43 protein-coding genes, 2 tRNA genes and 2 pseudogenes are annotated in these 56356 nt (G+C 56.0%); 19 read left to right on the forward strand and 28 right to left on the reverse strand.

The features are described 5' to 3' along the window. Positions 1–342: 342 nt before the first annotated feature. The 4 genes and pseudogenes from VPK24_RS08540 to VPK24_RS08555 all read right to left on the reverse strand — a co-directional run. Entirely contained in the window at positions 343–765 is a 423-nt protein-coding gene (locus VPK24_RS08540) for a hypothetical protein (protein ID WP_393012149.1), read from the reverse strand. Between the two features lie 893 nt (positions 766–1658). Further along, positions 1659–3029 carry a DUF4912 domain-containing protein gene (locus VPK24_RS08545; protein ID WP_393012151.1) on the reverse strand — a complete coding sequence of 457 codons (1371 nt, stop codon included), beginning with the start codon at positions 3027–3029 and terminating at the stop codon, positions 1659–1661. 262 nt (positions 3030–3291) lie between these two features. Further along, positions 3292–4302, reverse strand: a complete 1011-nt coding sequence (locus VPK24_RS08550) for a sensor histidine kinase (protein ID WP_393012227.1) — start codon at positions 4300–4302, stop codon at positions 3292–3294. Beyond that, positions 4297–5583: pseudogene (locus tag VPK24_RS08555) on the reverse strand (cache domain-containing protein); the annotation flags it as partial. The gene VPK24_RS08550 and the pseudogene VPK24_RS08555, both read right to left, overlap by 6 nt. Positions 5584–5912: 329 nt before the next feature. Here VPK24_RS08555 and VPK24_RS08560 point away from each other — a divergent pair. Beyond that, entirely contained in the window at positions 5913–6164 is a 252-nt protein-coding gene (locus tag VPK24_RS08560; protein ID WP_393012153.1) for a hypothetical protein, read from the forward strand. Between the two features lie 194 nt (positions 6165–6358). Here the strand turns inward: VPK24_RS08560 and VPK24_RS08565 are convergent, their stop codons facing one another. The 5 genes from VPK24_RS08565 to VPK24_RS08585 all read right to left on the reverse strand — a co-directional run bounded on the left by VPK24_RS08565 (position 6359) and on the right by VPK24_RS08585 (position 13453). Further along, positions 6359–7369, reverse strand: coding sequence for an NAD-dependent epimerase/dehydratase family protein (locus VPK24_RS08565; RefSeq protein ID WP_393012155.1), 1011 nt, complete (start codon positions 7367–7369; stop codon positions 6359–6361). Between the two features lie 281 nt (positions 7370–7650). After that, positions 7651–9423: a cation:proton antiporter gene (locus tag VPK24_RS08570; RefSeq protein ID WP_393012157.1), complete on the reverse strand. Its 1773-nt coding sequence runs from the start codon at positions 9421–9423 to the stop codon at positions 7651–7653. 268 nt (positions 9424–9691) lie between these two features. After that, entirely contained in the window at positions 9692–10306 is a 615-nt protein-coding gene (locus VPK24_RS08575) for a cytochrome c oxidase subunit 3 (RefSeq protein ID WP_393012159.1), read from the reverse strand. A 374-nt stretch (positions 10307–10680) separates the two neighbouring features. Further along, complete coding sequence (gene ctaD / locus VPK24_RS08580) at positions 10681–12357, reverse strand: cytochrome c oxidase subunit I (RefSeq protein WP_393012161.1); 1677 nt, start codon at positions 12355–12357, stop codon at positions 10681–10683. A gap of 94 nt (positions 12358–12451) precedes the next feature. Continuing rightward, positions 12452–13453 carry a cytochrome c oxidase subunit II gene (locus tag VPK24_RS08585; protein WP_393012163.1) on the reverse strand — a complete coding sequence of 334 codons (1002 nt, stop codon included), beginning with the start codon at positions 13451–13453 and terminating at the stop codon, positions 12452–12454. A gap of 729 nt (positions 13454–14182) precedes the next feature. Between VPK24_RS08585 and VPK24_RS08590 the strand changes: the two genes are divergently transcribed. After that, complete coding sequence (locus VPK24_RS08590) at positions 14183–15148, forward strand: COX15/CtaA family protein (protein WP_393012165.1); 966 nt, start codon at positions 14183–14185, stop codon at positions 15146–15148. A gap of 109 nt (positions 15149–15257) precedes the next feature. After that, positions 15258–16256 carry a heme o synthase gene (locus VPK24_RS08595; protein WP_393012167.1) on the forward strand — a complete coding sequence of 333 codons (999 nt, stop codon included), beginning with the start codon at positions 15258–15260 and terminating at the stop codon, positions 16254–16256. A 103-nt stretch (positions 16257–16359) separates the two neighbouring features. Here the strand turns inward: VPK24_RS08595 and VPK24_RS08600 are convergent, their stop codons facing one another. From VPK24_RS08600 to VPK24_RS08610, 3 genes are all read right to left on the reverse strand, one after another. Continuing rightward, the gene (locus tag VPK24_RS08600) at positions 16360–17862 is read right to left on the reverse strand and encodes an MBOAT family O-acyltransferase (protein ID WP_393012169.1); all 1503 of its coding nucleotides are present in this window, start codon (positions 17860–17862) and stop codon (positions 16360–16362) included. Between the two features lie 83 nt (positions 17863–17945). After that, positions 17946–19388 carry a DUF3370 domain-containing protein gene (locus VPK24_RS08605; RefSeq protein WP_393012171.1) on the reverse strand — a complete coding sequence of 481 codons (1443 nt, stop codon included), beginning with the start codon at positions 19386–19388 and terminating at the stop codon, positions 17946–17948. A gap of 552 nt (positions 19389–19940) precedes the next feature. Then, positions 19941–20141, reverse strand: a complete 201-nt coding sequence (locus VPK24_RS08610) for a hypothetical protein (protein WP_393012173.1) — start codon at positions 20139–20141, stop codon at positions 19941–19943. Between the two features lie 21 nt (positions 20142–20162). Between VPK24_RS08610 and VPK24_RS08615 the strand changes: the two genes are divergently transcribed. Next, a complete protein-coding gene (locus VPK24_RS08615) occupies positions 20163–21728 on the forward strand; it encodes a mechanosensitive ion channel (RefSeq protein ID WP_393012175.1) in 1566 nt (521 codons plus the stop codon). 218 nt (positions 21729–21946) lie between these two features. On the opposite strand, the gene VPK24_RS08620 is transcribed toward VPK24_RS08615, so the two are convergent. The 3 genes from VPK24_RS08620 to uvrA all read right to left on the reverse strand — a co-directional run bounded on the left by VPK24_RS08620 (position 21947) and on the right by uvrA (position 26864). Continuing rightward, a complete protein-coding gene (locus tag VPK24_RS08620; protein WP_393012177.1) occupies positions 21947–22741 on the reverse strand; it encodes a DUF1997 domain-containing protein in 795 nt (264 codons plus the stop codon). A gap of 53 nt (positions 22742–22794) precedes the next feature. Continuing rightward, the gene (locus tag VPK24_RS08625) at positions 22795–23730 is read right to left on the reverse strand and encodes an N-acetylmuramoyl-L-alanine amidase (RefSeq protein ID WP_393012179.1); all 936 of its coding nucleotides are present in this window, start codon (positions 23728–23730) and stop codon (positions 22795–22797) included. Between the two features lie 128 nt (positions 23731–23858). Beyond that, positions 23859–26864, reverse strand: coding sequence for an excinuclease ABC subunit UvrA (gene uvrA / locus VPK24_RS08630; RefSeq protein WP_393012181.1), 3006 nt, complete (start codon positions 26862–26864; stop codon positions 23859–23861). 170 nt (positions 26865–27034) lie between these two features. Here uvrA and VPK24_RS08635 point away from each other — a divergent pair, with 170 nt between their 5' ends. The 3 genes from VPK24_RS08635 to VPK24_RS08645 all read left to right on the forward strand — a co-directional run bounded on the left by VPK24_RS08635 (position 27035) and on the right by VPK24_RS08645 (position 29244). Next, entirely contained in the window at positions 27035–27685 is a 651-nt protein-coding gene (locus VPK24_RS08635) for a Uma2 family endonuclease (RefSeq protein WP_393012183.1), read from the forward strand. A 226-nt stretch (positions 27686–27911) separates the two neighbouring features. Beyond that, entirely contained in the window at positions 27912–28364 is a 453-nt protein-coding gene (locus tag VPK24_RS08640; RefSeq protein ID WP_393012185.1) for a hypothetical protein, read from the forward strand. Between the two features lie 55 nt (positions 28365–28419). Then, the gene (locus VPK24_RS08645) at positions 28420–29244 is read left to right on the forward strand and encodes a peroxiredoxin-like family protein (protein ID WP_393012187.1); all 825 of its coding nucleotides are present in this window, start codon (positions 28420–28422) and stop codon (positions 29242–29244) included. A gap of 7 nt (positions 29245–29251) precedes the next feature. On the opposite strand, the gene VPK24_RS08650 is transcribed toward VPK24_RS08645, so the two are convergent. Next, complete coding sequence (locus VPK24_RS08650; protein WP_393012189.1) at positions 29252–30361, reverse strand: tetratricopeptide repeat protein; 1110 nt, start codon at positions 30359–30361, stop codon at positions 29252–29254. Positions 30362–30636: 275 nt separating this feature from the next. After that, positions 30637–32085, reverse strand: a complete 1449-nt coding sequence (gltX, locus tag VPK24_RS08655; RefSeq protein ID WP_393012191.1) for a glutamate--tRNA ligase — start codon at positions 32083–32085, stop codon at positions 30637–30639. A gap of 162 nt (positions 32086–32247) precedes the next feature. Between gltX and VPK24_RS08660 the strand changes: the two genes are divergently transcribed. Next, positions 32248–32889 carry a Uma2 family endonuclease gene (locus VPK24_RS08660; RefSeq protein WP_393012193.1) on the forward strand — a complete coding sequence of 214 codons (642 nt, stop codon included), beginning with the start codon at positions 32248–32250 and terminating at the stop codon, positions 32887–32889. A 50-nt stretch (positions 32890–32939) separates the two neighbouring features. On the opposite strand, the gene VPK24_RS08665 is transcribed toward VPK24_RS08660, so the two are convergent. The 4 genes from VPK24_RS08665 to VPK24_RS08680 all read right to left on the reverse strand — a co-directional run bounded on the left by VPK24_RS08665 (position 32940) and on the right by VPK24_RS08680 (position 36831). Continuing rightward, on the reverse strand, positions 32940–33698 hold the full coding sequence (locus VPK24_RS08665) for an energy-coupling factor ABC transporter ATP-binding protein (protein ID WP_393012195.1): 759 nt from the start codon (positions 33696–33698) through the stop codon (positions 32940–32942). Positions 33699–33827: 129 nt separating this feature from the next. Then, complete coding sequence (locus VPK24_RS08670) at positions 33828–34472, reverse strand: energy-coupling factor transporter transmembrane component T family protein (protein ID WP_393012229.1); 645 nt, start codon at positions 34470–34472, stop codon at positions 33828–33830. Between the two features lie 68 nt (positions 34473–34540). Then, positions 34541–35473: an energy-coupling factor ABC transporter permease gene (locus VPK24_RS08675; protein ID WP_393012197.1), complete on the reverse strand. Its 933-nt coding sequence runs from the start codon at positions 35471–35473 to the stop codon at positions 34541–34543. A 449-nt stretch (positions 35474–35922) separates the two neighbouring features. Continuing rightward, on the reverse strand, positions 35923–36831 hold the full coding sequence (locus VPK24_RS08680; RefSeq protein WP_393012199.1) for a fructosamine kinase family protein: 909 nt from the start codon (positions 36829–36831) through the stop codon (positions 35923–35925). Between the two features lie 146 nt (positions 36832–36977). Here VPK24_RS08680 and VPK24_RS08685 point away from each other — a divergent pair, with 146 nt between their 5' ends. After that, complete coding sequence (locus VPK24_RS08685) at positions 36978–38180, forward strand: DNA double-strand break repair nuclease NurA (protein WP_393012201.1); 1203 nt, start codon at positions 36978–36980, stop codon at positions 38178–38180. 119 nt (positions 38181–38299) lie between these two features. On the opposite strand, the gene VPK24_RS08690 is transcribed toward VPK24_RS08685, so the two are convergent. Continuing rightward, the gene (locus VPK24_RS08690) at positions 38300–38512 is read right to left on the reverse strand and encodes a hypothetical protein (RefSeq protein ID WP_393012203.1); all 213 of its coding nucleotides are present in this window, start codon (positions 38510–38512) and stop codon (positions 38300–38302) included. Between the two features lie 52 nt (positions 38513–38564). Here VPK24_RS08690 and VPK24_RS08695 point away from each other — a divergent pair, with 52 nt between their 5' ends. After that, on the forward strand, positions 38565–39584 hold the full coding sequence (locus VPK24_RS08695; RefSeq protein ID WP_393012205.1) for a DUF1565 domain-containing protein: 1020 nt from the start codon (positions 38565–38567) through the stop codon (positions 39582–39584). 223 nt (positions 39585–39807) lie between these two features. Here the strand turns inward: VPK24_RS08695 and VPK24_RS08700 are convergent, their stop codons facing one another. Then, complete coding sequence (locus VPK24_RS08700) at positions 39808–40917, reverse strand: RuBisCO accumulation factor 1 (RefSeq protein WP_393012207.1); 1110 nt, start codon at positions 40915–40917, stop codon at positions 39808–39810. Positions 40918–41252: 335 nt separating this feature from the next. Here VPK24_RS08700 and nuoH point away from each other — a divergent pair, with 335 nt between their 5' ends. The 4 genes from nuoH to nuoK all read left to right on the forward strand — a co-directional run bounded on the left by nuoH (position 41253) and on the right by nuoK (position 44353). Further along, the gene (gene nuoH, locus VPK24_RS08705) at positions 41253–42371 is read left to right on the forward strand and encodes an NADH-quinone oxidoreductase subunit NuoH (RefSeq protein WP_393012231.1); all 1119 of its coding nucleotides are present in this window, start codon (positions 41253–41255) and stop codon (positions 42369–42371) included. A gap of 225 nt (positions 42372–42596) precedes the next feature. Next, complete coding sequence (gene ndhI / locus VPK24_RS08710) at positions 42597–43196, forward strand: NAD(P)H-quinone oxidoreductase subunit I (RefSeq protein WP_393012209.1); 600 nt, start codon at positions 42597–42599, stop codon at positions 43194–43196. 106 nt (positions 43197–43302) lie between these two features. Continuing rightward, positions 43303–43902 carry an NADH-quinone oxidoreductase subunit J gene (locus tag VPK24_RS08715; protein ID WP_393012211.1) on the forward strand — a complete coding sequence of 200 codons (600 nt, stop codon included), beginning with the start codon at positions 43303–43305 and terminating at the stop codon, positions 43900–43902. Between the two features lie 145 nt (positions 43903–44047). Beyond that, on the forward strand, positions 44048–44353 hold the full coding sequence (gene nuoK / locus VPK24_RS08720; protein WP_393012213.1) for an NADH-quinone oxidoreductase subunit NuoK: 306 nt from the start codon (positions 44048–44050) through the stop codon (positions 44351–44353). Between the two features lie 148 nt (positions 44354–44501). Here the strand turns inward: nuoK and VPK24_RS08725 are convergent, their stop codons facing one another. Further along, on the reverse strand, positions 44502–45596 hold the full coding sequence (locus VPK24_RS08725) for an RluA family pseudouridine synthase (RefSeq protein WP_393012215.1): 1095 nt from the start codon (positions 45594–45596) through the stop codon (positions 44502–44504). 236 nt (positions 45597–45832) lie between these two features. Between VPK24_RS08725 and VPK24_RS08730 the strand changes: the two genes are divergently transcribed. The 3 genes from VPK24_RS08730 to VPK24_RS08740 all read left to right on the forward strand — a co-directional run bounded on the left by VPK24_RS08730 (position 45833) and on the right by VPK24_RS08740 (position 48891). Continuing rightward, on the forward strand, positions 45833–46522 hold the full coding sequence (locus tag VPK24_RS08730; protein ID WP_393012217.1) for a phosphate-starvation-inducible PsiE family protein: 690 nt from the start codon (positions 45833–45835) through the stop codon (positions 46520–46522). Positions 46523–46698: 176 nt separating this feature from the next. Then, entirely contained in the window at positions 46699–48219 is a 1521-nt protein-coding gene (gene ffh, locus VPK24_RS08735; RefSeq protein ID WP_393012233.1) for a signal recognition particle protein, read from the forward strand. A gap of 195 nt (positions 48220–48414) precedes the next feature. Beyond that, positions 48415–48891: a tellurite resistance TerB family protein gene (locus VPK24_RS08740; RefSeq protein ID WP_393012219.1), complete on the forward strand. Its 477-nt coding sequence runs from the start codon at positions 48415–48417 to the stop codon at positions 48889–48891. A gap of 477 nt (positions 48892–49368) precedes the next feature. Here VPK24_RS08740 and VPK24_RS08745 read toward each other — a convergent pair whose 3' ends face one another. Next, a complete protein-coding gene (locus VPK24_RS08745) occupies positions 49369–52689 on the reverse strand; it encodes a DEAD/DEAH box helicase (protein ID WP_393012221.1) in 3321 nt (1106 codons plus the stop codon). Between the two features lie 368 nt (positions 52690–53057). On the opposite strand from VPK24_RS08745, the gene VPK24_RS08750 reads away from it, so the two are divergent. After that, positions 53058–53129: transfer RNA gene (locus tag VPK24_RS08750), tRNA-Thr, on the forward strand. 192 nt (positions 53130–53321) lie between these two features. On the opposite strand, the gene VPK24_RS08755 is transcribed toward VPK24_RS08750, so the two are convergent. Next, the gene (locus VPK24_RS08755) at positions 53322–53687 is read right to left on the reverse strand and encodes a VOC family protein (RefSeq protein WP_393012223.1); all 366 of its coding nucleotides are present in this window, start codon (positions 53685–53687) and stop codon (positions 53322–53324) included. Between the two features lie 1066 nt (positions 53688–54753). Between VPK24_RS08755 and VPK24_RS08760 the strand changes: the two genes are divergently transcribed. Then, the gene (locus VPK24_RS08760) at positions 54754–55926 is read left to right on the forward strand and encodes a response regulator (RefSeq protein ID WP_393012225.1); all 1173 of its coding nucleotides are present in this window, start codon (positions 54754–54756) and stop codon (positions 55924–55926) included. 122 nt (positions 55927–56048) lie between these two features. On the opposite strand, the gene VPK24_RS08765 is transcribed toward VPK24_RS08760, so the two are convergent. Then, positions 56049–56135 (reverse strand) — tRNA-Ser (locus VPK24_RS08765). A 112-nt stretch (positions 56136–56247) separates the two neighbouring features. Then, positions 56248–56356, reverse strand: a pseudogene (locus VPK24_RS08770) (IS5/IS1182 family transposase); the annotation flags it as partial.

The following is a 56356-nucleotide window of genomic DNA, read 5'->3' on the forward strand; positions in this document are numbered from 1 at the left end:
TGCGGGTAGGATTGGCAATGACCGGGAGACGACTCATGAGCTGGGTGATGCTTCGGGTAGGTCTAGCCTAAAACCGGATTTAGAGCTGCCAAGTCGGCTTTAGCTTCTCTTTATAAATTAGCTCTTAAGCCCAATGTATTAAGCCCAATGTATTAAGCCCAATGTATTAAGCCCAATGTGTTAAGCCTGTCATGCTAGTAGCTCTTGCCACAAACATATCAAGCAATGATGCTCTATCCCTAGGATCTGGCAACCATAGGATTAAGTTTGGGAAAATGGCTAGGAGATGTTGCTAGGGGAAATCACCAGAGAAAATAACTAGGAGAAACTTGCCCCTAAATCCTAGCCTTCTCGGCGCAGGTTGCGATATTGATAAAACACAAACGCATCAAATAAAACGCAAACAAAGCTACAGGCCAACCCAATGACCAACGTGCCTTGAATGGGGGAGCCATTACCAAAAACAGTTAAAAATAAAATGATGTGCTGCAATGTCGTGGCCGCAATCATATTCAAAACTGGCACGTAAACCCAAACCCCGATCGCTAGCAGCAAAATTCCCAAACCCGCCACGGGAATCAGAAAACCCAAGCTCGCGGCCAAAATTAAGGACTGCAATAGATCAATCAGCATTGTGTTTACGGAACTCAGGCGATCGCGCACCATTTGGCTATCAATGACCAATCCGGGACAACGCCCCGATCGCCCCCTGATCGCCCCCAAAACCTGTGCAATTTGTTGATACATTTCCACCCATCCTTGCATCGCCCCAATCCTCCCAACTAAAACTTTCCCTGAGGCGATCGCTCCATAGTCTCAGCATTCACCCTGAAGCCGCATCACTGGTCTTGGCAAACTTTTCAATCCAACACCAACTTCACTCAGCGATTGAAGTCGGGGTTATTTGGCTGTTTATGCTCTGACGATTGAGTAATGGCCGTCAGGCCGATCGCGTTTGTTGAGGTTGATCCAGTTGAGGTTGACCCATCGGAGAGCAGGCCAATGGTCTCCTAGTGTTGGGACAAAATTTTTAGTCCAGTTTAAAAATGCACCCGATCGGGCAGTGAGTGATGAGGGTGATTGCCCAACCCGCTAGCGATACCCCTTCGCTCTGCCCATCAATATACTTCCAGAATACGAATTGATTTTAGGGCTTTCCGTTGAAACACCGGTTTTGTCAAAAATCTTCAATATCAGACCTAATTAGACTCAAAAGGATGACAAATTATCAAATAACGATGTGAAAATACGATAAAAAATCATTACGCTTTTCCTGCTTTTGCATCACAGTTAACAATTGCCTTGTTTCCGTTTGCCTTGATTTGTTTCTAATCATGTTTCTAATCGTGTTTTGAGTCATGACTTTTGAGTCGCGACCATTGATCAGTGACGATTAATGAATGACTTTGTATGAATCACGTAGGGATTTTCTGTAGATTCTTTATGGATTTTCAAATTTTTGTGAACAACTAATTTGGCAAACATCAGAAATCGCCCAGACCTGTAACGAGGTCATGGGCGATCCGAGGAACTAGAACGAGTTAATGGACGCGAGCAAGAACTCCAGCACCAAGTAACAACTGTTTAGAAACTGGTTGAATCAAAGAATGCAAACCAGCTCAAAACGGACATGAGATTGGCACAAGATTAGCTTGCCCTTAAGACAGCCACTCTAATTTGGCTTCTTCCTTGCTGTTGGTGTTGCGGGCGGGCGTTTGGCGCTCGAACTTCATGTGAATCGATCGCGTCTGTTCGCCATCGGCCGCCACCGCCATGATCGGGTAATCGATCATGCCGTCTTGGAAGGACATCTGGAAGCGGAATGTCCCATCGGGATTCAGTTTGATCGGTTGTCCGCCGATCGTCACCGTGGCATCGGGTTCCGTGGCTCCGTAAACAATCAGTTCCGCATCGGCCACCAGCCAGAATTGACGCGGGCGGATGGGCGGCATCGAAGCCCCAAACCCAATCCCAGACATCATCATGCCCACACCGGACATGCCCATCCCCGAGGCCGACAGCGCCCCCGGCAGACCCGGCGCACCCACTGCACCAGCCCACATGCCCACGCCCGAGGGGAAGACGTAGGAGCTGATGGCTTGCTCGCCCAGGTGCTGGATTGAGCCTGCGGGAACGGAACCGGGCACATGCTGCATGGAACCAAAGAGGGAACCGGCCACACGCATGGCTTCGACTCCGGCGGCCATTCCAAACACCTGTTGGTAAATGGCGTTTTCGGCGGCTTGGGCGGCTTTTTGGGCGGGAGGAATCAGGGTGGCCACGGTGGTGCCGCGCAGATCCTGTTCCCAATCAACGGTTACAAATACGTCTTCGATCCAGTCGGAGGGATACACGGGCGGAATCCGAACCGGGGCCGATCGCGCCAACACGAGCCACCGGCCGTCGCCGCAGCGGTAACCAATTTCGATCGCGTAGTCCCGATCGCTGATCGGAATGGGCAAGTACCATTCCCGAGCCAATTCATCGCAGGGGAACTCTTGAACCGTGTGGGCCCGTTGGACGCTCAAGTCCAAATCGGTCACGTCATAAACCCGTAACGCAAGCTGAAGACCCCCTTGGGCCCGCAACTCAGCCTTGTGCTCGTTGGGAATGTCCCAGTAGGTGTAGGCCCATTGGGGATCGCGAGGCAACAGAAGAATGCGACTTTCGCCATAGCCACCGGGCAAATCGGGCAGTCCTTCATCAACACCGGAGAGAGTTTCCGGATCCAAAATCAGCTCTTCGGAGAGATCGGCGAGGTTGTTCGGTTGTCCGAGGTCGAATTTTGCAGCTTCCACAGCTTCTTGGGCCTCAATGGTACGAACGGGAATAACTTGGGCGATGGCTGGCGGTGCGGTGGGGGATGTAGGGCTGGATGCAGGCAGGCCAGCCGATTTGGTTTGGATGGAGGCCAAAAGCTGATCTTTCCGCATTCGGCTATAGCGCGAGATACCTAACTCGCTGGCAACACGGCGCAGTTGGCGCAGTGTCATTTCCTCTAGGGGTGGACGTTCTTTGGGCGCGCTCATCAACTCGAAAGCTCCTCAGCGTATAGGGCAGGCCATCAAAGGGCGATCGCACGTCAATAGCAGCAATGGTGCCTTGGGCACGGTTTGGGATGGGCGATCCCAATCTCAGCTCTTGATGGCCGTTATCCTACTGAACTCGATCCCCACCCGTCGAGAGCGATCGCAGCGAATGTTATTGACTCATGACATTTTGATCCGGATGAGCAAAGCCGACTTCAGCAAATGTCAGGTTTTCTTGACTTGTCTGAATAAAGACGGGTCTCTACGCGATCGGGTCAGCGGCTGGCTGCCCCACCGGTAACCGCAGCCGGAATGTGGTTCCCTTCCCCAGCGCCGATTCACAGTTGATTTGGCCTCCGTGGCGATCGACCACGATTTGATAGGCGATCGCTAACCCTAGGCCAGTTCCCTTGCCCACCGGCTTGGTGGTGAAGAAGGGGTCAAATAACCGATGGCGAATGGCTTCGGAAACGCCGATGCCATTGTCTTGAATGACCAATTCCGCTTGGGGGCCCTGGTCGGTTTTCAGGGTCACCGTTTGCAGGGTGATGGTGGGTGTCCACCGGGCAGTTTCTCCTGAACTTTGTTGAGCTATCTGCTGCTGCCAGGCCTGATCGAGGGCCTCGATCGCGTTGCTGAGGAGATTGATGAATACCTGGTTGAGCTGCCCGGGATAGCACCAAACAGGTTGCAGATCGCCATATTGCTTAACGATGCGAATTTCTGGGCGATCGCTATACCGCTTTAGGCGATGGGACAACATCAGCAATGTGCTGTCGAGGCCATCGTGCAAACTCACGGGTTTGAGATCCACCTGATCTAAACGTGAGAAATTACGCAGGCCCTGCACGATTTCCTGAATCCGCCGAGTGCCTTCTTCCATGGATTGGATCAGGTTCGGCAAGTCATCCAGCACAAAGGTTAATTCCTCGGTGTCGATGGTGGCATTGGCTGCCGGGTCGATCGCCCCTGATCCTGCCCCAGATTGCGTGAGTCCCAACAGGGTTAAACAATCCGTGAGTTCTTCAATGTATTGCCGCAACACCCCCAAGTTGCCATGGATAAACGCAACGGGATTATTGATTTCGTGGGCAATGCCCGCCACCATTTGCCCCAAGCTGGACATTTTTTCAGTTTGAATTAATTGGGCTTGGGCACTTTTGAGATCCTCAAGGGCCTGGGCTAAATCGGCCGTCCTTGTGGCCACTCGACTTTCTAGGGTTTGATTGGCGGATTCCAGAGCAATCAGAGAATTACGAAGGTGGTCTGCCATGCGGTTAAAGGCCTGGGCCAGCTCATCCAATTCGCGAATATCAAAGGTTTCTGTTCGATGATCAAGCTGACCGGCCGCCAACTGGCCAGCCGCTCTGGCCAGAGACCGCACGGGCCGCCCCAAACGACGCGCCATCACCAGGCCCAGAAACACAGCCAGGACGATCACCAAACCGCAGAGCAGGGTTGTGACACGGCGATTTGCCTCAATTTGCCCCATGAAGGCCGATCGAGGCACGGTGGCCACAATCACCCAATCGAGGCCATCGGAATCCCGCCAAGGGGAAGTCCAGAGGAGATAGGCTTGGTGATCGACCTGGAAGGTTTCTGACAGGGGACTAACCACGGCCCCCAAGCCGCCTTTTTGATTCAAATGATCGAAAGCGGCGACCAATCGCAGATCGTTACTGGTGCGGGCAGTGATGCGCTCTAGGGTTGATCCCTGTTCGGACGTTTTGAGCACGAATAGGGGTTGCTCGTTGCTGCTGGCAACCAAGTTGCCGTTCCGCTCCAAAATGGTGATGGTTAATTCTGGGTGAACGTTCAACTCTTTGAGCATGGCGCTGATGCGGGCCAACAACAGGTCAACCCCGATCGCCCCGATCGGTTGGCCATTGCGATCGCGAAAGGGAACGGCGTAGTTAATTGACACAAACTCTGGGGTGCTATCCCAAGCGTAAATGGCGCTCCAACTGGGACGATTGCGCCGAATGGCCGCCTGATACCAGGGTTCCTTGCGGTGGTCATAGGAATACACCCCCAGCCGTTGCTGGCGACGACCCAGCCGATCGGCCCGATATTCCTCATAGCGCCAACCCAAGGCGGCCGATCGCTCTCCCACAATCAGCCCATCACGCCCCACACCGGAGCCTGCAAACTCCCCTGTGGCTAAGCCGAAGTTGATGTAGCTGGCATCGAAGGCCTGGCGCAATTGCCAGCTATATTGCCCCACTTGTTGCAAATCCTGGGGGGATACCAACCCCGAGTTGAGGGCCATCAGAAACAGACGGGTGGCACGCTTGGGCTGCTCAAAGTATTGGGCTAGGCCACCGCGAATTCGTTCCCGGAGTTGCAGGTGCAGACGATCGGACAGTTCTTGGACCGATCGCTCCCCCGCCCACAAGGACAGGGCCCCGGCCACCACCACCGCCGCACAGGAAAGGCTAACAAACGGAAACGTTAACACCCAAGCTAGCGATCGCCGCTTGGCCCGGGCAGAAACATCGGGAGGGCGAGGATGAGACTCCATGGAATTGGGGGTTGTGGGGACTTTCGCAATCATTGGCTCAGAGTTGGGTCTAGACGGCGATGCTTCCCCGGCGACAGCGGTTGGATCAAGGGGCAATTTTGCAATTGCTTGAAACGCCTAACACCAAGCAATCAACAAGCGATCGGAGGCGTGGCGCTAGACCCCGCTGCCCCGTGGGCCGTGCGGGGAGTTGAACTCACGCGCCCGATCAATGGAGATCAGACAGATGGGTGAATTCTCTTCGCTATGATTGCCAGAATTACTGATCTATTCAGCGATCGCCCTCCCCTCTGGTCGTGATTCCTTGGTTTTGCGGGGGCGATCGGCTCAAGGTCTTTGGGTGACTGCTTTCTAGCCCCCGCGTGACTGATCCAGATCCCCAAGGCGATCCAGATCACAGTGAGCGAATCGCGGTGGGCAAATTACGGTGGGCAAATCACGATAGGCAAATTACGGGGGGCAAATTACGGGGGGCAAATTACGGGGGGCAAATTACGGGGGGCAAATTACGGGGGGCAAATTACGGGGGGCAAATTACGGGGGGCGATCGGGTCAAGGGTCAAGAACCGATCGCCAACCAAGGGCCATCAACAGGCAGCGCCATCAACAGGTAGACACCAAAACCTAGCCCGGCCAACGTTGGGGCGGTAAAACTGCATTGCGAAATTTGATTGCGAAATTTGATTGCGAAATTTCACCGCAAATTTCACCGCAAAATTTGATCGCGAAATTTCATGATTTGGCAGCAAAATCGGCCGAGTACCTGGCTCCTTGGCTGCCGATTGTACTCAGCCGCCCATCCACACCGCTACAACCAGCGAGCTTGGTTCACGCGCCACTGTGCCAAAAGCTGCTGCTCCCGCTCCGGTGCAAGACCTGCTTTTAAATCCGCTTGGCGCGATCGATCCCAAGACCACAGATCGCGCACCGTGCCCGCCAGGGGGCGACATTTCAGACCAGCCGCCGTCGCCCGGCGAGTATCCATGCTGGTGAAGCCGCGCATGGGAGCTTCCTTGCTGGGGATCCAAAGGGGCAGCTCTGTCCAGGGCGCAACCCCCGCCTCTAGCAAAAAGTCCTCATGCACCCAATCGATCAGCGCATCGCTGCGGGTGACCCGGGCGCATTCATCCAACACTTTGTCTAGGGTGAGGGATTTTTCGGCAGTGCCAACGTTGTAAACCCCCGATCGCTGGGTTTCGCAGGTTTTGATTAGCCAAGCAGCCAAATCACGGGCATCGATCAATTGCACCCACTGTTCCGGTGGCGATGGGGCTAACACGTCACCCCCTTGGGCCAGGCGGCGCACCCAGTAAGTGAAGCGATCGGTGGGATCATAGGGCCCCACGATCAAGCTGGGGCGAGCAATTAGCAACCGATCGCCAAAGGTCTCGGTCAACAGTCGCTCGCAACCGGCTTTCAGGGATCCGTAGTCATCACCGGTTTCGATCGAGGCTTGGTCATCCAAGAGGGGCGATCGCAGGGGATCGTTTTCCGTGATCCCCGGCAACCCAAAATCTTCGTAAACGGAGATGCTGGATAGGTAAACGTAGTGACCCACAGCATTCTGGAGTCGGGCGGCCGTGTAGCGAGCGGCTCGGGGCACGATTGCGCTGGTGTCGATCGCGCTGTCCCAGGTGCGATCGCTCAGGGCGGCCAGGTCATCCGTTAGCCGATCGCCCACCAGCCGCTCCACTGCTGGGAAGGGTTCCGGGTTGCGCCGCCCCCGCGTCAGGATGGTGACCTCATGGCCGCGAGCCACGGCCGCATCTACCAGATGCCGCCCCAGAAAGGTTGTTCCGCCCAAGATCAAAATTCGCATAGCCGTTGATTGTACTAGACCAACGGCCTGCGTCGCCCGTGGAGGGTCATCAACAGCTCTCGGGTCGATCGAGCCGGTTGCTCCCGGGCGATCGCTGGGCCTTAGGGCCTGTCGTCATTTCCTGAGATCAGACAACAACGGTTGATTTTCCATGCCCCAATCGTCGTAACAAGGGGCTTGAGCATCTTGTCCCCCACGATCTGACAACGGTGGAATCAGGGTTTCAGGCGATTTGACGACACGCCCTAGTCCTCAACGGTGTTTTAGATCTCAACAGTCTTCTAGGCCGCCATTTCCTGGGGTTCCGGTTCGACCTGCGGCTCAATGGCTAAGGTTTGGGGGGGCGGATTGATGCCGTAGCAGTCTTGGCGAATTGTCCCCGTCAGTTGGCGCACATCATCGCTGTCTTCACCCAAGGTGAGCAGCAGATGAGAAGTCAGTTCCAAAGCCGCTTCAAACTCCGGTTGCACCACTTCCTTGGCTCCCAAATTGGTCAACCGCTCAATTTCCGCACCATCGCGGGCCCGGGCGATCGCATCCAAATCCGGGGCAATCTTCAGGGCATGTTGTAACACCAAGCGGGTACTGGCAGGATCGGGTAACGCAATTGCCAGGGCCTTGGCGCGATCGATCCTGGCTTTTTCTAACACCAACTCCGAATCCGCATCCCCAAATAGGTAAGGAATTTTGGCTTCTCGGAGCTTGTTAATGACGGCTTCGCTGTTGTCAATCACCAAAACTGGATAGCCTTGATCGCGCAAAACTTTGACAATGGTTTGACCAATTCGTCCATAGCCTGCCACCACCACTTGCCCCGCCAGCTCGTCCGGCATGGAGGTTAATTTTGGCTCCCCTAGGCTCGAAAAATATTTGTTAACCCAAGACCAACGCCCCGCCACTTTCACAATCCAAGGCGCAGTGGCCAGAGACAACGGAGTCAGCATCAGAGCGATCGCGGTGGTTCCTAGTAATAGCAAATACAGCTTTTTATCAATTAAGCCCATGGCCAAGCCTTGGGCAGCCAAAATGAAGGAAAATTCTCCAATTTGGTTAATGCCAAATCCGGCAAAAACTGCTGTTTTAAAGGAATAGCCAAATCGCAAAACCACTGGAGTGACGATCGCCGCTTTGCCGATCATTACTAACACCACCAGTCCCAAAATGGGAAAAATTTCTTCGATCAAAAGGTGGGGATCAATTAACATCCCGATCGAGGCAAAAAAGAGGCTAGCGAAGGTGTCCCGCAACGGCAAAATTTTCGAGAGGGCTTGATCGGCCTGGTCGAGTTCGGCAATCGTCACACCCGCCACAAAGGCTCCCATTTCGATCGACAGCCCCAGTTCCGCCGTCACGAAAGCCACACCCAAACACCAGGCGATCGTGGTCAGCAAGAAAATTTCATTACTTTCCGTGGCTGCCACTGCACTCATCAAGCGCGGCACAACCCACTTACCCGCCAGGATGGCCGCCCCCAAAAAAGCCGAGGCCTTCAGCAAGGCGATCGCCAACGCCTGCCCCAAGTCTTCCGGTTGGGTCAAGGCGGGCAGCACCGCCAACATGAGTCCCAAGGCGATGTCCTGGGCAATCAGAATCGCCAGCATCACTTGACCATGGGGGGTGTTGGTTTCGCCCCGATCGCTCAAGGTTTTTAGCACCACCGCCGTTGACGACAGGGCCAACACCACCCCCAAAAACACCCCCTCTGGCAAATCCTTCGCCCAGCCGGTGAGCGTGGTGGCCGCCGCCACGATCGCGGTGGTTAAGCCCAGTTGCAGCAGGCTGCCCTCGATCGCAATTTTGCGAACGCGCCCCAATTCTGAGAGAGAAAATTCCATCCCCAACGCAAACAGCAGAAACGCCACCCCAATTTCCGCGAGGGCTTCAGTTTGGGCTGCATCGCTGAGTAATTGCAAGCCGAAGGGACCAATAATGAGACCCGTCACCAAATAGCCCAAAATAACCGGCTGTCGGAGCTTATTGGCGATATATCCGCCAATAGCGGAGGTTCCAAGGACGGTTGCAAAGTCAAGAACAATGCCGTGTTCAATAGCCATCCTGAGCGCGATCCCGGGCTAATTGCGTAAGGTACTGCTCTTACATTAACGGAATTTACGAAAAATGTAAGATTCCTTAACGAAACGGTGAAGTGCTTCAGTGATCGCCCATTCAGCACAGAGAGCGATCAGGAATTTCCTCCCGATCGCCCTCATTTGGGTCGCTAGTTTGGGATGGGTTTGGGGGCAAAGGTTAACTAATGTTTTAACCAATGTTCACCCGATCGCCCCTACGTTCTTGCGGTCAGTACAGCTACAGCAAACACAGCTACAGCAAATACAACAGCGCAAACAACACAATCCACACCACATCCACAAAGTGCCAGTAGAGTTCGGCTGCTTCGATCCCAAACTTACTTTGGTTGCTGTAATGACCTTCACGACGCGATCGCCACAGCACCGCCAAAATCAAGAACAGCCCAAAGCAAACGTGCAGTCCATGAAAACCCGTTAGCACATAAAAAGTGCTCGCAAATAGATTGGTGGTCAGGCTAAATTCCAAGTGGAAATATTCATAGAGCTGCCCCACTAAAAAGATGGCCCCCATGGCGGCTGTGATCCCAAACCATAGGCGCATTCCCTTCACATCATTGGCCCGAATGGCATCATCACCCTTGTGGATCACGAAGCTACTGGAAATCAGAATTAGGGTGTTAATTCCTGGCAACAATAGCTCCAGCTTCGGTGTGCCTTCTGGGGGCCAACTGGGCGCAACCGATCGAAAGGTTAGATAGGCCGCAAATAGGCCCAAAAAGATCATCGCCTCCGCCACCAAAAACAGAGCAATGCCAAACAGCCGCAAATCGGGATGATGTTCCTCGCTGCCATGACTAGTGCTTTCGAGGGCGATCGGCTGTTGAGAATCGACTGCGGAACCTTGCATAGAAACCCAAAAGAAAGAAGGACAATGGAACGGCTATTTTGAAATCCAGTTTGTGCAGATTTCTAGGGTTGAAACTTCCAAAATCGGTAGTGCCGGAGAGTAATCATGCTTGGCCAAGGATCCCTAAAGGATCCCTAACTGAACAGGTTCTGCATGTAATTGCATGATCACGACAACTGCCTCATCACCCTGGTAGCACGGCAAGCTGATTTTGATTGGTTAATTCATCGGTTAATTCATCGGTTAATTCAATGACCTGTTGCTGTGACTTGATCGTTAAGCAGCAAGGGGCTTAAGCCCCTTGTCATCACGACTGACTCCGCAGCGCATTGACCCCATGAATTACGGCTGCCGCGCTATGAGGATCCGAATTCCTAGCGTGTTGAACCACTCAAAATATCAGAAGCCTTCAGTTGCGAAATTGGCTTGCGGCTTTCACCCCGTTTTGTCACCCCGTAATCATAGGGGCCCGTTTTCAAAACCGGCTGACCCACAAAATTGTGCTCAGGCGGCGGCGAAGAAACCGTCCACTCCAATGTCAAAGCATTCCAAGGATTAGCCGAAGCCTTTTCGCCAGCCACCCAGGAATAAATCGCATTCACCAGGAACGGAATGGTAGACACAGCCAAAATATAGGAACCGATGCTGCAAATTGCATTCACCGTTGAAAATTGCGGATCATATTCCGCCACCCGCCGGGGCATTCCCATCAAGCCCAAGTAATGCATGGGCAAAAAGCAAAGATTGAAACCCACCAGGGTCAAAACAAAATGTACTTTTCCCCAGGGTTCATTTAACATTCGCCCGGTCATTTTGGGGAACCAGTGGTAAAGCGCCGCATAGAGACCAAACACACTGCCGCCAAACAACACGTAGTGCAGGTGGGCAACGATGAAATAGGTGTCGTGAACGTGGATGTCAAAGGGCACGGAGGCAATCATTACACCGCTGAGACCACCCACCACAAACATCGACACAAACCCGATCGCAAACAGCATGGCGGAATTCAGGCGCAATTTGCCACCCCAAATGGTGGCCACCCAACCAAACACTTTGATTCCGGTGGGCACGGCGATGATCATGGTGGCAATCATGAAAAACATCCGCAACCATGCCGGTGTGCCACTGGTGAACATGTGGTGTGCCCAAACAATCAAGCCCAACAAACTGATGGCAATGCTGGAATAGGCGATCGCCTTGTAGCCAAAAATGGGTTTGCGAGCATGGACGGGCAAAATTTCGGAAATGGCTCCAAACAGCGGCAGGATCATGATGTAAACCGCCGGGTGGGAATAGAACCAAAACATGTGCTGATAGACGATCGGGTCGCCGCCCCCAGTGGGGTTAAAAAAGGCCGTTCCCGCCATCAAATCGAAGGACAACAGCACCAATGCGCCAGCCAGCACCGGGGTGGACATCAAAATCAAAATGGAAGCGGCCAACATGGCCCAACAAAACAGCGGCATGTCATTTAAAGTCATGCCGGGGATGCGCATTTTGAGGATGGTGGCTGCAAAGTTGATCCCACCCAAAATGGAGGAGGTTCCCAACAGCAAAATGCTGAGGATCCAAATTAGTTCACCCCATTGGCCACTGACCAGGCTGAGGGGAGGATAGGAAGTCCAGCCGGCGGCGGCGGCTCCGGTGGGCACAAAAAAGCTAGCAATCAGCAGCAGCCCGGCTGGCGGAATCATCCAAAAGGCGATCGCGTTGAGCCGAGGAAAGGCCATATCCTTGGCCCCAATCATCAGGGGAATGAGATAGTTGCCAAAGCCTGCTCCGGCCGGCACAATCCACAAAAAAATCATCACCGTTGCATGGATGGTGAAGAGTTGGTTGTAGAGTTCGCGGCTTACGAAATCCACTTCCGGAGTGGCCAACTCCACGCGCACGGCGGTGGCCAAGGCTCCACCAATCAGGAAGAAGAAAAAGCTGGTGACGAGGTATTGAATGCCGATGACTTTGTGATCGACGCTGAAGCTAAAAAACCGTTGCCAGGGTTCGGGATCGGGTTCGATCGCGCCGGGCGTTCTGAGTTCTGCTGGAGCCATAGCAACGACAAGAGACAACAAGAAACAACAAAAACCGAAAAGTTGGATGTCAATTCAGCCCAGCCCGGATGCTGAGGCCAAGGGTGACCGCTGGTTACAGCGCAGCGGGGGCCAATTGGGCGATCGAACGGGTCTCGATCCCCAGTCGATCGCTGTAAACCTGTAAATATTCCGAATCCGTCAAATTTTGAGGATTTTGCGCCAGGGTCACTGCTGATCCTTGGCCCGTTTCCGTGGTTTCCGCCTCGGGCATCACGCTCGCCACCCAGGCTTCATACTCTTCCGGTGTTTGCACCAGCACTTCGGTGCGCATTGCCCCGTGGAAGGAACCGCAAAGCTCGGCGCAAACGATCGGGTAGCGGCCTGGCTGGGTTGCCCGGAAGCGTAATTGTGTGGGGCGACCGGGGATCGCATCCTGCTTAATCCGAAACTGCGGAATCCAGAAGGCGTGCAACACATCCATGGCGGAAATGTTGAGCTGCACATCCTGACCCACGGGCACATGCAGTTCCCCCGCCATCACGTTCAAGTCAGGGTAGTTAAAGATCCAGGCGTATTGCAGCCCCTGTACATTGACTTGCAAGTCGGGGGCTTGGCCTTGGGAGCCGGGAGCAGCCCCCAGCCCCAGGGCCACTTCCGTGCCAGTCATGGCCGGGGCCCCATCCAACGTGGCGGCGATCGCGGTGTGGCGGCTGTGGTGGTGGGCCATGCCCATGCCGGCTCCACTGGCCATCGGATCCAAGCCTCCCATGGAGTTATACACATCAAAGCTAAAGACCGAGATCCCCAAACAGATCACGGCGGGGATCGCAGTCCAAAGGATCTCTAGGGGAATGTTGCCCCGGATGGGCGGGCCGTCGGTGTCATCGCCGGGCTTGCGCCGAAAGCGCAGGATCGCATAAATCAAGCATCCTTGCACCAGCAGAAAAAGGCCCGTGGCAATGGTCAACATGGCCCCAAACAGGCGATCGACCTCGGGCGACACGTCCGTAGCCGACACCGGCAGCAGGAAATGATAGTTTTGCCCAACCCAAAGGCTGATTAGCGTCAAGCCAATGCCCATCAGCAGGGTCAGGATCGTACTAGGAACATTCATGGTGGTGCGTCACGCAAGACTGCAAAGGCAAAGGGCAACAGGCGATCGGGGCAGGTCTGCTCCTCGGTTGGGGGCCAACGGCCAATCGAGGGCAGCGGCCAACGAAGGGGAAATGAACGAGGGCAGTGGCCCATTGCGCTTGCCACTGCGTTACTGCCTTCAAAGGTAGACGTTTTTTCCAGGGAGCTGATTTGGTTTGGCAATATTTTTAAATATCTTTAGGATTTTCTTTGTCGTTAACAACCTTTAGGAAATCTTCGGGTTTCCTGGGCCTGTCGATGGTGATTTTCAGCCATTCTGGCCGTGATTTGTCATCAACAATTAACATGCTCTAGATTGTGCGAACTCACTGATTGTCAAAAATCTTGAAATCTTGGGGCGATCGCCCATGGACGCATCAATACTTAAGAATTATTTGAGAATTATACTGGCAATTATCCTAGGAAGATGAAGGGGGAAGTCCTGAAAAAGCTGTTATTTACAATACAAACCAAATCAAAAATCGTTTGATATGTAACGCTTTCTTGGAGTCAAATCGTGATCAAATGGGCAGTTCTTGATGAGCTTACCGTTAGTTGGCAGCAAATTTTAAGTCGGATCGGCTAATTGTTGTACATTGCAACGTGTTGCAATCTTTGGCATGACATTTCCGCAATTTTCGGAACTGAGTTATGGTGGCGATGCACCTCATTGCTGCTTTTTAGACTCAAGATTTTCTTAAGAATTCCTATGGCGGAAACCGTGTTTCATCAGGCGGGGCATTCTTCCGAATCGGTGAAGACCTCGATCTCGATCGCCGAGGTCAATTCATCTTTGGGAAGCGATCGAGTGCGGTGGTTGGCCAAGCGGCTGGCGGTGGCGGCCTGGTTGCTGATGGCGATCGGCTCGGCCACCCGCGTGGCTAATGCGGGTCTCGCCTGTCCTGATTGGCCCCTCTGCTATGGCCAGGCGGTTCCCTGGGCCCAGATGAATTGGCAGGTGTTTTTGGAATGGTTCCACCGACTGGATGCAGCAGTGGTGGCCTTTGGGGCCCTGGGCTTGGCAGGCACGGCAGTCCGGTTTCGGCGGGAACTGCCCGGTTGGGTGGTTCCGGCAACGGTGGCGGCCCTGGCCCTGGTGGTGTTGCAAGCGGGGCTGGGGGCCCTGACGGTGACGGAGTTGCTGCGGTTTGACGTGGTGACGGCACACTTGGGGACGGCGTTGGCATTTTTGGCCCTATTGGTTGCGATCGCGGCGGGATTGACTCCCCAACAGGCTTCGGGCACGGCGGCCGGCTTGGCGGGTTGGGCCCTGCTGGCGGCGATCGCGATCGATGTCCAAAGCCTGATCGGTGGCATTGTCGGATCGCGCTGGGCGGTACACCAATGCCTGGAGGGCGATCAGCTCTGTGGCGTTCTCCACATGCACTTTTGGGGCATTGTGCCCGCCGTCTTAACCATTGGGATTTTGCTGATCATGGCTTGGCGCACCCCGGCTTTGAATCCGCGCCTCCGCTCCCTCCGAAGCCTGATCGCCCTGCTGTTGGGGGCACAACTGGCCGTTGGCTACAGCACCTATCACTTTCAATTGCGGGTGGCAGGGCTAACGGTGCTGCATGAGGCGATCGCGGCGGCCCTGTTGGCTTCGCTGGTGGCCTTCACGGTTTGGGCCGGGCGCGATCGGTTGCGGGAGTCGCCCGATGGTCTGACAGCCTAAACAGCTCAGGACTCGCCCAGAATTCCCCAAGAATTCCCCAAGAATTTCCAAGAACTCCCCAAAAATTCCCAAGAACTCGCTGGTTGTTGATGTTTCCGGAATAGCTGCTATGCAAGAAATTGTGCAAAACCTGTCGAACATGACCGAGGAAGCGGCTGCGTCGCCCTGGCAGCGAGCCGGGTCGATCATTCGGAGCTATATTCAGCTCACCAAGCCCCGGATCATTGTGTTGCTGCTGATTTCCACCGCAGCGGCCATGGCCCTAGCTGGCGGGGGTGATGTGGATCCGGTGCTGTTTTTGGCAACCCTGGCCGGTGGGGCCTTGGCTGCCGGTTCCGCTAATGCGATCAACTGTTTTTACGATCGCGACATTGATTCGATTATGGTGCGCACCCAAAAGCGCCCAATTCCCTCCGGGCAAATTCGCCCCCGCGATGCCCTGCTATTCGCGATCGTCCTGGGTGTTGCGTCCTTTGGGCTGCTGACCTGGATGGCCAATCTGCTGGCGGCTCTGTTGGCGATGGCGGGAATTGGTTGCTATGTGGTGGTCTATACCCACTGGCTGAAGCGCCACAGTCCCCACAACATCGTGATTGGCGGCGCGGCGGGGGCCATTCCGCCCCTGGTGGGTTGGGCCGCCGTGACGGGCACGCTGGATTGGCCCGCCTGGGCACTGTTTTGGATTATTTTCCTCTGGACTCCGCCGCACTTCTGGGCGCTGGCTTTGATGATTCGGGATGACTACGCCAGCGTAGGTGTGCCCATGCTGCCGGTGGTGAGTGGCGACGAGGCCACGGCTAAGCAAATTCTGGGTTACTCGATCGCCCTGGTTCCTTTAACCTTGGCGCTGGCTTGGCCCTTGGGCGAAACCGGCTGGCTCTACGGGGCGATCGCCCTAATTTTGGGGGGCATTTTGGTGCAAAAGTCCTGGCAACTGCTGGCTCTACCGAGCGATCGCGCCGTGGCACGGGATCTGTTCAAATACTCGATCGGCTACCTGATGCTGCTCTGTGCCGGAGCCGTTTTGGCTGGGTTACCGGTCACCCACAGCCTGCAACTGGCTTTGTTTGACCAAGTGCAATCTCTCTGGCTGGCGATCGCGGCCTAGTAACCCAAGGCCTCAAGGGTCTCGCAAGATCTAGCGAGGCCCAACGAGACCTAGAAGTTAGGCCTAGCAGTCAGATTTACGAAGTTAGGCCTAGAAGTTAGGTCTAAAAGTCAAAGTAAATAAACGGTACGCCCTCGGGCCCCAAAATCCAGACCAGATAAAGGCAGATGGGGACGAGGGCGATTTTTACCGGCTGTGTGAGCTGCAACCGCAGGCCCCGTTGACCAAACCAAGCCACCACCATCAGCAGCGCGATCGCCCCCAAGGCCGCGCCCAACCGCCAAGGATCTAACCCCAACGCTTCGTCATAAACCTTTTCCAGAAAAGCCCCATCGCTCGATCGGCCCCAAAGGTGTTGAAACACCAAGCTCGACTGGCTCCAGTCCGGCAACCGAATCAGCACCCAGCTCAAAAACACCATCAGTTGCGTCAGGCCCCAAGCCAGAGCCACCCCCGCCGGATGGGCCCACAGGGCCGCCAAGGGACTGAAACGGTGGGAAGCCGCATCCACCAACCGATGCACCGCCAAAGCCAACCCATGGGCCCCACCCCACAGCACATAGCCCCAGTTGTCCCCATGCCACAGGCCACCCAACAACATCACGATCATCAAGTTGATGCAGGTGCGAACCAGACCTTGGCGGGAACCCCCCAGGGGAATGTAGAGATAGTTTCGGAGCCAGTCGCCAAGGGTGATGTGCCAGCGTCGCCAAAAGTCCGCAATGCTGGTGCTGAGGTAGGGAAAATCAAAGTTTTGGGGCAATTGAATCCCGAGCAACATCGCGCTGCCTCGGGCGATGTCCACATAGCCGCTGAAGTCCAAATAGAGCTGGAAACCATAGGCCCCGATCGCCAACCACAAGTCCCCGCTGCCCGCCCGCTCCAGGGTTCCGGGGCTGAAGATTGTGCGGACCCACAGGCCGAAGGAATCAGCAATCAGTCCCTTTTTGATGGCACCGCAAGCAATCAGCCACAGACCTTCAGTGATTTGTTCAGCCCGGGGATTACGCGGGTGATCCAACTCTTCCAGTTGGCTCGCCAAGCCGTGATAGCGGACGATCGGCCCGGAAATGAGCTTTGGGAAAAAGAGTTTATAGGTACAAAATTTCAGCCAATCGCGGGCAGGAGGCGCACCGCGATAGACATCCACAAGATAAGCAATACATTCAAAGCAAAAAAAGCTGATGCCAAGGGGCGCTTCAATCCGATCGACCCAATTGGCTGCATCCAACAGGGGCGGACTCTGGAACGCCCAGCCCAGGGAGTTGAGGGCAAAGGGCACATATTTAAACCCAAACAACAGCAGCAAATTGAGGCTAATTCCCACCCACAGCAGGCGTTTGCGCTGTCGTTGTCGGGCTTCCGGGTTTGGCCCGCCCACGTAATGCCGAATTGATCGCCGATCGGTCCGCAACATCCAGCCCAAGCTGTAGTTCAGAGCCACGCCCACCAACAAAAGAGGGACGTAGAGGGGTTGCCGCAGACCATAAAAAATCAGACTGGCAACCAACAGCAAACCCCATCGCCCCGATCGCCAGGGCAGCAGCCAAAACAGGCCCACCGTTGAAATCAGCAGCCAACCATAGACTTGCGATAGAAATGTCATGGAATGCCCCCCGTTGCTTCCCCCGAATGATAGGGCTGGCCGTTGCCCAGAAATCCAAATTGACGATTCAGGGCCGATCGCCCCTAACGGATGGATTGCACCGTCAGCACTTGAGGTGGTGTGGCATCGGGCGGATAGAGGAAATTCACCTGCACCACCCGCTTGGAACCGGGTCGTAGGTTCAAGGTGGCGAGGGGTTGCCCCTGTTCACCCCGATGTTGCACCACATGGATGAAGCGATCGATCGAATTGCCCAAATCATCTTGGTACTGCAACCGAATGGGCCCCCGGAAAAAGACCCGCTCTTCGGGCGGCTCCAAAAATCGCAGTTGATCGCTCGGCCCATCTTCCTTCAAAGGGGTTTGGAACAAAATTGCCACTTGTTGTGGGCTACCGGTGCGATTGGTCAAGGGCAAGGTCAAGCTATATTGCACCCCGTAATTACCGTGGGCCAGATAGGCCGTGTCGGGATAGCGAGCCACCATGGGCGCACTTTGAACCTGGCGCGTGCCCAACGTTCCTCGGGGCAAGGTGGCGATCGGGTAGGAAATGGCCCCGCCATCGGTGGGCACTCGCAGTTCATTTGCCCCCGGATCCGTGAGGGTGGCCTCCCAGCGCGACCCCTTGGCCACGCCGGCCACTCGGCCATAAAAGAATCGAGAACTGGTTTCCGCCAAGTTCAGGGATGTGGGAGCCACGTCACGCGGGCCCGAGAGACCGCTGCGCACCAGCAGGTATTGCCACTCCCGCAGACTGGGAATTTGTTCGCGGCCGTCGGGGGTTTTGGGCGAGAACATGGCCAAACTGGCCAGATAGACCGGCCCATTGGACTCGGCCCGAATCAGGGTCGATCGGGTATTGGAGGAGGGGGTGATTTTGCCTACTGGAATCGGGGAATTCACCACCATTTCTGCTTCCCGAGGCCCTAGCCGCAGATTCGATCGCAGCAGGCCCCGCCGCCGACCGCGCAACACATCCCCCACCACGCGGCTGCCAGAGCCAGAATAGATTGCCCCGATCGGGTCTTCCAGGTAGGCCGGCAAGGGTTTAAAGGGCGCTTCAAACCGGCTGATATAGCTAGCGGCTTCGCGAATGTTCACATCAACGGTGCGCGGCCCCGGGTTATAGACCATTACACCCTGAAACAGCGTGCGTCCTTCCTGATAGGCCGCCGCCCGGGAAATGTGATGCGAAAAAATATCAAACCGCCCCTGAAAGGCATAGTTTAGGTGCGCGGAAGGCACGGCCATGCCATTGGACGGAAAAGTGGACAGCAAAATCCCTTCCGTCAAAACCACTTCGGGGCTGTTGCTGTTAAAAACCGGCACGTTGTCCAGTCGTCCGGGGAGCGATCGCACCTCATGGCGCTGGGTAACCTCTCGCCGCCGCACGGGCTGCGGAGCCAAAATTTCATCTTCTGCGGCCTCTCGGTTCCCTGGGGAATCGGGTTCGGCCTGTTCGATCGGGGGCAGTTGAGCGACGGGCCCCACCTGGAGCGGAAACAAGCCAAGGAGCAGAGAGAGCATGGACTCGAAGGCAAAAACTAGGAGTGGAGTGGTTCGGGCATGGCCTTGGGCATAGACAGCCACCAGCCGCTGTTTCGGCCCAGGAAAACAAAGAAAAACGCCGATGGGGCCAATCTCGCACGTCGGTTGCTCGACAGGAGACCGACTGGCGGAAGGCTATTTTTAAGCCGTTGACCAGTATGCCCGGATGGGGGCTGTTTGAGGGGGTCAGCGATCGAGAAATCCGGGGCGAAATGGGCTGAAACCTCAGTGAACCACAGAAGACGGCGGAGACCGTTGGAGGATTGTGGACTGCCGGCGTTTTCTGTTGATCGAAATCCTGAGAGAAACGCCCCAAACTTTAACATTTTCTATTGGGGGGTGAATGCCCCCGGACGGATATCAAGAAACCTGATCCCTCGCTTGGGATGCCAATAGCCACCAATTTGCAAGTTTTTAGCCTGTTGGCCACCGCCAGCCAACGGCGCGATCGAGCACCTTGAACGACCTGGCTCCCAGAGACCTTCCGTGATCCATCTGTTAGCCTTACGGTATCGCAACAGCCAAGGCGGCTCAACCCGTTACTAGCTGTGCTTTGAAGCCTGATGGAATGGTGCTGGTGACCCCGAGTGGGCCCCAGTGGGTTTCGCCCATGGGGGCCCAGCAATCGCGGCGATCGCGGCGATCGGTCAACCGTCCCCCAATCCCCGAATTTGGGCCGGAACCAAGGGTAACAGCCCGATCGCGGCGACCCTTCCATCCCTTCAGGTGCATTCCACTGGAGCATCACAATCCATGACAATCGCAATTTGGCAAATCGTTTCTATGCCCCCAGCCCTTGCCTTACCCGGGACTGCGGCCCTTTATTCGGCCCAAGTTCCCTCGATTCCGGGCACGAGTCCGGATGTGGCCCCTTTCTTGAATGGCTTGGTGCGGGGGCTGGTGGCCCTGTTGGTGGGCTGGCTGTTGGCTATTTTGGTGGCCAGCGTGGTGCGCCACCTCCTCAGTCGATTGGATGTGGGGCGGCGGCTATCGGGTTGGCTGTCGGGTCAGTCGGCTAACGATGCCACCCTTGTCCCGATCGAAAACTGGGCCGGGGCGATCGCCTTTTGGACGATCATGCTCTTTGCCATTTTGGTTTTCCTGGATGCGGTCGGCTTGCAGGCGGCTTCAACTCCCCTTCAGCGCTTTTTAGGGGAAATTTTGGGCTATGCCCCTCGCATTTTTAGCGCCCTGGTTCTCACAGCGCTGGCTTGGCTCGTGGCCACGGTGGTGAAACTGCTGCTCACCCGAGGGCTACAGCGCTTTTCCCTAGACGATCGCTTGGCGAGTCAAATGGGCGGCAGCAGTCCTATTCTGCTGAATGAAACCCTCGGCAATATCCTCTACTGGCTGATTCTGCTGCTGTTCCTGCCCTTTGTGCTGGATGCCTTGGCCTTGCAAGGGCCGCTGGAGCCAATTCAGGGGGCTGTGGCGCAGGTGCTAGAAGCGCTGCCGCGAATCTTTAAGGCGGTGCTGGTGGGGGCGATCGGTTGGTTCGTTGCTCGATTGGTGCGGGTGGTGTTGACCAACTTCCTAGGATCGGCAGGGGTCGATCGCCTCGGCTACCGCATTGGCCTCAGCGGATTGGCAGGAACCCAAAGCCTGTCTTGGATTGCGGGAACCATTGCCTACACGGTGATTTTGATCGTCACGGCCATTTCGGTCTTGCAAGAGCTGCAAATCCAGGCCATTTCGGAACCCGCCGTGGCCATGCTGAATGAGATTTTGCTGGCAATTCCGTATATTCTGCGGGCCGTGATTATCCTGGCGATCGCCTATGCGATCGGGCGGTTTGTGGCCAATTTGGTCAGCAATTTCCTGAGTGGCGTGGGCTTCAACAACATGCCCCTCGCCTTAGGGCTGCCCATGACCGTGGGGGCTAAGTCTCCTTCGGATATTGCCGGGATCATCACCCTGGTGGGCATCATGCTGTTTGCCGCGATCGCCGCGATCGACAGCCTGAAAGTGCCGGAACTGACAGCCCTCGTTGCGGGGCTAACCACCATCCTCGGTCAAGTGCTCGTTGGGGCCTTGATTTTTGCCGTGGGCCTGTACCTGGCTAACTTGGCTTACCGGGTGATTGCCATGCCCGGCTCTCGCCAAGCCACCCTGCTGGCTCAAGTGGCCCGCTTGGCGATCATTGTGTTGGTGGGGGCCATGGCGCTGCAACAGATGGGAATTGCTCCGGATATTGTGAACTTGGCCTTTGGTTTGATCTTGGGCGCAGTGGCCGTGGCCAGCGCGATCGCTTTCGGTTTGGGCGGCCGTGACGTGGCCAGCGAGCAACTCCGCGAATGGATCAATAACCTCAAGCGCTAACTTTCGTGCGATTAGTGCGATTTCCAGCGCGATCGCCAACGCCAAAGGTTGTTAGCCAATTCCCAATGTGCTGATCCTGGCGTTGGGAAATGATCAAAAACAAAGACAAGGGGTTTAAACCCCTTGTCCGGATCCCTGACCTAAGCCTCTGGTCTGCTGCCTGGGTCTCTTCTCAGTGTTTGAGAAAACCCTTGAAGAAGAGCTGCTAAAAAAAGCTGCTAAAAAAAGCTGCGGTTGCGTTGCAATTGCTGGGGAAACGGCAGATTTCGGGACTCATGAAAATCCGCTTGTACCTTAGCTGTTAACCGGCGAGACACCTGGCGGACAATTTGCCCCAGCAGTCGATCGCCCGTTCTTTGAATCAATCCCTGGGGCAAAACCCGAATAAAGCGTGGAAACCACACATCCACATTCAAATCCAGCGTCCAGGTGACGTGGGTATTCACGGCTTGCTCGGCCGCTTCATCGGGATTGTCCACCGCCACCAGTTTCATGGCGGCTTGGAAGTCTACGGCGTAGCCCGGTGGGTCATAGTCGGGCACGGGTACAGTGCGGATGCCATAAATGCCCTGTTCCGGCGGTAGGAGTTCGAGACCCACTTTCGGTTCCACGTAATAGTCAAATGCGCCAAAATGCCCGATCGTGATGGCATAGCTGTTTTGGTCGATCGGGTTGACCTGCATTGGATGAGCACAGCGGTGAAACCACTCCTGATGCCCATCGAGGTAGTTGGCAAAGGTTTCCGGGGCGGCGGCGATTTCCATGTAGTCCTCAAAGCGGTTATAGAACCGCATGGGCCCATCGCTGTCATCTTCGGCATCGGAGTCCGGTTGGGCGCTTTGAGCACCCTTCTGAGCGTCATTCTGGAAACCGTCTGGATTGCTACTTTGAACGGTCTGTTGCGGGTTGTGAATATTGATTGACGGGTCTTGCGCCTCAAGGGCCGCATCGTCCAATCGCCCCTCATTGGGATCGGATTCCGGTGACCAGTCAGGGGTAGAACGCATAGCCATGCAACATCAACACCTTGGAGACTATAGCCTGCTCGATCGCCCAACGTCCTGGCCTAGGGAACCAATTTGCCCCAGGTAGCTGGGCCCACCACCCCATCGGCTGCCAATCCTTGGGCTTTTTGGTAGGCCAGCACTGCGCTAACCGTCGCGTCGCTATATAAACCCGTGGGCGGAATATTCAATCGGAATTGTAAATAGCGCACCGCCGGGCCATAGCCGTGATTGGGTCGCAACACAACGCGATCGACCGTGATCGACGTGATCGCCTCCCACATGGCGCGATTGCTGGCTTCTGTTTCCGCTGGCGAAATGGCAAAGATGGTTTTGAGGCGTTGTCTCGCTTGGTTGGTTTGGGGCCCCAGCTTGCCATCGGTGGCCAAGGGCTGGCTCGTGGGCGTGGCGTAAACTTGCAACCGGTTAAGGGCCTGCTGCAATTTCACAATTTCTGGATCGCTAGGGGCCGGGGGCGGCGTGGTGGCCGTTTGGCCGCCGGTCACGCCCGCCACGATCGCCCGCGCCATTTTGTCTGGGTCAAACCGCTTCATATCATCAGCAGAATCCACAAAGCAGCATTCCACCAAAATGCTGGGCATATCTGTATGGGCTAGCACGTAGAAGTTGCCCTCTTTGATGCCACGGTTGACATAGCCCAGCTTCAGAATTTCCGTGAGCACGGGTTGGGCAAATTTCTTCCCAGAATTGCTGGCGTACCAAACTTCAGAACCGCTGGTGCGGCCGTTATAGCTGTTGAAGTGGATGGAGACAAATAAATCCACATTGTTGGCATTGGCGGCGGAACAACGCTTGGAGAGCGAGTCCATGACGCTGGAGGCACTTTTGGGGGTGCAGTTCACCACCTGATGACCCAAGGCTTGCAGTTGGCTGATCACCCTTGTGCCGACGGCGATCGTGAGGTCGTCCTCTTTTTTAATGCCCACTGCGCCAGTGTCGGGGGCCGCGTTGTGGCCCATGTCAATGCCATATTTCATTGAATCCAGTCTCCTCGGGTCTCTCAGGCTGCTAATCAGTCTAGCCGTTGCACTGAGATGGCGGCGACTGGGCGATCGCCCCTAGGCGGTTGTCTGGCGGGGGGGGTGATCGCCCCCCAATTTGAACATCACTCGCCGCTGGGAGGATGCTGTTCCAAGGCGAGCTTGAGATAGCGTCCCGTGTGGGAAACCGGATTCACGGCCACCTGTTCCGGTGTGCCGGTGGCGATGATTTGCCCACCCCGATCGCCCCCTTCGGGTCCCAGATCAATCACCCAATCGGCGCACCGGATAAAGTCCAAGTTGTGCTCGATCGCCAGTACCGTGTTGCCCTTATCCACCAGTCGTTGCACCACATCCAGCAGCTTATGCACGTCATAGAACGAAAGGCCCGTGGTCGGTTCGTCGATCAGATACAGGGTTTTGCCCGTGGCTCGGCGGGATAGTTCCGTGGCCAGCTTCACCCGCTGGGCTTCGCCGCCGGAGAGGGTGGGGGCCGGTTGACCGAGCTTGATGTAACCCAGGCCCACATCGGAGAGGGTTTGCAGGCGACTGACGGCTTTCGGCACGTTTTGGAACACCTCCAGCGCCTCATCGATCGTCATTTCCAGCACGTCGGCGATCGAGTAACCCTTATATTTCACCTGGAGCGTTTCCCGGTTGTAGCGCTTGCCTTTGCACACCTCGCACTGCACATAGACATCGGGCAAGAAATGCATTTCGATCGTGTTCACGCCCTGGCCGCCACAGGCCTCGCAGCGGCCGCCCTTGACGTTAAAGGAAAATTGACCAGCTTTGTAACCGCGCGCTTTGGCCTCGATCGTCTGGGTGAACACGTCGCGGATGATGTCGAACGCGCCCGTATAGGTGGCGGGGTTGGAGCGGGGCGTGCGGCCGATCGGGGATTGGTCGATCGCGATCGCCTTGTCGATATGTTGCAGACCGCGAATGTCGCCCAAATCCGCCGGAAACGGAATCTTGTGACCCAGGTGGTGATAGAGCGCAGGCAACAGCAGCTCATTCACCAAGGTGGATTTGCCGGAACCAGATACCCCCGTCACGCAAACAAATTTGCCTAGGGGCACTTCCACACTCACGTGCTGCAAATTATTGCGGTAGGCATCCAAAATTTTCAGACTTAGGCCATTACCCGATCGACGCTCGGCCGGGGTGCAAATTTGCCGCCGACCGGACAGATAGGCCCCCGTTAAGGAGGTTTCCGCCTTCAGCAAATCCGCCAGGGAACCTTGGGCCACAATTTCGCCCCCATGGATGCCCGCGCCGGGGCCAATATCCACCAGGTGATCCGCAGCTCGAATCGTGTCTTCATCGTGCTCCACCACAATCAGCGTGTTGCCCAAGTCCCGCAACCGGGTGAGGGTGGCCAACAGCCGATCGTTATCCCGTTGGTGCAGACCAATGCTCGGTTCATCCAACACATAGAGCACCCCCGTCAAGCCTGCGCCAATTTGGGTGGCCAGGCGGATCCGCTGGGCTTCGCCGCCGGAAAGGGTCGCCGCCGATCGATCCAAGGTCAAATAATCCAACCCCACATCAATCAAAAACTTCAACCGCGATTCCACCTCCTTCAGCGCCAAGGCCCCGATCGCCTGTTGCCGTTCTGAAAGGAGCGATCGGCCATCAACGCTGCCCGTGAGTTGTTGCACCCGCGCCAAGGCTTCCCGTACCGACACATTGGTTAAATCAATAATTCGGTAGGGGCCCAAACGCACGGCCAGCGCCTCCGGTTTCAACCGTTGACCCTGGCAAACCTCGCAGGCTTGATCTACTAAATATTGCTCTAGCTTTTGTTTGTATTGATCAGAGGTGGATTCACGATATTGTCGATCCAAAATCGGCAAGATTCCTTCATATTTCCGGTGATAGCCTTGGCGTTCTCGGAATCGGGAATCCGTTTCAATCCAAATCGGTTTATCCGTGCCGTACAACAAGATCTGTTGCTGTTCTTCGCTGAGTTGGTTCCAAGGCGTTTGAATTTCAAACCCAAAGGCCTGCCCCACACTGTGCAGCAAGGATAGGTAATAGGTACTGTCCTTGTCAGACCAAGGGGCCACCGCTGCATAGACCGGCAACTTGGGATCAGGAATCACCAACTCTGGGGAAAAGGTGCGTAAAAATCCCAATCCATGACAAGCGGGACAAGCTCCATAGGGCGAATTAAACGAAAAGAGTCGCGGCGACAATTCCTCCATCACCGCACCATGTTCAGGGCAAGCGAAATTCTCAGAAAAAACCAAAGATTGGGGCAATTCTATTTCCGTTTCGGAATTAGCCGCCCCCCCATTGGTCGAATCCGCAGCCGTTGCGCCATTGGCTCCGGAATTCGTCGCATGGGCAGCGGGCAAAATATCCACCACAGCCACCCCGCCCGCATGTTTGAGACAAGTTTGCAAGGAGTCCACTAGGCGCTCTTGGATGCCTTCTTTTTTAATCAGGCGATCGACCACAATTTCAATGTCGTGAAATTTGTTTTTATCCAGCTCGATCGCATCGCTCAGTTCGCGTACTTCCCCATCAATTCGCACCCGCGCAAAGCCTTCAGATACCAAACTCGATAGCAATTTTTTGTGGGTTCCTTTTTTGCCGCGCACCACCGGGGCCAAAATCTGAAACCGAGTGCGATCGGGTAGTTCCATCACCCGATCGCACATTTGATCGATCGCTTGGGGTGCAATTCCCCGATCGCAAACGGGACAATGGGGTTCACCGGCCCGCCCATAGAGCAACCGCAAATAATCATAAATTTCCGTCACTGTGCCCACGGTCGATCGGGGGTTGTGGCTGGTGGATTTTTGGTCGATCGAAATCGCCGGACTTAGCCCCTCGATCGCGTCCACATCGGGCTTATCCACCTGTCCCAAAAACTGCCTTGCATAGGCGCTCAGGGACTCCACATAGCGCCGCTGGCCCTCTGCAAAAATCGTGTCAAACGCCAACGAAGATTTTCCCGATCCCGACACCCCCGTAAACACAATTAATTGGTTGCGAGGCAGCTCCAAATCAAGATTTTTCAGGTTGTGTTGCCTTGCGCCGCGCACATGGATCCGCTCGCGGACTTCGGGAGACTGCGGCTGGCGATCGGGATGGGGACGGGAATTAGCAGAACTAGCCATGGGGGCAACCACCGCAACAAACGCCAGCAAATCGAAAATAGCGCTCTTTATCCTAGCGTTCGATCGGGGCGGGCGGCGGCGCGGCTGAGACCGAAACGGTAGGATGGAAAGTGACGGGGCGATCGACTCAAGCCAATTTGCCCCAGTTCCCCGGCAAGGAGATTGTGCCCATGATCGCCCAACTGGACAAGCACCCCCAAAGCCTCGTTGTCTACAGTCCGGAAGCCTATCTCGATCGGGAAGTCAGCAGCGATCAGCGTCACGAATACCGAGATGGAGTCATCATCCCCATGACTGGCGGCCCCCCCCAACACAATCGCATTAGTGGATTGTTCTACGCACGCCTACTATTTGCACTGCTCAATCGTCCCTATGAAATCTTTCATACGGATCAGCGGCTGTGGATTCCTGAGCGGCGGATGTATACCTATCCCGATGTGATGGTGTTGCCCAAGCCGATCGAACTGCAAGCGGGTCGCAAAGATACGGTAACGAATCCCTTGCTGATTGCAGAAGTGTTGTCCAAATCCACTCGCAACTATGATGGGGGCGAAAAGTTTGCCGCCTATCGCACCATTCCCAGCTTTCAGGAATATCTCCTAATTGACCAATACGAAATGCGTGTGGAGCAATTCATCAAATTAGAAGATTGTGAATGGCGATTTTTGGAATATCGCAAGCCCGAATCCACCCTTCAGCTCAAAACCGTTGAATTAACTTTGCAATTAACTGATCTTTATAGCAATATTGATTTTTCGGAAATGGATTCATCGACTGATGAGCTGGCGATGGATCAGCCTGAAGATCAACAGAATATTTGAAACGTCAAAATCGAGAGGCTGCGGATCTTAACAATTGATGCGGACAAAATGCTTAAGCAGCTTGCGCCGCAATCGTCTTTACTTTGTTAGTCCCCAAAGATCCTTTTCAGATACCTTCGTAAGCCCTAAGATTCAATTGAAAACCAAATTAACAGGTATGATTCAAAAATTCCAGCACAATACCGCTCAAAAGCCAAGTGAGCAGTCCAAAACTCAGCCCAAAATCTTGAATAATAGGCTCATCAATCGTGGAGCTTGGCTAGGTTCTGGAGCGATCGCGATCGGGCTAATTCTGATGGCTAATCCTTTGCGGGCCCAGCTCCCCAGCAACAGCAATGATCCGAATAATGCGCCCGATCGACAGCCAACTATGGCCTTGATTTTGGAAAATCGCACTAAAGATGCTTTTATTCGGCGGTTTGTGATCCGAGAACGGCGCAATCGTCCTGGAACCGATTTATTAGCAGATTCCATTGGCATTTATCCCAACGAAGCTCGCCTCATGACCGGCAATTATCCGCGTCGGCTTTTGAGTTGTGTGGAGGTGGTTCCCGTCGGAGGGGGCGAGCCAGTTCGCCACGTTGATATGGGACGGGTGCAAATTGCGGGCAGTCGGATTCGGTTCAGCATTGAAGGAAATTGGAAGGAACCACCCTTTGCACCGGGCCCTTGTCCCTAGGGAATGTCCGAAAAATTCTAGCCTTGCAAACAGTCCTGGAAAGATCTTGAATGCTATGAATTCTTGCTACCCAATTTTGCAAAATTGCCAGCGTGAACGTGTGAGCGATGGTGCGATCGTTCCTGTTTTGGATGGGTGCGATCGGGCAGCTAAAATTCTGTTTATCGCTCTGCCCCAATTGGGGGATTTTGACAGTTTGGAATATGCCTGGTGGTTGCGTCGGGAGGCCGATCGCCTGCGTGATCACGAAATTGTGCTGCGGGCTGTGGGGATTGGCGATCGCTCCTCGGGGGAAAAGTTTTGCGATTACACGGGGTTTCCCGCCGAAGCGCTGTCGATCGATCCCACGGCGGATCTCCATCGAGAATTGGGGTTATATGGCGGCCTGACCCGATCGTGGCTGGGTTTGCGATCGGGCCAAAGCGCTTGGGTAAATTTGATGTTGATGTGTGCGGGGCTGGGCAGTCCGGGCACGTTGGCGGAGGTGTTTCGGGGTTACCGGGGCGATCGCGCCGCACCGCAGTTGATCGCTGACGACGAAACGATCGACACGAAATTACTGCCCCCGATGAAAGGTGAATTTTTTGCCCTGGCCGGCGGGCGCGGGTTTCAGCGTCCCTTTGAGCTGGCTACCTTGCGACTGCGAAATATGGTGGAAGTGTTGAGCCACTGGAATCGCTATGTTCCCGATGCTCAATACATGACCCAACGGGGGGGAACCTTTGTGTTCGATCGCGCCGGGACGTTGCTCTATGAACACCGCGATCGGGGAATTCTGGGCTTTGCCGCGAACATGGCTAATCCCTTGGCTTTCCTAGATCAGTTGGAACCGCCAAATTTGAACCCATCCCAGGCCGCGACGGTTGGCGACCCGGCTTAAGCGCCCATCACTTGGGCAGAGCATCGCGGGCGGCGATCGCATCGGGAACCCCCAAAGCGGCCGCGCGATCGAACGCTTCCCGGGCCTCAAAATTTCGCCCTTGCTTGGCCAACGCGCGACCTAATTTGAAATGGGCCATGCCCGTGTTGGGCTGCAACTCCACCAGCCGCCGGTAGCCAATAATCGCCACCAGCACATCGCCCGATTCCAAACTCAGATCCGCCAAAGCCTCTTGGGCTTCGTAGGAATCGCCATCGGCCGACACCGCCCGTTGATAGGCGGCGAGCGCTCCAGGAATATCGCCCTGTTCTCGCAGAATTTTGCCAATTTGCAGATGAACGGTCGGATTTCGCGGATTCAGTCGAGCCGCCTGGGCAAAAGCCGCCGTGGCCTCCGTGCTGTTGCCGGCCGCCAACCAGGCCACCCCGAGCGAAACATAGGTGCTGTCGCGGCGGGGGTTCAGCTTTTGGGCCGCTTGCAACGCCGTGATCGCCTGTTGCACTTCGCCGGTCTTCAGCAGGGTTAGCCCCACAAACTCCTGGGCGGTTGCATTCCGGGGATCCAGATTCAGAACTTGACGGTAGGCTTGCAGTGCGCCGCTGTAGTTGGCCTGGCGATAGAGCACGGCTCCTAGCCCCAAGTGGGCATTCAGGTGGCGCTCATCCAACTGCACCGCGCGGTAGTAGGCGGCTAAGGCTGGTTCCAAGTCGTTAGTGTTGGCGAAGCTGAACCCAAGGGCATAGAAAAATTCAGCATTGCGCGGATCAAGCACCGTTGCCTGTTGATAGGCCCGGGCCGCTTCTGCGAAGTTGCCGCGCATGGCTTGCACATAGCCAATGCCGGAATAGATGCGGGCGTTGTCTCGATCGAGCTGGGCTGCCCGTTCATAGATCACCAGGGCCGATTCCCAATCGCGCCGTTGCACAAACTGCTCGCCCCGCTCAATCAGATCCTGAAGTTGGGGATTGGTGCTGCTGTTGTTGGCTTGGGCCAGGGTGAGGGGACTGGCTTGGGCTAACTCGGGGGCCAGCCCGATCGCCCCGAACCAAACCAGTAACCCCAGTGATCGCCCAATCAGCCGACGGTGGCGGGGTTGAAACAGGGATTGAATGGCCATAGTTGCGGTTTCGATCCTTGCGTGATCGAGCGAGTGGAAGCGTTACAGGAGATCTCTTGCCAAAGATTTACTGCCAAAAATCTCTTGCCAAAGATTTCTTGCTGAAGATCTCTTGCCAAAAATCTCTTGCTGAAGATCTCTTGCCAAAAATCTCTTGCCAAAGATTTATGGCCATAAATCTCTTGCCGAAGATCTTAGGGCTTGCGGGGCCATCCCATCTGTGGACAGGGAACCAAAGACAAGGGGCTTCAGCCCCTTGCCACCCTGCTGGGGATCTACCCTTGGGCGATCGCCTGGCCCGCCGCAATCCGGGCGCGATCGAACCCGCGTTGGTTCAGGATCTGCCAAGTGGGAACCATCTCCGGCCCCTGCATCGCCCCCATCAGGGTGGCCCGCAGCGTCCGCATCACCTGACCTTTTTTCGTGCCCGTGGACTTCACCACCTGATTAATCAGCGCCATGGCCGCGTCGTGATCCAAGGGCTGGTCGGTCAAGCCCGCCGCCAGCGCTGCCAAAATCTCCGCGCCGCCGGCCTGGGCTAGTTGGGCCTTAGCTTCGTCGGTGTAGTCCACCGTTTCGCTAAAGAACAGCTTGGCCGCCTCGGGCGCTTGATCCAACCGGACGATCGCCGTGGCCAGCAGACCCGCCAAAGCCTCCAGCCAGGGGCGATCGGCTACGGGGTCGAAGCTGTAGCCCGCGCCTTGCCAGTAGGGAATCAGGCGATCGAGCAGCTCGGCCGGTGGCATCTTGTGCAGATATTGGGCGTTCAGCCAGTTCAGCTTGTCCCAATCGAACTTTGCGCCCGCCTTGTTCACGCGATCGATCTCAAACTGGGCGGCCGCTTGCTCCAGGGAAAATACCTCATCCATCCCTTCCGGCGGGGCCCAACCCAGCAGGGTCATATAGTTGGTGATCGCCTCGGATAGATAGCCCATGTTGCGGAATTCCGAGACCGACGTGGCCCCGTCCCGCTTCGAGAGCTTGCGCCCTTCCCGGTTCAGGATCAGCGGCGTGTGGGCAAATTCGGGAACCGTTGCGCCCAGGGCTTCGTAGAGCAAAATTTGCTTGGCAGTGTTGGCGATGTGGTCTTCACCCCGGATCACATGGGTGATTTGCATATCGATGTCATCAACCACCACGGCCAGGTTGTAGAGCGGTTGACCCACATCATCGATGCCGGCCGCGCGGGCCACCACCATGTCGCCACCCAGGTCAAAGCCTTTCCAGGTGACCGTGCCGCGTACCCGATCATTCCAGGCGATCGTCCGCTTGTCATCAATTTTGAAGCGGATCACCGGTTGGCGACCTTCGGCGATGAAGGCGGCTTCCTGCTCGGGGGTCAGGTTGCGGTGGCGGTTGTCGTAGCGGGGCGCTTCGTTGCGGGCTTTTTGGCCCTCGCGCAGTTGCTCCAGTTCTTCCGGGGTGGTGTAACAGCGGTAGGCCAAGCCCTTGTCGAGCAGGGTTTGGATCGCTTGCTTATAAAACTCATTGCGCTTGGACTGGTAGAACGGGCCTTCATCCCAGTTCATGCCCAGCCATTGCAGGCCTTCGAGAATGTTGGCTTCAAATTCGGGGCGCGATCGCTCGGTGTCGGTGTCTTCAATCCGCAGCACAAAGGTGCCACCCGTGCGACGAGCATAAAGCCAGTTAAAAACGGCGGTGCGGGCCGTGCCGATGTGGAGATTTCCGGTGGGGCTAGGAGCGAGGCGAACGCGAACGGACACGATGGTGTTGGGGGCTAAAGGATTGTCATAAAGCGGCTTTGATTGTAGCGGGTTGCGGCCCTGACGGGGGGCGATCGGGTGACTGCCCTGGCTCGATCGATTGCGATAGTTTGGAAAGGTGTTCGATCATGGAATCTAGAGGATCAACGGGAGATGAGTCCTATGAGCCAAGTTTGTCTGCCCAGCGAACCAACGATCCAATCAGTAGACCCAGCACCACCACAACCGGTTGTTCCTACTCAGCCCTATCGATTCACAGTGGCGGAATACCAGCGAATTTATGAGGCCGGTGCGCTCGCGCCGGACGCTCGCACGGAACTCATTGAAGGACTGATTGTCAAAATGTCGCCTATTGGATTTCGTCACCAATCCTGTGTCAGTCAACTAGCTGAGGTGTTTTTTGACCTATTGCGAAAACGGGCCACGCTCAATGTCCAATGTTCTTTGCAACTGACGGATTCACAGCCTCAGCCGGACTTGGCTATTCTGCGACGCGACCCGAAATTTTATAGAACTGGTCACCCCCAGACTAGCGATGTATTACTGCTGATTGAAGTGGCGGATAGCACGCTGAAATCTGATCGCGAGGTCAAAGGGCTGCTCTACGCGCGATCGGGCATTGGCGAGTTTTGGCTGGTGGATTTGGAGCACAAAAAACTCGAGGTCTATCGCGATCCGAGTCCCGAGGGCTATCAAACCAAATTCACCCTCACCGCTGCCGATCGCGCCGCTTGCTTGGCCTTTCCCGACGAATCGATCGCCCTGTCGGATCTTTTTGGCAACCCAGCAGAATCATCCGAATAATTCGAGATAACTCGAGATATTGGTTGCTTGCCATTCCGCCAATGATTTTGCTAATAATCCAGCGGTAAATCGTAGGATTCCAACAGCGCCCGATCGCCCAATAATTCCGCCGTGGGTCGATCTTCCCGGATCCGTCCATGGGACAAAATCAAGGCTCGATGGGTGGTTTTGCCAATCCATTGCAAGTCATGGGAAGCCACAATCAGCGATTGAATGGGCAAGGTGTCCAAAACCTGAGCGAGTGATCGTCGCCACCGAGGATCGAGGCCCGTGGTTGGCTCATCCAACACTAAAATGGCCGGCTCCAGGGCCAGCACGGCCGCCAAGGCCGCCAACCGCCGCTGCCCCCCCGAAAGTTCATGGGCCGATCGCCCTTCAAAGGCCAACAGATCAAAACGGGCTAGGAGTTCCCTGGCTTGGTTTTTGGCTTGGGCGATCGGGATGCCATAGTTCAGCGGCCCAAACATCACATCTTCCAAGATGGTCGGCATAAACAATTGGTCGTTGGCATCCTGGAAACAAAAGCCCAATCGGCGGCGAATGGTGGGCAAGGTGCGCGGTTCCACCCGGGTTCCCCCAATCCACACAGCGCCTCGGCTCGGCTGCTTCAGGCCAATCAGTTGCTCCAAGAGGGTGCTTTTGCCGCAACCGGTGGGCCCCAACAGGGCCACCCGATCGCCCGGCTCCAAAGCAAAGGAAATCCCCTGCAAAACTGGCGGCTGTTGGGGATAGGCAAATTGCAAATCTTGCACCAAAACGGCGGCCGACACTTCAGCGCGATCAAGCTCGCATTTAGAAAAAAGGGTCATGAAACTGTTGCGGCGGCCATGCGATCGAACTTTATCTTTGCTTGATCAACCTTAAGGGGATTGGGGCGGAAGCGCCAAACCAGCATCTGCTGGAATCGCCCCAATTGGGGGCAAGCCTGCGCCAAAGCCCTACGCAAAACCGTAGGAGCCAATCGCCAGACCAGCGGCCCCCACCGCCGCCCCCCACAACCACCAGCGATGGTGTGGCGGGCTGGGGTGCAACAGGGGCAAGGCTCCCCCATAGCCCCGAACCACCATGGCCGCGTAGACCCGCTCAGCGCGATCGAGACTGCGCAAATACAAAGAGCCAATGGTGGCGGCGCTGACATAGCGCAACCAACTGCCCGGCCCCGACAGCCCCCGACAGGCGGCCGCCCGCTGCATCCGTTGCACTTCGTCAATTACAATTTCCAGGTATTGACCCGCCAAGAGGGCCGTTTCTCGCAAAGCGGCCGGCAGCGGCAAACTTTTCAAGGCGATCGCCAAGCTATGGGGCGGCAGGGTCAACAACACCCCATTCATCAGCAACAGGCAAACCAGCGATCGTGCCATCAGAAAGCTGGCCCGTTCCCAACCGTGGGGCAAGGCCGCCAGGCTCAGAAACACCAGTTCCGCCCCCAACAGACCCAGGAGCGATCGCGCCGGAACCCGCAACCAGAAAACCCAGGCGATCGCCAAACTGCCATAGACCGCCAACGGGGCCCAAGCGCCCACCCGTAAGCAAGCAGCCCCCAATACCCAAATCAGAGCCAACCGCAACCGCAACACCACCAGGGCCGGGCCCGGAGTCGATCGCTCCGAACCCCATGTCGATCGGCGATTGGCATTCAGGCTGATTTCAATCACGACTCTTCAGCTCGCTTGGGTTGCACCAACTTGGCGATCCCGAAGGCTGCTCCAAAGGAAATCACACTGCCCAACAACCCCGTAATGGTTGTGCCCAAGGGCCCTAAGCCTTCAATGCCATAGTCCGCAAAGGGCGTAGGCACGGTAATTCGCACCTCTTCCGCAAGCCGAATAAAGCCCAAATCCTCCGCCACCTTTTCCAATCCGTCGGGCCAGGAAGATGCCACCAACGACAGCACCCCCGCCACCAACAACACGCCAATCACCGGCCCTTGCCACCGCTCCAAACGCGGCTTGGCTCCCGGCAGCAGGTCGGGGCGAGCCTTGGTCAAATAGCCAATGACACCAGCGGTGATGATCCCTTCGCCCAAGCCAATCAGAATATGAACTCCGGCCATGGCGGGCACGGCGAGCTGAAAGGCCGCCGTCCCGGATAACACCAACTCGATCGCACAGGCGATCGCCGCCACCACCACACTCAACCCCGCTGCAATTCCGGCCGCGAGTGGTAACCGTCGCTGAGATCCTCCGAGCAGGCGCTGAATCACCTGGGTCAAAATCCAGCCCGTCCAGACTCCGAAGACGGCCATATTCAGAATGTTGGCTCCCAGGGCCGTGATGCCGCCATCGGCAAACAACACTGCCTGAATCAGTAGGACTGTGGCGATCGAGAGGGTTCCCGCCCAGGGGTTCCCCGTCAATACGGCCGCCAGCGTTCCCCCCAGCAGGTGGCCGCTTGTGCCACCAGCGACGGGGAAGTTCACCATCTGAGCTGCAAAGATGAAAGCCGTGGTTAGCCCCAAAATTGGCCCCTGCTTGAGGCCATAGGTCGATCGGGTTCGCGCCAAAGACAGGGCGATCGCCCCGATTGTGGCCGCCGATGTGACCGTTGCCACAGGCACCGAAACAAAACCGTCAGGAATATGCATGAAACCAGCCAGCGTTAATCACACAACAGATTGCCATTCCAAAAAAACAAGTTCAGCCCCAAAAAACAATCCCTACCGAGGGGATATGAATTGCCTGATGAAGTGATTGGGTTGCTGCCCTTGGAGTTCTCAAATACCCATCTTCCGAAATTGCCCAATTTGCTTTCCAAAGTGATGCAGAAATCAGCCGAAAGCCATCTGCCAATTCAATTTTTCCTGACCAAGCCTATTCCTTCCCGTGATTGATTTCTAAGCAAAATCGTCCTTCTGCTAAGAAAATGAAGCGTTTGGAGGATGCTCAATGCATTGGATTGAGTCTTGATTGAGGTTACCTAGCGTGAAGTGATCTGGGTTTAGATTTTTTCGCAATGCCGCTTCAGGATTGCCACCGATCCAGAATGATGGATCGCATCCCTATCATGGCCCAGATTTTTCAAACCCCTCAAGAATTAACAATCTCTTAAAAGCCGATGAATCATGCCATTGGCTTGGCTGCCATAGCCACCGCCAAATAGATTAAAGTGATTCAAGATATGGTAAAGATTGTAAAGATCTTTGCGAATTTCATAACCTGATTCCAGGGGATTCACTTCACCATAACCTTGATAAAAGCTGTTGGGAAAACCGCCAAATAATTCAGTCATGGCCAAATCTGCCTCCCGATCGCCCCAATAGGTTGCCGGGTCAAAGATCACGGGTGTGCCGTCCACCATCACCGCCGCATTACCCGACCACAAATCCCCATGGAGCAAGGCGGGTTGGGGGCGATGTCCCTTCAGCAAGCTGGGAATGGCGGCCAGCAGGCGATCGGCCTCGGAGAAATGGCCGCCACGCCGTTGGGCCAACTGCAACTGAAACCCAATGCGCCGCTCTGTCCAAAAGGTGACCCAATCATCGGCCCAATCGTTGGGTTGGGGGGTGGAGCCGATCGTGTTGCCTCGCCACCACCCAAAAGCCCGCTGCCCGGAGGCCGGCTGCCAACGGTGTAACTGCGCTAAATTTCGCCCCAATTGGGCCCAGGCTTCATGGTTGCCACGGCCCAACTCCAGCCACTCCAAAACCAAATAGGCGCGATCGCCCGCTTGGCCACAGCAAAGGGGTTGGGGCACTTTAATGGCTTGGGCGGCGGCTAGGTCTCGGAGGGCGGCGGCTTCGGCCGCGAACATTTCCAGACCGCTGGCCTGATTCAGCTTGACAAAGTAAACGGGAGCGTTGGCAGCGTCGCCAAAACTCAGGCGATAGGTTTGGTTAATGCAGCCACCACCGACCGATCGGGCCGTGGGCGACTCCGCTGAACCACCGCCCTGTTCCCGAACGGCTCGGGCGATCGTTGCCCATAGTGCTGACAGGTTTCCCATCACAATGACCTAATTTAACGACTCAATCTTTAATGACCCAATTTGTAGTGCGTCGCTTGATTTGTAATTTGCAATTCTTGCGGGATTCAACCATTGTTTAAATAGCATTCAAATCAATAGCATTCAAACGAAATTGAGAGCGGGCTGTGCTGGATCTGGTAAAGCTTTCAAAACAAATGCAGGGCATGGGCCAACAGCTCACCCAGGAGTCGCGGGCGGCGCGCCAACGGTTGACGATCGCCCAAGAATTGCTGGCTCAAGTGCAACCGGAACAGGACTATTGGGTGGGACAGCTTCACCAATGGCGCGATCGCCTGGAGTTTGTGGCGGCCGAGCCGATCGAACCCTTGGACAAGCGCGAACCCATTGGCCCCGCCCCGATCGCCCACAGTTTGATCGCCACCGATGGTTCCCAAATTGCCCCCAGCCACCACGAAATCGCCTACTGCTATTTGATCAATACTGGGCGCGTGGCCCTGCACTACGGCCAAAAGCGCTATCCCATGCTAGATAGTTTGCCGGAAATTTTTTACAAACCCGAAGACCTCTACATTTCCCGCCAGTGGGGAATCAGCACTGAAGATTGGATGGGCCATCGGCGCACCGTGGCCGAGGCTGAGGCCCTGGCGGATTTGGGCACAGACTTAGCCCACAGCATTACCACTGGCAACAGCAAGGACGCACCGCCCACGCTGGCCATGGTGGATGGCTCGCTGATCTATTGGTTTCTCGATCGAATGCCGAGCACAGCGGTCGATCGGATTTTGCCGCCGATCTTGGCCGCCTGGGAACGGTTGCGGTTATCGGGCATTCCCCTGGTCAGCTATCTAAGTGCTCCCCGCAGTGGCGAGGCGGCTAACTTTTTCCGGCTCAAAACCTGCAACCAAATCACGCCCGATTGCAAAACCCACTGTCCTGGGCGAGCTGATGAGGCCCCTTGCAACCGGCTCAAGCCGCTGCGGGATGCGGCCCTGTGGTCGGTGTTGCTGGAGTCGGGGGAGCGGGGGCCCCTGTGGCGATCGAACGCTCGTGTACTGGAGGACTATGGCCGCCACCGAATCTATTTCTGTTACCTGCATGTGGGAACCGAGGTGGCGCGGGTCGAAATGCCGGAGTGGGTGGCGACCGATCGCGCCTTGTTGAACCAGTCCTTGAGTTTGATTCTCAGTCAAGTGCAAAAGGGCTATGGTTACCCGATCGCCCTGGCTGAGGCCCACAACCAAGCGGTGGTGCGTGGGAGCGATCGCAGCCGGTTTTTCTCGTTGCTGGAGCGAGAAATGGTGAAAGCCGGCCTCAGCAACATTGGTACTTCCTACAAAGAAGCCCGCAAGCGCAACAGCATCGCCTGAGGAATCCAAGAATGATCCAAGAACAAGCCAAGGCTGTTGTTCCTTGGCCATCGATCAATCAATCTCTCTGGCGTTCTGGATTTGGCGATCTCTGGATTTGGCGATTTGTTGATTAACCCTCATCCTTCTGGATTGCCAGGGAAAATCCGGAACCGCTTGGGGCATTTTTTGAAGGGGCCGGGCGATCGGGCGGGGACGGAATTGCCCAACCGCGCTGGCACGGGGATCGATCGCCGCGCCAATTGGGCGAGTGGAATAGGGGAACTGTGGCGATCGCACCACTGGCCAAGGGCTTCCGGAATTTGGCAATTGCTCAGGGAATCTGAACCCAAGAGACGAGATTCAAATCCAATCGCTCCTTTCACACCCCATCAGAGACGACCTATGGCTATGCTGCGCCCCCAAGGTATCTACCAATCCCGTTCGGCTCAAACCATTCTGGCTCTGCTGTTGGCTCTGCCGATGGTGCAAGGTGTTGCAACTCCGCTGATGGCCGCTGAAGCGGTGCGAGCCGCCGGCCCCGAGCCGATCGCCAGCACCCTGCCCAGCAATGCCCGCATCTTGCATGTGAACCCTGCCATGGGCACGGACATGGCCCCCAGCGGTAGCCAGCGGGCCCCCTTCCGCACCATCGCCTACGCCCTCAGCCAAGCTCAGCCGGGTGATGTGGTGCAGTTGGCCCCGGGAACCTATAGCGCCGCCACGGGTGAAACGTTTCCGCTGATGGTTCCGGAAGGGGTGACTTTGCGAGGTGATGAAGCCGCCGAGGGCAAAAACACGGTCATTCAAGGGGGCGGTAGCTTCATTAGCCCCAGTTTTGCTCGCCAGAACGCGGCGGTGCGGGTGCAACGCAACACCGTGCTGAGTGGCATCACCGTCACCAATGGCAACACGCGCGGCACGGGCGTTTGGGTGGAGTCTGCAAACCCAGTGATTCGCCGCAGTGTGTTTAAGGGCAATCACCGCGATGGCATTTTTGTGACCGGGAACGCTGCACCGACGATTCAAAACTGCCTGTTCCATGAGAACAAGGGGAATGGCATTGCGCTGACGCGGGCGGCCGGTGGGGAAATTCGTGATAGCTGGTTCCAAGCAACGGGCTTTGGCCTGGCGATCGGGGGAACGGCCAATCCGTTGGTGGTGAACAACACGATCGTCAATAACCAGGATGGCGTGGTGATTTCTGACCAAGCGCGACCGGTGTTGCGCAATAACTCGATCGAAAACAACGGGCGGGATGGCATTGTGGCGATTTTGCGCGCTCGCCCCGATCTGGGAACCAGCACGGCTCCGGGCAACAACCGCATTATGGGGAATGGTCGCTTTGCGGTGAACAACGCCACGGGGAACACCTTCAGTGCGATCGGCAACCAAATGGGCCGCAGCCGTGTCTCTGGCCTCTAGGCGATCGCAGCAAGACCGTTGATGCACTGAATATCAGCTAATGCACTGAATATCAGCGTTCTGTGCTCAGGAGTTCTGCACTTAGCATTCGCTTTCGTTTCTTCCTTGCAACCGAACTGAGTCCGTAGCATGGCTGTTGAGGCTGGCTACGGACTTTTTGTATGAATTGTTATGGCGTGTCTTTGTGAAGTAACTGAACAAAATGAGTTGTTGCTAAAAACCGCTACTCATCCACTTGCCAGAGTTCTTTGGCGTAGTCTTGATCGAGACCCTTCTTGGGCCGCAAGACGAGAATCAGCTTACCCAGGAGCGATCGCTCGGGTTCCGCGTCAAACCATTCAAAGGCTAAGTTTTCGTCGCCGTCGGCCACCGCAAAAAAGGCATCATCCCGCCAAGTGCGATCGGCTCGATCGATCACCAGCATCACTGATTCCGGGCGATCATCCGGTAGGGCGGCCGGCAACTGTTCCGGCAAGGCCAACAGGGCGATCGGGTCTTCAGCATTGCGCAACACCTGCCAATTGGGCAGCGCCACCCAAGCCCCCTCACCCGAAAACCGCACCATGCCGAAGGGCCCTTCCGACTCAATCAGGGGCACCGCTCGCAAGGCCGCCACGGGCATTGGCAACTGGCCCGCCACCGCCAGCAGGCGCGGTTCCTCTTCGTCGGAATCAATCCGATAAACCGGCATTCGGGGGGCACTCTTGGGAGCCACCACCGTGAAGTCCATCAGCAGCTTTTCCAGTTGGGCCCGAGCTTCCGGCGTTTGGGCAAACCGCAACCCCTTGGCAATCAGGCGCGATCGACTTTGCAGATCCGCTTGCTGCCGGGCCGATCGCCAACATTGCCAGGCCAGCGCATCCCCCGGCAACTCCGCAAATCCTTCCGGCTGCTGTTTCAGGTAGGTCAATTCCTTGAAGGCCTTCACCACCTCGCGGGCCTCATCAAAATCCAACCCCCGCTCCACCACCAGGGCCGCCGTCGAAAGGCGATCGTCTTCGGACAAAACCCGCATTTCATACAAAATGTCGCTGCCCTTGCGCCCAAAGTGCTCTTGCACCGGCTCCGGCGCGTCCAGTTTCAGCAGGGTTTGGTAAACCTGGGCCCCCACAATGACTTGGTTTTGTTGGATCGGCTCAAAGCCCGTGTCTTCAAAGATTTTTTGGGGCCCCAGGCCGCTTTGTTGCAGCTTTTGGCAGGCTTGGCCCCACTCGACCCACGATCCTTCCTTGCGCCGCAGTTGCAACAACAGGCGGTCAACCTCCTCTGGAGCCAGACCTGCCTTGGCCGCTTGAAAGGGTTGGGAGGGGTTACGATGAAACGAGTCAGTCATTCTGGAAACCTACAAGACAAACCTGGCCTCCATGGGCCCGGTGGCGAGTGCCGGGCGGCAATGGACAGGGCGATCGCGCTGATGCCCATGCTAGGCCAATCGGGCGTATCAGCAGAACCAATCAGCCCCAGCCGATCGAAGACGGGGCCCGTTCTCGTACAACGATATACTAGGCACGGAAAGCCCGCTGAACATCTATGCCTAGCCTCTATCACTAGCGTATTTCGGGTGATTTTGAGCAATTTCTCTTGGAAATTTTGGCTCAATTTCCCCCACTGGCTTGCCGCGATCGCGCGGCCCGGCTTTCCTCCAGACCCGCTCATCGCGCTGAAGCTATGAACCAAGGAATCGACCTCCAAAGCAGCTTCGTGCAAGCGCTTGCCGACTTCGGACTGCCTGGCGATTTCGCCCGCGCCGTGTGGATTCCGCTGCCGCTGCTCCTGATGCTGATTACCGCCACCGTCGGCGTGCTCGTCGTCGTATGGCTTGAACGGAAAATTTCCGCCGCTGCCCAACAGCGGGTTGGTCCCGAATATGCGGGGCCCCTCGGCGTGTTGCAACCGGCCGCCGATGGTCTGAAATTGCTATTTAAAGAAGACATCGTGCCGGCTAAGGCGGATCCTTGGCTGTTCACGATCGGGCCGGCGCTGGTGGTGGTTCCCGTCTTTTTGTCTTACATCATTGTGCCCTTTGGCCAAAACGTGAACATCACCGACCTGGGGTTGGGGGTGTTCCTGTGGATTGCCCTCTCCAGCATTGCCCCGATCGGGCTGTTGATGTCGGGCTATTCATCCAACAATAAGTACTCCCTGCTGGGGGGCTTGCGGGCCGCTGCCCAATCGATTAGCTACGAAATTCCCCTGGCCTTGGCCGTGTTGGCGATCGTAATGATGTCCAACTCCCTGAGTACCGTGGACATCGTGGATCAGCAATCGGGCTACGGCATCCTGGGCTGGAACGTCTGGCGGCAACCGTTGGGCTTCCTCATCTTCTGGATCGCCGCCTTGGCGGAATGCGAACGCTTGCCCTTTGACTTGCCGGAAGCAGAAGAAGAATTGGTGGCCGGCTACCAAACCGAATATGCCGGGATGCGGTTTGCCCTGTTCTATTTGGGGTCTTACGTGAACCTCACCCTGTCGGCGCTGCTGGTGGCAGTGCTGTACCTGGGGGGGTGGGAATCGCCCGTCTCGATCGACTGGTTGGCCGGAACCCTGGGCTTGGATCTGAGTACCGCTTGGGTGCAAATCATCGCCGCCGCCCTTGGCATTGTGATGGTGCTGTTCAAGACCTATCTGCTGGTGTTCTTGGCGGTGTTGCTGCGCTGGACGGTTCCCCGGGTGCGGATTGACCAATTGCTGAACCTGGGTTGGAAGTTCCTGTTGCCGGTTGCTCTGGCTAACTTGCTGCTGACGGCGGCCCTGAAACTCAGCTTCCCGGCCTTTTTCGGCGGCTAACGGGGCCCAAAACCCCAGATCCGTCGTATTGCTTCGCCCTTTGCACCCGAACCGTTCAGAGATCCCCGAAGGGTTCGGATGGGGGCGATCGGGAAGCACCGCACAACAGCAAAACGCGCAACAGCGAAATGATCCGGCGGGCCCGCCGCCCGCCCCAAGGTTGGACTGACTGAACGCGAACCAACGTTTGTTACCCGCAATCTTGTTAACAGAGAGGCAAACACCATGCTGAACTTCCTCAAGAAAGTCAGCGACTATGCTGGCGAGGCAGTCCAAGCGGCCAAATACATCGGCCAAGGCCTGTCGGTGACGTTCGACCACATGCAGCGCCGCCCCGTGACGGTGCAATATCCCTACGAAAAGCTCGTGCCTTCGGAGCGTTACCGGGGTCGAATTCACTACGAATTTGACAAGTGCATTGCCTGCGAAGTTTGCGTGCGGGTTTGCCCAATTAACCTGCCCGTGGTGGACTACGAATTTAATAAAGCCACCAAGAAGAAAGAACTGAAGAGCTACAGCATTGATTTCGGGGTTTGCATTTTCTGCGGTAACTGCGTGGAATATTGCCCCACCAATTGCCTGTCGATGACGGAAGAATACGAACTGGCGAGTTTCGATCGCCACGATTTGAACTTCGACAGCGTGGCCCTGGGCCGCTTGCCCTACAAGGTGACGAACGATCCGATGGTTACGCCGCTGCGGGAATTTGCCTACTTGCCTTCTGGGGTGATTGATCCCCACGATTTGCCCGCCGGATCCCAACGGGCCGGCAGTCGCCCGGAAGAAATTCTGGCCACCCTGGAAAAGGACAAGCCCGACGCTTAAGCGGCGCGAGGCCCAGACAAGGGGCTTAAGCCCCTTGCCTCTTAACCCTGGGATAAGTCCAGCGATCGCGATTGAGAAGTAGGGAAATTACGGAGCGAAAGTAACGGTGAATTTAGGCGAAAGCGTACAACTGGGGTCATTCGCAATTTTGGCCCTGATGATGCTGGGTTCGGCCCTGGGTGTGGTGCTGGCTGGCAACATCGTCTATTCGGCCTTTTTGCTGGGGTTAACCTTCATCAGCATGGCCGGTCTATATTTGCTGCTGAATGCGGATTTCGTGGCGGCGGCACAAATTCTGGTCTATGTGGGTGCGGTGAACGTGCTGATCCTGTTTGGGGTGATGCTTGTGAACAAGCGCGAAGACTACGTACCGGCGGCCGGGGCCCTGCTGCGGCAGGTGGTGACGGCGCTGGTTTGTGCGGGGTTGTTTGCCCTGTTGGCGGCGGTGGTGCTGACCAGTCCTTGGCAGTTGGCCACGGATTTCCAAACGGTGGAATCCTCGATCGTCACCTTGGCCCAGCATTTCTTTAGCGATTATCTGTTGCCCTTTGAGGTGGCTTCGGTGTTGCTGCTGATGGCGATGATTGGGGCGATCGTCCTGGCGCGTCGCGATCTGCTGGTGGATGACCCAACCACGGGCCAACCGACGGAGACGGAATTGGCGTTGCCAGAGCGGCCGAAAGAATTGGCTGCCACCGATCGCTAGTTGCCCAGCCCCATGTTGCCCAGCCCCATTAGACAAGGGGCTGCCGACTGATCGCTAATCGATCGCGAGTTGCCCACTCAAACTAGACAAGGGGCTTTAGCCCCTTGCCCCAGCACTTCAAGGCAGTTTTCAGCAGGAGCAAGCAATGCAACTGGAATATTTTTTGCTATTAGCGGTGGCGCTATTTTGCACCGGAATTTTTGGCCTGGTCACCAGCCGAAATGCGATTCGGGTGTTGATGTCGATCGAGCTGATGCTCAACGCCGTAAATTTGAACCTGATGGCCTTTTCTAACTATCTCGATCCCCAAGGGATCAAGGGTCAGGTGTTCGCGGTGTTTGTGATTACGATCGCGGCGGCCGAAGCGGCTGTGGGTTTGGCAATCGTCCTGTCGATTTACCGCAACCGCGACACGATCGACATGGAGCAATTCAACCTTTTGAAGTGGTAAATCCAGTTGGATTGATCACGATTGGTAAGTATTTGCAAGTATTTTCAAGTATTTCAAGGGCTTTCCGATACTGGCAAATTTGCAAAGCAGCAGGGGCGCGATCGATTCGTGTCCCTGTTGTTGTTTGGAGCATAACCTCAGCAGAAATCTAGAACACCGGCCCCGATCGACGACGCAGCACCTCCAGCAGCGTTTGGAAATGCTCCGGTAAGGGCGCTTCCGTATCGATCCATTCGTAGTTCAAGGGATGCTGAAACCGTAGTCTCCAAGCATGGAGCGCCTGTCCCGGTAAATTAACCCCAATGCTGCGGCCCGAGCCATAGACCGGATCCCCCACGATCGGGTGGCCCAGTTCGGCACTGTGGACACGGATTTGGTGGGTGCGACCCGTTTGCAGCTCAAAGCGAATTAGGGTGTAGTTGCCCAAGCGTTCTTCAATGAACCAATGGGTGATCGCCTTGCGGCCGCCCTTTTCAACGGGGACGATCGCCTGTTTTTTGCGATCGACTGGATGCCGCCCGATCGGCAGATCCACCACCCCCCGATCGTCCCGAGGCGCGCCGTAGACAATCCCCAAATAGGTGCGTTGGGCCACCTTGTAGCGCAACTGGGCTTGTAGGTGTTGGTTCGCCAAGTCGGTTTTGGCAAACATAATTGCACCCGTGGTGTCCCGATCAAGCCGATGCACTACCCCCGGCCGCTGCACGCCATTAATCGACGGCATTTCCATCCCCGGTAGGGTTTTGCAGTGGGCCAAGAGCGCATTCACCATCGTGCCGTCCGGATGCCCCGGAGCCGGATGCACCACCATGCCCGCCGGTTTGTTAATCACAATCACCTGTGAGTCTTCATACAAAATATCCAGCGGAATCGCCTGGGGTTCCAAGCTCAGGGGTCGATCGGGCGGAATGGTCACCACAATGCGATCGCCCGATTTCACCTCCCCATGCTTGTTGGTGCAGGGCGCATCATTCACCTGCACCTGGCCCGCTTCAATCAGCTTTTGAAAGCGCGATCGAGACAAATTGGGCCACTGAGCCGCCAGAAAGCGATCGAGCCGCTCCGAGCGATCGGCCGTGCAGGCATAGATCGCCAAGTTGCTTTCGTCCTCCGCTTCCAGTTCCGTGAGATCCATCCCAGAATCTGCCGACGGATCGAGCGCTGGATCGAGCAATGGGTCTCGCGCTGGATTTCGTGATGGATCCAGGGGATTACCCTTTTCGTCCGTCCAAGGTTCACTCACCGGACTCGGAACGGGGGATGATGATTCTGATGGGTAGCCCAATGGTTCAACTCCACAGCGCGATCGCGCTTGGCATTTTACTGCAAACGGTTGATCAAACAGTTTGCGAATCTATTTCTGGGCGATGACCAGGCTATTACTGAACATGACGTTTAACTCAACTTCTGAGCCATTGCTAGGCCGTTACTGAGCCTGACGCTCAACTTAACTTTCAACCTGACTTTTTGAGATTTCCCATGCGCCGTTCTGCTAAATCTTTTTCTCTCAATCGATTGCTACGTTGGATTATTCGGGCCAGCTATCACGATCGGGAATTTTTGAAACTGGCCGATGGCATTGAAGGGATCATTTCTCGGGCCCTGTCCCTAGCCACGATCATGGTGATCATCGTGGCAACCGTGGATTTAATTTTGTTGCTTTCTGGGCAATTATTCCGATCGCCCCTGGGCTTTTTCAACTCATCCCTGCAAGAGATCTTCGGCTCACTGCTCAGTATCCTCATTGCCCTAGAAATTCTAGAAAACATCACCGCCTATTTGCGCAAACATGTGGTGCAAGTGGAGTTGGTGGTGGCGACTTCTCTCACCGCCGTCGCCCGAAAAATTATCATCCTGGATCTATCCAAAATTGACGGACTAGAGCTAATTGGGCTGGGTTTGGCCATCGTGGCCCTTTCCGCCAGCTATTGGCTCATTCGACAAGCCAACCAGCAACCGCCATCCATCAATCCTTATCATGCCGGCGATCACGATCCTGATGAATTCTTAGATGAACCAACAGATCGTCTACCAATCACAAATCGCCCCGCGTCGGCCGCCATGGTGGTAGACCAGATGGTTGCGGATCCGGTGACTCCCGACTTGGGCCCCGATGCACGGCCCGATCGCCCCGCAGGATCCTCCAGTCCGCCGCCGCCCCAGGCCTAGGGAGGCGTTCAAAAGGAGGCTTTCGATCGGTCGTGCTGGCCGCGAGCGATCGCCCACCGCGCTATCATCAATACGCATTAAATCCCTCGCTGAAAAACTCCGCGCCGATCGAGGCAGATCTTGCCCATCTCCCGACCCGGCGCGATCGACCCGACTCACCCGAACGCGCCCTGCCCATGTTTGACGCTCTTGCCGAACGCTTTGAATCCGCCTGGAAAAAACTTCGTGGCCAGGACAAAATTTCCAGTGCCAATATCCAAGACGCGCTCAAGGACGTGCGGCGGGCACTGCTAGAAGCCGACGTGAACTTGCAAGTGGTCAAGCAGTTCATTGCCGATGTGGAAACCCGGGCCCAAGGGGCTGAAGTGGTTTCCGGCGTGAACCCCGGCCAGCAGTTCATCAAGGTGGTTTACGACGAACTAGCCGCCTTGATGGGTGAAAGCAACGAACCCCTCACCCAAGCGGAAACGGCCCCCACGATCGTGCTGATGGCCGGCTTGCAAGGGGCCGGAAAAACCACCGCCACTGCCAAGCTGGCCCTACACCTGCGCAAGGAAAAGCGATCGACCCTGATGGTGGCCGCCGACGTGTACCGGCCCGCCGCGATCGACCAGCTCAAAACCCTCGGCAAACAAATCGACATCCCCGTTTTCGATCTGGGAGCCGAGATCAGCCCCGTGGAAATTGCCCGCCAAGGGGTCGAAAAAGCCAAGGCCGAAGGCTTTGACACCGTGTTGATTGACACCGCCGGTCGCCTGCAAATTGACGAGGCGATGATGGGCGAGCTGGTGCAAATCAAAGACACCGTGCAACCCCACGAAATCCTGTTGGTGGTGGATGCCATGATCGGTCAGGAAGCCGCCAACCTGACCAAAGCCTTTAATGATGCGGTGGGGATCACAGGCGCGATCCTGACCAAAATGGACGGCGACGCGCGGGGCGGGGCGGCCCTCTCGATTCGGCAAATTTCTGGCCAGCCGATCAAATTCATCGGAACCGGCGAGAAGGTCGAAGCCCTGCAACCCTTCTATCCCGATCGGATGGCCTCCCGCATTTTGGGCATGGGCGACGTGCTGACCCTGGTGGAAAAAGCCCAGGAAGCCGTGGACTTGTCCGACGCGGTCAAGATGCAGGAAAAAATCCTCACGGCCCAATTCGACTTTGACGACTTCCTGAAGCAAACCCGCTTAATGAAGAGCATGGGATCGCTCGCGGGTATGGTGAAGCTGATCCCCGGCTTGGGCGGCAAAATCAAGGCCGAACACCTGGAGGAAGGGGAAGCCCGACTCAAAGTGGCCGAATCAGCCATTAAATCCATGACCCTGGAAGAGCGCCGCAACCCGGATCTGTTGGCCAGCACCCCCAGCCGCCGCCGCCGGATTGCTCGCGGCTCCGGCCTCAAGGAAGAGGACGTGAGCAGCCTGGTGTCTGACTTCCAAAAGATGCGCACCCTAATGCAGCAGTTGGGATCGGGGCAAATGGGCTTCCCGGGCATGGGCGGCATGAACCCCTTTGGGGGCATGAATCCCTTTGGCGGCATGGGCGGCATGGGCGGCATGGGTGGCGGTAACCCCATGGGTCTGGGTAATCCGATGGGGCAAATGCCTGCACCGGGCTTCCGAGGCTATAACAATCCCAACGCGACCAAGAAGAAGAAAAAGCCCGGCAAGAAAAAGAAGGGGTTCTCGGATCTGTAGGCCTTGCCCGATCGGCCTAGGGCGATCGCCCCCCATTGCAACTGACCAAACCCCAACGGTGCTTACCTTCGGGGATGATTCGCAATTTGCTTGACATCCCCAATCAGAAAAATTAGCTTGGGGCTGTGGTTGCCGGCCAAAGCCGCTCGATTGCGCCTCAGTATTTCCAAACTTTTGAGAGACTAGGACGTTTTTATGCCTCGTCATCTGCCTGCGAAAGCGGATTCCGATCTGATTGATTTAACACCTGAAGAGGCAATCATTGCGATCGGGTTAATCACCATGATCGTTGATGAGTCCGTCGAAGACATCGAGGCCGAATTGCTGGCCGATGTTGCAGCGGAATTTGAACTGTTTGAAGACTATTCCGATGACGAACTCGTCGAGATCGTCGATAAAGTGGTTGCAGCGTCGGAAGCCTCCGATGCGCAGACCCTCCTGGGCAGTGCCTTGGCAGTGGTCACCCAAAATGAAGATTTGGCAGAAATTGCCCTAATCACTGCCATTCTGATTGTGGCCGCCGATGGCGAAGTCCCCGAATCAGAAGAAGACTACCTAAACGAGTTGCAAACGGCGCTGGGCGTTTCTGACGAGCGTGCCAACGAAATCGTCGAGGCTCTCTTCAGCGATGAAGAGGACTTTGAGGAAGACGAGGAGGAAGAGGAAGCCTAGGGATTGGTTCCCCTCAGCTAGCCTTCCAACTCATCTCAACCTCTGCCTAGCAACACTGGATGAACCGGGCCTGCTCTTCCCTCAGGGCAGGCCTTTTGCGATTTAGATGAAGGCAAAATTGATACCATCTGTCTGAATTTCGGGAAACCCGCCGGTTTGAAGGGTTTGCTCCAAGGGCGGTTCAGGAGATTTTAAAGAAAAATTGAGGAATTTTCCCAGTTACTCCACTTCATGGAAAACTGGTTTTCAGATAAAAAGGGGTCACCCAAATAAAGGCCCTTGTTCATTCAACCTGTGGGGATTTTGCCCCGTTAGGTACCAGCTCAATGGGGTTCAGCTCGTACTGTTTAAAGACCCTTCACCAATAGACTTCGCTCTCGGGCAAGCAGGGAATCATTCATATAAATCCCGCCCTCAATTTGAACAAGAGCGCTGCCCAGATGGGTGGCGCTCTTGTTTTGACTGAGATTTTGGAATTTAGCGATCTTCGATGATGGCCGCTCGATCGAGCAGCAGCAGATCCCGCAGGGCATCGGTGTCCAAATCTCCGAGCCAGGTTTCGCCGGTTCCCACAATCTGCTCCGCGAGGACTTTTTTGCTTTCGAGCAGGTCGTGAATTTTCTCTTCCAGTGTGCCGGTGCAGATGAATTTGTGAACCTGAACGTTGCGGGTTTGCCCAATCCGGAAAGCGCGATCGGTTGCTTGGTTTTCCACGGCGGGATTCCACCAGCGATCGAAGTGAAACACGTGGTTAGCCCGAGTCAGGTTCAAGCCCGTGCCGCCGGCTTTGAGGGACAGGATAAAGATGGGCGGTGATTGGGGATCGTTTTGAAAGCGTTCAACCATGGTGTCGCGCTGCTTTTGGGGAGTGCCACCATGCAGGAACAGCACGTCCCGTCCCAAATGCTGTTGCAGATAGGCGTGCATCCAATGGCCCCAACGGGCAAATTGGGTGAAAATCAAGGCCCGATCGCCCTCGGCCACCACTTCTTCGAGCATTTCGCCCAACCGCTGCAATTTGGGCGACTCGGTGGGAACCAGCTTCGGGGCCCGATCGCTCGGTTCCGGTTCCCCTTCGCCTCCCACCAGGGCGGGGTAGTTGCAGACCTGCTTCAGCTTCACCAACAGGGCCAAAATTTGCCCCCGTCGCTGGATCCCGTCGCTGGATTCGATCGCGGCCAGGGCTTCGTCCACCAAGGCTTGATAGCGTTCCGCTTGGCTGGCGGAAAGGCCACAGAACAGGTTGAATTCTTGCTTTTCGGGCAGGTCTTGAATGATGGTTTTGTCGGTTTTGAGGCGACGCAAAATAAAGGGCTGAACGAGCGATCGCAGGGTTTGCAGGGAAGCGCCATCTCCAAATCGCTCGATCGGGGTGGCAAACCGGCGCTGAAAGAAAGTCTGGGTTCCCAAATAGCCTGGATTCAGGAAGTCCATGATTGACCATAGTTCCGCTAGGCGATTTTCCACGGGAGTCCCGGTCAGGGCAATGCGGAAGGGCACGGGACGCGGTTCCTCGCTGCTGTCGTCGTCGGCAACGGCCGCCAAGCGCTTCACGGCTTGGGATTGCTTGGATTCCGCATTCTTAATGTTTTGGGCTTCGTCCAGCACAATGCCACACCAAGGCACGGCCTGGAGGGTCATTTCATCCCGAAACACCAGGGAATAGCTGATCAGCACCACGTCCAGGTCTTCGGCGGCCCGTGCCAGGGCCTTGCCCTTCAAGCGGCGATCGCCATGGTGCAGCAACACACGCAAATCGGGGGCAAATTTCGCCAATTCCCGTTGCCAGTTCCCCAGAACGGAGGTGGGACAAACCAGCAGGACGGGCCCAACTAGGGCCGCGCGATCGCGCAAATGCAACAGGAAGGCGATCGTGCTGGGGGTTTTACCCAAGCCCATGTCGTCCGCCAAACAGGCCCCCAGACCCCAACGCTCCAAAAAGGACAACCAGGCTACGCCGCGTTCTTGGTAAGGGCGCAGTTGACCTTGGAATTTCGGGGGCGTGATCACAGGTTCAATGGCCGCGCGATCGCCCAAGGCGTTCATTAACTCCGCCACTGTGCCCGAGGATTCAAATTGCACCACAGGCAACTTGTCGATCGTGGCGTTCTCTCCGGTCGTAATCCGCAGGGCCTCATCCAGCGTGAGGTTTAGGTTTCCCTGGCGCTTGGCCAAAAAGTCCCGGGCGGCACGTACTTCGTGCGGCCGTAGTTCCACCCACTCGCCCCCAATTTCCACTAGGGGCATGGTGTCGAGGTCTGTCTTCGCCAGCAGGGTTTCAAAGTCCTGGGCACTGAGGGCCCGATCGCCCAAGGACAGTTCCCAGCGGAAGTTCAGCAAATTGCGCAGACCCAAGTTGGGGCGATCGGTGGTGAGGGGATCGCCGGCCAGCAACCGCACCCCCAGGCGGTAACTGGTTTGATTCCGTAGGCTGGCGGGTAACAAGGCTCCTAAGCCGTTGTCTTGGAATCGTTGGGCATAGAGCCGCACGAATTGATAGGCTTCCACGGCCGATAGCTCGCAGCCGCTGGGCATCGGTAAATCCAAGGTGGCTTCCAGGGCAGGAAAGAGGCGCGCCGCCAGCCCTAAACCCCGCAACAGGGTTTCCTGGGGCCGATTCACCACCCGATCGCCCGATTGCAATCGCTCCACCGGGAATCGCCACACCTGTTGAGCTGGAATCCAAACCCCTGCTTGATCGATCGACTGGAGGCCATATTCCAAATACCAGCGATCGGCCGAGGGCTGGGGCGGGTGCAACCGGAACGCCGCACAGAACCCGGCAATGGTGGCCGGATCGATCGCCAGGGGGGTTAACCAAGTTTGCAAACTCCGCGCCAGGGGCACCAACTCCGCCAGGGCGCTTTGGCAAGTGCCATTGGCTTGGCCCAATGCGCTCAACCAATCGCGGGCCACGGGCGGCAACCCGATCGCAGTGGTCAGACCACCTCGGGCTGCTCCTCGCCCCCCCACACGCCGCTCACCGGGCAAGGGCAGCGTGGCCGCCGTCGCCCGCAGTCGGGCATCGACCATTTCGCCCAAAAAGTCCGACAGCAGCGCCGCAGGCACGGCCGGTAGTTGCATCGAAATGGGCTGAAACGTGGTGATCCGCACGGGGCCGCTAGAGCCTCGGAGCGATCGGGCATTGCTGGCCGTCGCCCGCTGCTCCACCGGTCGCTCCAGGGTTTGAAAAAATCGGCAACTACTGGGCATCTGTTGCGTAAAGTGCTCCAGGCGCGATCGATCCACTGCCCCTTCCAACAGCGGTTGCCAGCGCGATCGGGCAACCCCCTCCGCCGTCGGCGCAAGGGTGGGCACTGCCTTGGCCCGGGCCACCAAATCCAGCCCCCAGCGAGCCACATGGCTCCAAAAGCGCAAATCGCCCGCGATCGGCGTTTCATCGGCCGCCAAGGGCAATCCCTGCAACAAATCAGGCACCAGCGCCGCCGGAACCCAAAGCCCTTCCACCCACCAAAGATTAATTTCCAGGCGATCAAACTGTTCTGGCTCCACCGTCGCTCCCGCCAGCAGGGGAGTCCCGTTGCCGCGCAACGTGGGCAGCCCGATCGCCCGCCATTTGGCAGACCAATCCTTCAACCGCTCGATCGCCCCCGGCTTCAAGCAACCGCTTTCCACCAACGTGGGCAACCAAGCTTTCAATTCCTTTGCCGAGAGCGATCGGGGGTGATCCGGCACCTGCCACTGGGTCGGCGGCTTCCCAACCGTCGGTTTCCAGGCCTCTGCCCACAGAAACAAAGCCTGCTCTCCCAGTTGCCAGCTACCATGTAAAACCGCCATGAGCGCCTCATCACCCCCGACTTAACAGAACAAAATCGCCATCAGCCCATTGCCTAGCCCTCCCCGCTGAGCTGCAACAGGGAGTTCAAAACGTTAACGGAAAAGGCAGTGCTTAATTGTCGGATAAATTGGGGCCGATGCCGCATTTCGGGCGATCGGGAGTCATTCATTGGGCGATCGGGAGTCATTCATTGGGTGATCGGGTTAATTGCCCCCCACGACCCAACCCCTAACACACCCCACCGCGCGATCGCCCGGTTCACCACAGCCGTTGCAACCAGCGCCCTGGGAAACCAGAAAAATTCTTCTTGCGATTTGTAGCCATTTGGGCCAATGCTGCTATACTCTTTAAGCGCCTTTTGGGGCAAGCCGGTGTAGCTCAGTGGTAGAGCACTCGATTCGTAATCGAGCGGTCAGGGGTTCAAATCCCCTCACCGGCTTTCAGATGCCAGTTAGCGTTAGGTTTAAAGGGTCTTTTAGGCAGTAGCTTGAACTTGCCACTGTCCAAATTTTTGAGCTTTCAAGTTAGGGAAACCCCGCCCCGATCGCTCAATTAGAAACACAGAGGAGATGGACAGATTCAGCACAACGCCCATCTCCCCCGCAGCCATCATAATCGCGCAACCCGCGAATTAGACTGCCGCTGGCACTGGCGCTGGTTCATAGAGATACTCAAACCAGTTGCCATCCAAATCACGACCATAAAACGAAGCCGTGCCGTCTCGGTGTTCATGCACCTTCGTCACATAAACTCCCTTCGCTTGCAACTCCTCGTAAGCCGCTTCCATCTCAGCCCGTTGGTCAAAAATGAAGCCAAAGTGCGGCCCCGCTTGGTCATATTCTGGACTCAGCAACGCCAACCCATCTTCACCTGCCTTCAGGTAGGCCCAATCTCGATCTTGCCAGGCCACCTCCATCCCCAAGTCCCTGTAGAATTCCACGGCCTTGGCAATATCCTGAACACAGATCGCCACATGTCCTAAGCGTTTTAGTTGCATCGTTCTGTTACCCAAAATTTCTCAGTGAAAAACTTCTCGGTGAAATCACGCAAATCAGGCCGTCACTGTTCCATAACAGCCCATGACATCAGCATCAGGTTGATTTGACGCAGTGTTAATTTAGGGATGTTATTGAACAAATTTGGTAATTTTGAGGCTGAATTCATTGGAAAATCCGAGCCACCAAAACAAGGTTTGAATGACAGCCGCCTAGCATTTTGCTCTAGGATGGGATGGGTCGTACCAATGTACCAATTTCTCATGAGACCATTCTCCAAAATACTCAGTGACCGCGAGGAATTTTCCGGGGCTGTGCTTTTTCCCCTGAGGCTAACTAGCCGTCAGACAATTACCCTCAAGCGCTTGAATTTTTGGGAGACGATCTCCAGAATTGGTAGGGAACTGGTAACGGGTTCGGAATAAGACATCAGGGAGTGCAAAGATTGATTAGTCATTGGTTACCCACAAACCATCTGCCCAATTAAGCAGCGTTATTGGGTTGATAAAAACCATGAATAATTCAATCATTCAGCCTAAACAAGCCAAAATCGTCCAGAACGGGCTGAAATGATCTGGCTGAGGTTTAGGGCTGAAACTTGGGATTTGAACAGTGTTGTCGATGGCCTTCATGACTAACTCAGTCTTCTGCTTTGCCATCTACTGACTATTGTAGCGGCGATCGCTGGAGATGTTGTCAATCATGATCTACAACTCATTATGACTATGACAAAAATCAAGATCTGAACCATAGCGACATCAATCATAGCGAAATGAATGAATGAGTTGAGCAAGGTTGCTAAGCTTCGTGAGTCAGATTTCGCCAATTGAAAGAAATTGTGCCAATTGAAGGAAGTGGATCAGCCAAGGTAGGGCTAATTCACAGAGCTAATTTAAGGTTGTTCAGACTCATCCCCAGGGCAGGCTAGAAAATTCTGAGATGTTGTGAAATGATTATTGTTTGATAATTTCTGTTTGATAACCTCAGTGTCTTTATAAAAGTACTCACTAAAAAGCTTGCCGACGGGGTTTCCGTATTCACCAAGTTGGACATTGATCCCTCAGGGCCATGCCAGAAAACTTCCTCAAGGCCATGCCAGAAAACTTTCATGACTCGCAACTGCGTTCATTTCTATTGCTGGCCTATCGACAACAGGCAACGGGTTACCTGGGCGTGGAGGTGGATCGACATGGTTGGCAAATTTGGCTCTATCGGGGGCGGCTGGCCTGGTGTACGGGCAGTCGCCATCGGCTGCGACGGTTGCAGCGGGCGATCAAGCTGCGCACGGAGCCGCAGGCGCGCGAGGGATGGAATGGGTTGGTAGCAGCCACGAAGCAGAATTTGAGTGATCCCCTTTGGGAAGTGCGTTGCCTGGAGCAGGCGCTGGCGGAGGAGTTGTTGACGATCGAGCGGGCCCAAGCGATCGTGATGCAGGCGGCGATCGAGGTGTTTTTTGTGGTTGACCAAGCCTCAGCGCGTTTTCAGTGGACTGCCCAGCCGATCGATCCCATTCACGCTAACCTGCCTCTTTCCTCTGCCTTGATGGGCGAAGCCCTCACCCGTGCCTACAATCTGCAGCGCCATTGGCAACGATTGCCCTTCAATCCGCTGTGGGCCGATCGGGGCTGGATCTATCTCCCGGGCAATGAAACCGCCGCCGACACCTCCACCACCATGACCCTGGCTCCCCTGTTGGACGGTAAGCGCACCTTCTGGGACATTGTGGCCAAGCTGGATCCTAACTATGCCAACTTGGGGGGCGTACTTAAGGTGTTTCAGCTCCTCTGGCAACGCAAACAGCTAGCGGTGGTTGAGTTACCGGACTTGGAAATGAGCCACCAAGCGCCGCAGGCTAGCTTTTCCTTAAAGGTGGTTTGTGTGGATGATGATCCCAAAATCTGCGAAAAAATTGAAAAAATAGTGATTGGAAATGGCCACCAGTTTTTAGGCTGTTTTGAACCCTTGGCGGCGCTGCCCAGGGTGATTGAAGCCAAGCCCGATGTGGTGTTTTTGGATGTGGTGATGCCGGTGATTAATGGGCACGAGCTTTGTGCTCAGTTGCGGCGCGTGCAACAGCTTAGCCACACGTCGATCGTGATGTTAACGAGTGCGGATGGGTTGTTCGATCGAGCAAGGGCCAAACTTTCAGGCGCAAGCAGTTTTGTCAGCAAACCGGTCACTTCTGCCAAGGTGCTCACAGCCCTAAAGCGCCATCAACAGAACCAAGTGGTGGCCCACTAGCGATCGAAACAGTCCTCGGCTTCCGCGCAGAGCCAGGTTTCAAAAATTGGGGAGCGACAAAATTGGGGAGCGACAAAAAAACGATCGCTCGGTCTTGGTTTGCGATCGTTTCCTGTCTCCGACGGAGAGGGGGGGATTCGAACCCCCGTTGACGTTGCCGCCAAACTTGATTTCGAGTCAAGCGCATTCAACCGCTCTGCCACCTCTCCAGGTAAGCGAAGTTAATATTAGCAGCAATGCCGCAATTTGCAAATTGTTTTGCGCTGGTCTGCCGAAAGCTCTGATTGCGCTGGGGTTGGGTCTTTAGACCTCTTGCACGAATCAAATTGGATGTGTTGCCTGGTAGTTGAGCAACCCGGCCAGCAGATGAAGCCTCAAGCCAAAACGGCGACGACGATTGCGATAGCGTCCTGAGAAGATCCGAAATCGC

This window comes from Limnothrix redekei LRLZ20PSL1 (assembly GCF_043235035.1).
Taxonomy (GTDB): domain Bacteria; phylum Cyanobacteriota; class Cyanobacteriia; order CACIAM-69d; family CACIAM-69d; genus CACIAM-69d.

Bases quoted from the DNA above. Each gene is read 5' to 3' on its own strand.
- VPK24_RS08675 (WP_393012197.1), bottom strand. From the start codon at position 35,473: ATGCATATTCCTGACGGTTTTGTTTCGGTGCCTGTGGCAACGGTCACA.
- VPK24_RS08680 (WP_393012199.1), bottom strand. From the start codon at position 36,831: ATGGGAAACCTGTCAGCACTATGGGCAACGATCGCCCGAGCCGTTCGG.
- VPK24_RS08745 (WP_393012221.1), bottom strand. From the start codon at position 52,689: ATGGCGGTTTTACATGGTAGCTGGCAACTGGGAGAGCAGGCTTTGTTT.
- VPK24_RS08595 (WP_393012167.1), top strand. From the start codon at position 15,258: ATGCAAGAAATTGTGCAAAACCTGTCGAACATGACCGAGGAAGCGGCT.
- VPK24_RS08635 (WP_393012183.1), top strand. From the start codon at position 27,035: ATGATCGCCCAACTGGACAAGCACCCCCAAAGCCTCGTTGTCTACAGT.
- VPK24_RS08730 (WP_393012217.1), top strand. From the start codon at position 45,833: ATGCGCCGTTCTGCTAAATCTTTTTCTCTCAATCGATTGCTACGTTGG.
- VPK24_RS08645 (WP_393012187.1), top strand. From the start codon at position 28,420: ATGAATTCTTGCTACCCAATTTTGCAAAATTGCCAGCGTGAACGTGTG.
- VPK24_RS08575 (WP_393012159.1), bottom strand. From the start codon at position 10,306: ATGCAAGGTTCCGCAGTCGATTCTCAACAGCCGATCGCCCTCGAAAGC.
- VPK24_RS08590 (WP_393012165.1), top strand. From the start codon at position 14,183: ATGGCGGAAACCGTGTTTCATCAGGCGGGGCATTCTTCCGAATCGGTG.
- VPK24_RS08620 (WP_393012177.1), bottom strand. From the start codon at position 22,741: ATGGCTATGCGTTCTACCCCTGACTGGTCACCGGAATCCGATCCCAAT.
- VPK24_RS08740 (WP_393012219.1), top strand. From the start codon at position 48,415: ATGCCTCGTCATCTGCCTGCGAAAGCGGATTCCGATCTGATTGATTTA.
- VPK24_RS08550 (WP_393012227.1), bottom strand. From the start codon at position 4,302: ATGGCAGACCACCTTCGTAATTCTCTGATTGCTCTGGAATCCGCCAAT.
- VPK24_RS08545 (WP_393012151.1), bottom strand. From the start codon at position 3,029: ATGAGCGCGCCCAAAGAACGTCCACCCCTAGAGGAAATGACACTGCGC.
- VPK24_RS08665 (WP_393012195.1), bottom strand. From the start codon at position 33,698: ATGACCCTTTTTTCTAAATGCGAGCTTGATCGCGCTGAAGTGTCGGCC.
- VPK24_RS08650 (WP_393012189.1), bottom strand. From the start codon at position 30,361: ATGGCCATTCAATCCCTGTTTCAACCCCGCCACCGTCGGCTGATTGGG.
- uvrA (WP_393012181.1), bottom strand. From the start codon at position 26,864: ATGGCTAGTTCTGCTAATTCCCGTCCCCATCCCGATCGCCAGCCGCAG.
- VPK24_RS08700 (WP_393012207.1), bottom strand. From the start codon at position 40,917: ATGACTGACTCGTTTCATCGTAACCCCTCCCAACCCTTTCAAGCGGCC.
- VPK24_RS08570 (WP_393012157.1), bottom strand. From the start codon at position 9,423: ATGGCTATTGAACACGGCATTGTTCTTGACTTTGCAACCGTCCTTGGA.
- ffh (WP_393012233.1), top strand. From the start codon at position 46,699: ATGTTTGACGCTCTTGCCGAACGCTTTGAATCCGCCTGGAAAAAACTT.
- VPK24_RS08540 (WP_393012149.1), bottom strand. From the start codon at position 765: ATGCAAGGATGGGTGGAAATGTATCAACAAATTGCACAGGTTTTGGGG.
- VPK24_RS08585 (WP_393012163.1), bottom strand. From the start codon at position 13,453: ATGAATGTTCCTAGTACGATCCTGACCCTGCTGATGGGCATTGGCTTG.
- nuoH (WP_393012231.1), top strand. From the start codon at position 41,253: ATGAACCAAGGAATCGACCTCCAAAGCAGCTTCGTGCAAGCGCTTGCC.
- VPK24_RS08660 (WP_393012193.1), top strand. From the start codon at position 32,248: ATGAGCCAAGTTTGTCTGCCCAGCGAACCAACGATCCAATCAGTAGAC.
- VPK24_RS08615 (WP_393012175.1), top strand. From the start codon at position 20,163: ATGACAATCGCAATTTGGCAAATCGTTTCTATGCCCCCAGCCCTTGCC.
- VPK24_RS08605 (WP_393012171.1), bottom strand. From the start codon at position 19,388: ATGCTCTCTCTGCTCCTTGGCTTGTTTCCGCTCCAGGTGGGGCCCGTC.
- VPK24_RS08565 (WP_393012155.1), bottom strand. From the start codon at position 7,369: ATGCGAATTTTGATCTTGGGCGGAACAACCTTTCTGGGGCGGCATCTG.
- ctaD (WP_393012161.1), bottom strand. From the start codon at position 12,357: ATGGCTCCAGCAGAACTCAGAACGCCCGGCGCGATCGAACCCGATCCC.
- VPK24_RS08755 (WP_393012223.1), bottom strand. From the start codon at position 53,687: ATGCAACTAAAACGCTTAGGACATGTGGCGATCTGTGTTCAGGATATT.
- VPK24_RS08695 (WP_393012205.1), top strand. From the start codon at position 38,565: ATGGCTATGCTGCGCCCCCAAGGTATCTACCAATCCCGTTCGGCTCAA.
- nuoK (WP_393012213.1), top strand. From the start codon at position 44,048: ATGCAACTGGAATATTTTTTGCTATTAGCGGTGGCGCTATTTTGCACC.
- ndhI (WP_393012209.1), top strand. From the start codon at position 42,597: ATGCTGAACTTCCTCAAGAAAGTCAGCGACTATGCTGGCGAGGCAGTC.
- VPK24_RS08760 (WP_393012225.1), top strand. From the start codon at position 54,754: ATGCCAGAAAACTTCCTCAAGGCCATGCCAGAAAACTTTCATGACTCG.
- VPK24_RS08600 (WP_393012169.1), bottom strand. From the start codon at position 17,862: ATGACATTTCTATCGCAAGTCTATGGTTGGCTGCTGATTTCAACGGTG.
- VPK24_RS08625 (WP_393012179.1), bottom strand. From the start codon at position 23,730: ATGAAATATGGCATTGACATGGGCCACAACGCGGCCCCCGACACTGGC.
- VPK24_RS08610 (WP_393012173.1), bottom strand. From the start codon at position 20,141: ATGCACCTGAAGGGATGGAAGGGTCGCCGCGATCGGGCTGTTACCCTT.